This window comes from Hafnia alvei (genome assembly GCF_900095695.1).
In the GTDB taxonomy this organism is placed as follows: domain Bacteria; phylum Pseudomonadota; class Gammaproteobacteria; order Enterobacterales; family Enterobacteriaceae; genus Hafnia; species Hafnia alvei_B.
Genome location: NZ_FMIQ01000062.1, coordinates 115,343 through 157,530, shown reverse-complemented (window position 1 = coordinate 157,530; position 42,188 = coordinate 115,343). Strand labels below are relative to the sequence as shown.

Sequence of the window (42,188 nt, the reverse complement as noted above, 5' to 3'; positions counted from 1 at the left end):
CAACCAGATGCCACGCGTAGCCTCGTATAATTCCAATGCACTCATACCGGACTTGTATGTACTGTTAAGAAGAAAAGCGATACCTGCATGCTCAGGAGCAATATCTGTCTCTTCTTTTAGAAGTAGGTGTTGAAGCTCATCAAGAGTTATACGCCCCATCAGAGAGCTGCTTCCACGCACTTTGTTGGTAAGTTCGCCAACACCTAAAAGATCGATACACGTTGCCTCAACAAGTTTAGCAGTGGACTCATCCATGCCGTGGCGGAGTATATCGATCCCCAATTTTTTGTTTGCTATGAGCTCTTTAATTCTTTCAGATTTCGAAGACTCATCGGGATGCTTTATATGGCTCAGACAACGGTCTCCCTTACCTTTTCCAATATAAAACGGCTTCTTAGAAACATCCTCTTTGTCGTAAAAAGTATAAACATAGTACTTAGCCAACCCCAAAGATTTTGAGTATCTTGATAAATCCTTCACGTTTTACGTCCTTATCATTGTGTGCATGTAGCTTACTTTAACTATCGGCACCAACATGCAAGAACTTAAGATATAAATGGGCAATAGTTCGAGTTTGAGTGTTCTTCTCCCCATTTCATGGCACATAAAGAAACCAGTACTCGCAACTGTTGGAATGAAAGAGCATTCGCTCTGTTATGGGCGAGGAGCGAAAGTTTTTGGTCTCCGATATTTTCAGTTTTCAGTGTGTTGGGGTCAGCCATAAACAATGCATAGATATATAACAAAACTGTTGCACCTAGGAGTTAAATGACATCATATTTTTCTTTTGCTTATTAAAATTTGAACTAACTCTTGACGAGATCTATGCAGGCTATCTTGGATCTTATTGTGAGAGCGCCTTTTTTTTCTTTCAACCATACCTTGAGGTGTAAACATTCTTGATATACTCTCAAGTTTTTTATCTCCAAGAGTATCAAATATCCACCTTGTGAAATCATCACTATAAATTGGAAGCATTTTATGTGACTCTCTGTGAACCGCAATAGCGGAGAGTCCAGTGAGGTTCAATATATCCCAAACATCAACATCGCAAGTTAATATTTGTGCGAGATGAAACTGTGTATTATTTTTGTCACCAATAGTATTGGTCAACAAATCTAACATCCTCGCCATAAATAAATCCATAGCGCAATTCCTAACCAATTGAAGAGGTTCAGGTATATTTGTAAGACCATTGAGTTTTCTAGTTATTTTTAGCTTGTTTTTATAGAAAAGAATATCAACACAAACGGCTATTTCCTTTGGCATAAAAATAGATATTTCTTTATCAATAACAGATAAAAGTTCCAATAATTTATTCTCAGAAGAACGTTTTGAACTATATTCAATTATTTTTACCTTCAGTAACAGTAGCTCCATCAGGTCTACTATTTTCGAAAATTGACCAAACGGGCTTCCATCTTTGTTATAGTAGTCAAATAGAAGATTATCTGCCTCCCTTTCAGCTGCCGCCTTATATTTACGTATAAATAAATCCCGCCACGATGAATCAAATTGAGAGTTCACCATGGAAATAGATTTTAATGAAGAGACTGTTTCTCTAACTTTATTAATATTAGTTTCTTTCAGGTTATTTTCTATTTCAGAAAGATACAAGGCCATATTTAATGTATTAACACTATCTTGAGATATGTTTTTAGATATAGAGCTACAGATTTGAAAAACTCTTTCTGATGGTTCAGCCTCATAGGCAAATGAGCGAATATAACTAGCAGTATTACTATCAACATATATCGCCGTTGAAATGAAATGCTCAGTTATACCTTTCGTCTCAATAACTTCTTTATCAATAACGAATATGGAATTTCCTTTAAATGGCTTTAAGAGATAACATTTTGGTGATAGTTCTTTTTTGGGTAGATAGAATGGTCCATCAGCGGATTCGTGTGAATAAATTATCCGCCACTCTTTCAAGTCACTTTTGAAATCTTCATACTGCCCCAATGCATCACTAAATGATGATGCATTTCCTATTTCATTCAACTGCTTTAATATATTAATTTCCTTGTTCATACTCACCCGCAAAAGTTTACTCATTGAAATTCCGATAGTACTATCACTGTATCATTGATAACATAATCTTCGTCACGAAATACTGATATGAATCGTCCCCACCCTTCGGATAATTAAAATATTTAATTTTACTGGCTAATCAGTACTGTGCTCATAAGAAATCACTCTCTTTTAGTACAAAGACAAAATGTAGTCAAAAATATTTTTTCTATCATATAATTATAATAATAGAGAAAAAATTAATAATGGAATATAAATGGCTTATTCCTTATTTATCTGTAATCTTCATGAATTTTGTACAGCGGAAATAACTTACTCTTAAGCCTATATAATATTTAATAATTAATAATTAAGTACAGCCTAAGCGCCATTGCATCATTGCCTTACCTGATGCAATGTATAATCGTATTGTACATTCCCCAAATCGGATTCTTATCGACATGAGCCAGCTATGATTTCATCCAAATAGAGTTACTCCCTATGTCATGAAAAACTTACCCACATGTGTGGCATATTCTGCTAACCAACATGTAGCCGTTGTAGCGATAGAACCCAACTTGATTTGAACTTCAGATAGTACAAAACCACCTATCACTCTGTTTTATAGCTGAAAAAATCAACTTTGATAAGTTTGAGAAAAGTTTGAGAAAAGTTTGAAATGGTGCCGATAATAGGAGTCGAACCTACGACCTTCGCATTACGAATGCGCTGCTCTACCAACTGAGCTATATCGGCACTGAGGGGAATATTTACTGAGGAAACGCCTGAAGTGCGGGAATCACGATAGTGAAATTCATGAGTAGCGTCAAGGTGCTAGGGATTCGTATGACTATTAAATCAACACAAAAGGCCATTTTGTTCTTAAGGTGATTTTCCTTAGGAAAATTATTTATATCCACAAATCATATCAAGCCGCACACATACGACATCAAACCGGGCATTTTTTAGTTAGTCTGGAACCCGTCTTCCATTATTCGATGGATAATTGGAGTTGCCGTTAACCTATCACGGAGTCTGTTATGTCTATCTCATCTCGCCTCAATCGCCGATACGTTCTGGCGCAGCGCCCTCAGGGGATGCCTTCCGATCAAGATATTCGCTTAGAGCAAATTGCTCAGCCAGAACCGGTACAAGGGCAGGTTTTGCTGCGCACCCTTTATCTTTCATTAGATCCGTATGTCCGTGGCCGCATGGATGATACGCCGTCTTATTCTCCTCCGTTGGCTATCGGCGAGGTGATCTGCGGCGGCACAGTGTGTCGCGTTGAGCAATCACTGCATGATAAATACCAAGTGGGCGATCTGGTTTTGGCCTACACCGGTTGGCAAGACTATGCGCTATCCGACGGTGAAGGACTGCAAAAGCTAGATGCCAATATGGACCATCCCTCTTACGCCTTAGGCCTATTAGGTATGCCTGGTTTTACGGGTTATATGGGACTTACCGATATCGGCAATCCACAGCCGGGTGAAACCGTCGTTGTGGCCGCTGCAACCGGCGCCGTAGGCTCCGTTGTGGGTCAGGTAGCGAAGCTACGCGGCTGCCACGCGGTCGGTATTGCCGGCGGCGCTGAGAAATGCCGTTATGCGGTTGAAACGCTAGGGTTTGATATTTGTCTTGACCACAAAGCACCGGATTTCGCCGTACAGCTAAAACGCGCCTGTAGCAAAGGCATCGACGTATATTATGAAAACGTTGGCGGCGCCGTTTTTGACGCAGTTCTTCCTCTGCTGAATACCAAAGCGAGAATCCCGGTATGCGGCATGATCAGCCAATACAACGGTCATCATAGCGACCACCAGCAAGACCGCTTGCCGTTGCTGATGTCGACCATCTTGAAAAAACGCATGCGCGTTGAAGGCTTTATTATTTCGCAGGACTATGGCGATCGCTATCCTGAATTTTACGCCCAGATGAGCGCGTGGCTGGCGCAAGGAAAAATCGCGTTTAAAGAAGATATTGTAGAAGGACTTGAGAACAGCATTAGCGCCTTCCAAGGGCTATTGAGTGGTAAAAACTTTGGTAAGCTGATTATCAAAGTCGCGGAATAGCCAAGAATATCGGCCCGTTAAACGGGGAGATATTTGATAGAACGAGTAAATAGAAAAAACGGCGCTCAATGCGCCGTTTTCATTCTGCGGGAAAAACCACTAGCGACGAATTAAATCGTCACCGTAACCAATCCATTTATAGGTGGTTAAGGCTTCCAGACCCATCGGGCCTCGCGCGTGTAGCTTCTGAGTGCTCACCGCAACTTCAGCGCCTAAGCCAAACTGGCCGCCGTCGGTGAAGCGCGTGCTGGCATTAACGTAAACCGCTGAAGAATCCACTTCGCGCACAAAACGATCGGCATGGTGCATGTTACGCGTCAAAATCGCATCAGAGTGCTGAGTGCCGTGCTCACGGATATGCTCAATCGCACCGTCTAGCCCTTCCACTACCACCACGTTCAGATCCAGCGACAGCCATTCGTCATCCAATTCAGCCTCTTGTACCGGCGCTACAGACGCAGGACCTTGGCTTAGCAACGGCAGCGCATGCGGGCAGGCGTGTAATGAAACTCCGACGTCGTGCATCCGCTGGCTTAGCTGCGGTAAGAACTGCGCGGCGTCCTGTTTGTTCACCAGCAGCGTTTCTACCGTATTACAGGTGCTTGGGCGCTGGGTTTTGGCGTTCACAATAATCTTCAACGCCTGTTCAGCGTCCATGCCCTGATCGACATAGATATGGCAAACACCAATCCCACCTGTAATCACCGGGATCGTTGACTGCTCGCGACACAGTTTATGCAAACCAGCGCCGCCGCGTGGGATCAGCATATCAACGTAGCGATCCAGTTTAAGCAGCTCGGTGACCAACGCACGGTCAGGGCTTTCAATCGCCTGCACCGCATCGGCTGGCAGCCCTGCTTTCTCCAACGCTCGCTGGATCACTTTTACCGTTGCCTGATTGGTGCGATGCGTCTCTTTGCCGCCGCGCAGGATCACCGCGTTACCGGTTTTCAGGCACAGCGCCGCGGTATCCACGGTTACGTTCGGGCGCGCTTCATAAATCACCCCTACCACGCCTAACGGCACACGGCGGCGTTCGAGATTTAACCCGCTGTCGAGTACGCTGCCATCAATTATTTTTCCAACCGGATCGGTTAGATTGCACACCTGACGCACGTCGTTAGCGATGCCTTCCAAACGGCTCTGTGTGAGCTGTAAACGATCGAGCATCGCTTCGCTTAAACCGTTCTCACGCGCCTGCTGAACGTCCATCTGGTTCGCTTGCAGAATAGATTCGCTATCCTGTTCTAGATAATCGGCAATCAGCGCAAGCGCCTGATTTTTCTGCGCCGAGCTAAGGACGGCTAAGTGATAGGATGCCCGTTTGGCAGCCTTACCCATTTCTTCTAACATATTAACCCCTTAGCTTACGATCATATCGTCACGGTGGACGGCAACCGGGCCGTATTCATAGCCCAAAACAGCGCTGATTTGCTGTGAATGGTGGCCGGCGATCATGCGCAGCGCGTCGCTGTTGTAGCGGCTCACGCCGTGGGCCAAATCGCGCCCTTCCAGATTGCGAATGCGGATAACTTCACCGCGTGAGAAATCACCGCTCACATCACGAATGCCTTTCGGCAACAATGAGCTGCCACGTTCGAGAATCGCAGCCACGGCGCCATCGTCCACGGTAATTTCACCCGCCGGTGGCGCACCAAAAATCCAGCGTTTGCGGTTTTCCAACGGCGTTTCCAGTGCATGGAAGCGCGTGCCAACGGATACACCTTCAATAACGTCACCCACAACGCCCGGCTTGCTGCCCGCGGCGATAATCACGTCGATACCGGCACGGCAGGCAACGTCGGCGGCCTGCAGCTTGGTGGTCATACCGCCTGTACCTAAACCCGATACGCTATCGCCCGCAATACCGCGCAGCGCATCATCGATGCTATTTACTTCGCGAATAAGTTCGGCGGTTGGGTTATGACGAGGATCGGCGGTAAATAGTCCAGCCTGATCGGTCAACAGCAGCAGCTTGTCGGCCCCTGCCAAAATGGCGGCCAGCGCAGAAAGATTATCGTTGTCGCCAACTTTAATTTCCGCCGTCGCCACCGCATCGTTTTCATTAATCACGGGAACAATGCGGTTATCCATCAGCGCATGCAGGGTGTCGCGCGCATTTAAGAAACGCTCGCGATCTTCTAAATCAGCACGCGTTAGCAGCATCTGTCCAATATGGATACCGTAAATAGAGAACAGCTGTTCCCACAGCTGAATCAAACGGCTCTGCCCAACAGCGGCTAATAACTGCTTAGAAGCTATGGTTGCGGGGAGCTCGGGGTAGCCCAAATGCTCACGTCCAGCGGCAATCGCACCGGAGGTTACAATCACAATACGATGCCCCGCGGCGTGCTGTTGCGCACACTGACGAACGAGTTCCACGATATGGGCACGGTTTAGACGGCGCGAACCGCCGGTCAATACGCTGGTACCTAGCTTTACAACTAGGGTTTGGCTGCCACTCATAATCTTTTTGCCGTTTATTGGTGTTGGAGAAATGGGGAGAAAGAGAAAAAGTATCAGGAGAGGCGCGTTATGCCAACAGGCATAACGCAAAAGCACACTTATTACTGCGCCCGATCAGGCTCGAAGGCGAACTAACTCTTCAGAAAAGTCGTCGGCTGGCTGAATTTTAATCTCGAGCGTAGTTAAAAGCTCTTTGAGGCGGTTATGAAAATTGAGTGAGGTTTGTTCTAATTTGTCAGTCACTTCAGGATCTTTAATCACCTGCTCCTGCCAAACGCCGTTCTTATCAAACAATCCAAACGAATAACGATAGGTAAAATGCGTTTCCTCGGCGGCAAGATCGAGCCACCATCCCCAAAACTCACGTTTTTCTGGATTAGGTTTAACGTTGACACACACGGCTAAACAGTCAAAAAAGAAATGATCATCCTGACACTGGCCCGAACGAATATAGGGGCCAAGCGCGGTGAATTTTTTGATTAAGCGGCTTTTAGAGTAACCACCTGGTAATGTCATGCTACATCCTCCTGTTGTGGTTACTCTTTTTTAACAAATTTACAAACTTTAGCAATCAAATTAACGCGAATGTTCGCCAATCCAGTCACAAACCTGATGTAAAGCCTGATTGAACCCTTCAAACAACGGGGACGATGGCACCATCAATAATTTGCCATCTAGCGAAGAGTCCGCAATCAGTTTGGCTTCAGATTTAGGGCAAAACGGATCGCGTTCCCAATATCCGGCCAGCATCGGCGTATGGCAGCGACGGCCAAGCAGTCCTTGAGTCTTCAATGAATAACAGCTTAGCTCGGTGCGTAACGCTACATCGGATACGCTGTTCATCCCCAAGCGACTCGCCAGCATATCGATATACATTTCAGGAACGCGTTCCTGAATACATTTGTCGCATAGTAGGCTGTGTACCACGGGGCCTAATGTGGCAACCGCTCGCAAACGACGAGGCTCTAAATACGCTAAACGAACCGCCACGTTTGCGCCAAAGCGGAAACCAAATACCGAGACTCGGGTGTGATCGACCCACGGCACATTCGGTAACGCCTGCAGCACTTGTTGATGCAACCGACTCGAGTCCTGCGTCAGACAGAAATGCGAAGACAGCCCAACAGATGGCATATCAATCGTGAGCATCGCCATGCCAGCGGGCGCTAGATGGTCGCGGAACAAGCGATAACTGTCGCTCTGCATCATATCTAACCCGCCGCAAATCAGCACCGTTGGGAATGGTCCTTTGCTGTTATCCGGCATATGCAGAAAACCGGTGATCTTTTTCCCACCGTCAATCGCAAACTCGACCTCTTTCAGTTCGTATGACAGCAGCTTAGCCGATTCCGCGTAGGCGCGATTGGCCAGCGCTTCGGCCTGCTCAGCTAAATCATCGCCTTTGAGATGAGGATAAGCCGCGATGCTGTAAAGATTCGCGGCTTGTAGCCAGTATTCACCGGCCAACGTGGGATCTTTTTCTTCCTGAGCACGTTGCTGCCAAGACATCGCTTGGTGCGACCACTCGTATATCCAGTTGCCGCTCCGATACCCCACAACGGTGTCTAGCAAGCGCTCATCGCTACGCTCGGCCGTTGAAGCGGCAATATGCGATAGCACATGCTCGATTTCGATAGGTGAGACGCCGCGCCAAACCCACATCAGGCGATTGATGATGCGATACCAATTAGCCTGCGAGGTTCCATCCAGCGCAGAGGCAATCGAAGCCTGCGGAACGTGCCCATGACGCTTAACCAGCGTGGACGTTTCACGATGCTTAAATCGAGGTTTGAATAAGGTTTCAGAAAGGTTTGATTGGGACATGATAGACGGCAGCCTCCGAGTACTGTCTTTTCAGCCGCAGACAAAAAGCGGCAGAGCTAAATCTCGCCCAGCGAGCGCTCAGACTAGTGTAACGAACTCGGACGCTAAAAAACAAACGTCCGGACAAAGCCGGACGTTTCTTTACATCTTATTGCGTTTTTATTGCATTGCCAGAGGGTAAATTAACGGCCGCTGATTGGCTCGACGAAGCAAACACCCATATCCCATGGCTGTTCGATCCACGTATTCTGTGGAATATCGATAACGTAATCATCAACCAGAGGGCGACCTGCTGGCTTAGCGAAAATAGTGACGAAATGCGCTTTAGGATACATTTCGCGGATCGCCTGAGCGGTGCCGCCGGTATCCACTAAATCGTCGATCACGATGAAACCTTCGCCATCACCTTCAGCACGCTTAACAACTTTGAGCTCACGCTGGTTATCATGGTCGTAGCTGGAGATACAAACGGTATCAACGTGACGGATACCCAGTTCACGTGCCAGTAATGCGGCAGGAACTAAACCACCGCGGCTTACCGCAATAATTCCAGTCCACTGTTCAGAAGGCATCAGGCGTGCAGCCAGCTTACGTGCGTGCATTTGTAGCACGTCCCAAGTTACAACGTATTTTTCGCTCATTAATAGTGTCCCAGCCATAATATTCATGGCTTAAAGATTGGTCGGGGGGGAAAAAAGGTTGCGCGAGATTATAGAGAGCCAGAGCAATAAAAACCAGTCTCTTTCGCAGAAAGCCGGCACCCCGATTGCGGATTTAGTGCCTTAGTCTGTCCACATAAGCAAATATAGTGGTATTCTCTGAAAAAATGGCTTTATCTCTTAACCCCCTATTGTGCCACTGTTATCGGCAGCACAACTGATTATCAGGAGACTTAACGTGTCTGAACTGTCTCAGCTATCTCCACAGCCACTGTGGCAAATTTTTGCGGATATCTGCTCTATTCCTCACCCTTCGTATCATGAAGAAGCGTTAGCCGCGCACATCGTTGCATGGGCTGAAGAAAAAGGTATCCACGTTGAACGTGACGAAGTGGGTAACGTCCTGCTGCGTAAGCCGGCCTCTCGCGGCATGGAAAACCGTAAGCCGGTTGTGCTGCAAGCGCATCTGGACATGGTTCCACAAAAAAATAACGATACCGTGCACGACTTCGCCAAAGATCCGATCCAGCCATACATTGACGGCGACTGGGTAAAAGCGCGCGGCACCACGCTGGGCGCAGATAACGGCATCGGTATGGCTTCTGCATTGGCTGTTTTAGCCGATGACAGCGTTTCTCATGGCCCAATCGAAGTACTGCTGACCATGACCGAAGAAGCTGGCATGGAAGGCGCATTCGGCCTGAAAGCGGGCTGGTTGCAGGCTGATATTTTGATCAACACCGACTCTGAAGAAGAAGGTGAGATCTACATGGGCTGCGCGGGCGGTATTGATTTCATCACTACGCTGCCATTACAGCGCGAAGCCGTTCCTGCCGGACACGACGTGGTTAAGCTGACCCTGAAAGGCCTGAAAGGCGGCCACTCCGGTGGTGATATTCATTTGGGCTTAGGCAACGCCAATAAACTGCTGGCGCGCTTCCTGTCTGGTCACGCTGCCGAATTGGGCCTGCGCGTATTGGATCTGAACGGCGGTACGCTGCGCAACGCGATCCCACGCGAAGCCATCGCGGTTCTGGCTGTTCCTACGGCGAATCTGGCTAAGCTGAAAACGCTGGCCGAAGCTTTCCAAAGTATTCTGAAAGTTGAGCTGGCTGCGGTAGAGAAAAACCTGAGCGTTCAGGTGGAAACCGCACACAGCGATTCTCAGGCACTGACCGCCGACAGCCAACAGCGCTTTATTGCCCTGCTGAACGCCACGCCAAACGGCGTGATCCGCATGAGCGACGAAGTGAAAGGCGTGGTTGAAACGTCTCTGAACGTGGGTGTTGTGACCACCGACGCGAAAGAAGCGCAAATTATCTGCCTGATCCGCTCGCTTATCGACAGCGGTAAAGATGCCGTGGTTAGCCAACTGAACTCTATTGGTGAACTGGCTGGTGCGCAGGTGGAAGCCAAAGGCAGCTACCCAGGCTGGAAACCGGATGCAAATTCTCCGGTGATGCATTTGGTGCGTGAAACTTACCAGAAGCTGTTTGATACCACGCCAAACATCATGGTTATCCATGCGGGTCTGGAATGTGGTCTGTTCAAAAAACCTTACCCAGAAATGGATATGGTGTCTATCGGTCCAACCATCACTGGCCCACATTCACCGGATGAGCAAGTTCACATTGCCAGCGTAGGCCAATACTGGCAGCTGCTGACCGCTCTGCTGAAAGCGATCCCAGAGAAAGCCTAAGCGCTAAGTCTTTGCGTGTTACAGAAGCCAACCCGAGGGTTGGCTTTTTTTATCCCTTCACGCCCTTAAACCTAACCATCAATATCCAGCGAAAGCTGCTTTTCTAGCTGTGGATCGAGCAGCGTGACGTGCAGCCCCACCAGCCGCACACCTCTGCCATTTCGGCGTTCATCCCAAGCCTGCTGCGCTATCTGGAATAAATCGCGCTTATCCAGAATCGACCACACATGCTCCTGCGTTGTCTGCTGAAAATCATGAAATTTAAGTTTTACGCCCTGCCGTGCAATATGCAGATCTGGCTGCACTTTCGCCAAGCGCCGCTCCAGTTCTTCATACAGTTTTTCCAGTAAAACCTCGCACTCTCCCCAGCTATGAATATCTTCTGACAGCGTTCTTTCCACGCCAACGGACTTACGCAGCCGATCGGGCATCACTTCTCGCTCATCCTGACCGTGGCAGCGTTCCCAGAGCACGCGCCCAAACTTGCCAAAACGGCGTAGTAGCTCGGCCAAATTATAGCGGCGCACGTCGGCGCAGGTATTCAGCCCCAGTTCACTCAGTTTGGCGGCGGTCACTTTGCCAACGCCGGGGATCTTTTTCAGCGGCAACGTGAGAATAAAATCATCAACCTGCGCGGGCGTAATCACATACTGACCATTAGGTTTATTCAGATCGGAAGCAATTTTTGCCAGAAATTTGATCGGAGCAATGCCTGCCGACGCAGTAAGATTAAGCTCCTCGGCGATTTGTTTGCGGATCTGCTCTGCAATCAACGTGGCTGAGCCGTAGCACTGGGTGCAGTCGGTAACATCAAGGTAGGCTTCATCGAGCGACAGCGGCTCTATTAAAGACGTATAACGCTGGAAAATCTCACGTATATGGCGCGAGACATCTTTGTAGACCTCCATTCTCCCCGGACGCAACGTGAGATGCGGGCATAGCTTAAGCGCTTGTCCTGTCGGCATAGCACTACGCAACCCGAATTTACGCGCGGCGTAGTTTGCTGTACTGATCACCCCGCGGCGATCGCGACTCCCGCCAATCGCCAGCGGTACATCGCGTAACTCAGGGAAATCACGCATTTCGACTGCGGCATAAAAGCAGTCCATATCGACATGTATGATTTTGCGCATAGAGAGAATGATGGAGTTAATGACTGTATAAGTATACAGGTTAATTATCGAAAAAGGGAAGTGGAGGAGTTCGTCCGCCTTTCGTTTATGGGGCTACTGTGTAAGATTCCGCCCGCCTGTTCATATCGAGCTTCATTGATACACTGGTGAAGGCGTACGGGCAGAGACTACCAGCGCGTGGTCTCTGCACTCGCGCGCTTTTATCCGAGACGCCATTTCCGCTACGGTTTGGTATCGCCCATCCAGGGCGCCCCAAACTCCACCGGTACATCCTTGTACCGGCGGCTCTCCCAACCAAGACAAAAGCACGAGATATTGAGGTTTGCTTTTTCGGCACATTACCGAACAGCCGAGTAAATCATGGAGGTTAGGATTCGCCGATTGATATCGGCGAAAGAACGACGGAGGCATGGATGCCGATTGTCGTTCGTTCCGTTAAGACCGGAATATGAAACGAGGGAACCCACGAAGTGGGCTGAAAGGTGGTGCCAAGCCGGGATGCAAGGCGGCGGCGATTGAGCCGCCTTGCTCGGACGCCTGCACAGTGTATATGTATGCTTCGATGTGCTAGGCGTACGAAACTATGACACTCGCGAGCTATCCCTATTCAACTGGCACTGCCCCTTCATATAATCCTATGCTTCTCCAGCATCTCACGCCGAGCTTCCTCACGCGCCATGCGCTTTTTACGTGCATCGCAGGGCTCAGGGCAGTCGCAGACTTTTTCAAGGCCGAGGTTGGCGATGCCGCCGCAGCTGCCGTGGATGCTTTTACGCTTAATGATATAGCCGATAGACATTCCGGCAATCACCGCTAAAAACACCACAAAGGTCGCAATAAATACCGTCGCCATATTATTTACCTTTTTTTGCCTGCACCAAATAAGGCTTAAAGGCATCCGAGTAACGATCCTCAAAACCGTTTTCAGTTTTCACAATCATAAATACCGGAATACCCAGCAGGTTTGCCAACGCCATTCCGCGCTCTGGCCCCATCACGTCTAACCCAGTCGACAGGCCATCTGCCGTCATACAGCTCGGCGCCAGCACGGTGATTGAAACCAGATGATGTGTGACCGGACGCCCTGTTTTAGGGTCAATTTCATGCGAGAAACGCTGGCCGTTTTGCTCAAAATAATTGCGATAATCACCGGAGGTCGCGATAGCCATCTCGCCCGGCTGAATAATGACCTGAGCGCTCTGCTGTAACCCAGCCTGCGGTTTTTCAATAGCGATACGCCACGGTGCACCGTCTCCGTTGATGCCACGCGTTCTCACTTCGCCGCCAATATCCACCATGTAATTAGTGATCTTTAACGAAGCAAGATACTCAGCTACAACGTCCACGCCGTACCCTTTCGCAATAGACGACAGATCGAGATAAAGCTGAGGAATATTCTTCACCAGCGCATTACCCTGTACGGATAAATGCTCAATGCCGATCCATGCACGACGCTGGTTAATTTCTTCATCCGTAGGAATACGATCGGGACGACCTTCTGGCCCAAATCCCCACAGATTAACTAATGGCCCAACGGTGATATCCAGCGCGCCATCGGTGACTTTATTAATCCGAATAGCCTCTTCAACCACTTTTGCGGTCGCAGCCGAAACTGGGAACGGCGTATTCACCTCAGTGCTTTGGTTAAAACGGCTCAGCTCAGAGTTGGAACGGTAGGTCGACATCTGATCGTTAACCTGCTCCAAACGCTTATCCAATTCGGCTTTAATTTTTTCCGGCGCGGGCATCCCTGAGTCACTGACATACTTGATGGAGTAATAGGTCCCCATCGTTTTGCCTTCAATGTTGACCTGCTCCGGCCCACATCCCGTCAGCAAAAAAGCCAGCCCGCAAAAAGCCAGCCAGCGTGTATTGCGAATAAAAAACGCGGTCGCCCGCGCAGTATTATTTTTCATTATTTTCAACCAGTTTTGGCTACGCTACAAAAAATCTCATAAAAAAACATATGGCCAAAGGCATTGAAGTTGTGGCTAGGCGGCAAGTGAGTTCATCCCCAGGAGCTTACAAAAGTAAGTGACTGGGGTTAACTCACGCAGCCAACACCGCCACAGCTTCAAGGACGATGGCTATCAGCCGCCGAAGTCATCGAGCATGATATTCTCGTCTTCTACCCCGAGATCTTTCAGCATCTTAATAACCGCAGCATTCATCATCGGCGGCCCACACATATAGAACTCACAATCTTCCGGCGCTGGATGCGCGCGCAGATAGTTTTCGAGTAACACATTATGAATAAAGCCAGTGTAACCCGTCCAGTTATCTTCAGGCTGAGGATCGGACAATGCGATGTTCCACGTAAAGTTTGGATTCTCTGCCGCCAGTTTGTCGAAATCTTCAACGTAGAACATTTCACGGGTTGAGCGTGCACCGTACCAGAAGCTTATTTTGCGTTTGGAATGCAGGCGCTTGAGCTGATCGAAAATATGCGAACGCATGGGTGCCATACCCGCACCGCCGCCGATAAAGATCATCTCAGCATCGGTTTCTTTGGCAAAGAACTCACCAAACGGTCCTGAAATGGTGACTTTATCACCCGGTTTTAACGACCAGATATAGGAAGACATAATCCCTGGAGGCGCATCTGGCATACCTGGAGGCGGCGTAGCGATACGCACGTTGAGCATGATCAGGCCTTTCTCATCGGGATAGTTCGCCATTGAGTAGGCACGGATCGTGGGTTCGGTAACCTTGGACTCAAAGCGGAACAGATTGAATTTGTCCCAGTCGCCACGGTATTCCTCTGGCACATCAAAATCGGCGTAGCGCACATGGTGCGGTTCACATTCGATTTGGATATAGCCACCGGCGCGGAACGGCACCGCTTCACCTTCAGGGATACGCAGCTTGAGCTCTTTGATGAAAGTCGCCACGTTATCGTTAGAGATAACTTCGCACTCCCATTTTTTCACACCGAAAATCTCTTCCGGCAGCTCAATTTTGAGATCTTGTTTCACGCTAACCTGACAGGCTAAACGGCAGCCTTCTTTAGCTTCGCGCTTAGAGATATGCGCCAGCTCAGTAGGCAAAATATCGCCTCCGCCTTCTTTAACGTGTACACGGCACTGACCACATGAGCCACCGCCGCCACAGGCAGAAGAAACGAAAATGCCCTGATTTGAAAGCATGTTCAGCAGTTTGTCACCGGCCGGAGCATCAAAGCTTTTCTCCGGATCGTGGTTAACTTCTACATGTATGTCGCCGGTATTCACCAGCTTAGATTTGGCGAACAAGATCAGGACGGTCAGCGCCACCACGATCAGGGTGAACATCGCCACACCCAGAATAATTTCTTGCATAGGTTCCTTCCTGTCCTATCAGAGGTGTACGCCGGAGAAGGACATAAAGCCCAACGCCATCAGGCCCGTGGTCACAAAAGTGATGCCCAGCCCACGTAGCCCAGCAGGCACATTGGCATATTTCATTTTTTCGCGCAGACCCGCCATCGCCACGATAGCCAACAACCAGCCGATCCCTGAACCAAAACCATAAACCACGGATTCGGTGAAGTTGTAGTCACGCTGAACCATGAATGACACCCCACCAAAGATGGCGCAGTTAACGGTAATCAGCGGCAGGAAAATCCCCAGCGCGTTATAAAGCGATGGGAAGAAGCGGTCGAGGATCATCTCGAGGATCTGCACCAGTGCCGCGATAACGCCGATGAAGGTGATAAAGCTTAAGAAGCTGAGATCAACGCCATCCATCAGAGCACCGTCGCGGAGGACGTAGTTATAGACCAGATTATTGGCGGGAACAGAGATCCCTAACACCACCGTTACCGCAATACCTAAACCGAAAGCCGTGGTGACTTTTTTGGAGACGGCCAGAAACGTACACATCCCCAAGAAGAACGCTAATGCCATGTTTTCAATGAAAACGGCGCGTACAAACAGGCTGATATAATGTTCCATCTGCCCTTACTCCTTTTCCATCTGTTCAGGTTTCAGCGTGCGCAGCGCCCAAATCAGCAGGCCGATAATGAAGAATGCGCTCGGCGCTAACAGGAACAGGCCGTTAGGCTGATACCAACCGCCGTTTTGCACGCTTTCTAACACGGTAATGCCAAACAGCTTGCCTGAACCAAACAGTTCACGCAGGAAGCCCACCAGAATCAGGATAACGCCGTAGCCCAAGCCGTTGCCGATACCATCCATAAAGCTCTCAATCGGCGGTGACTTCATGGCATAGGCTTCAGCACGCCCCATCACGATGCAGTTGGTGATGATCAAGCCAACAAATACCGAAAGCTGCTTGGAGATTTCATAGGCATAGGCGCGCAGGATCTGGTCAACCACGATAACCAGCGAGGCGATAATCGCCATCTGCACGATAATGCGTACGCTGTTTGGGATCTGATGGCGGATCAGTGAAATAAAGAAGTTAGAGAATGCCGTCACCAGCGTTACCGCAATCGTCATCACGAAGGCAGTTTCTAACTTGGTGGTCACCGCCAGCGCCGAGCAAACGCCGAGGATTTGCAAAGCGATAGGGTTATTGTCGAGCAAAGGCCCTAATAGGACTTTTTTAATCTCTTTAGTATCAGCCACGATTCAATGCTCCTTCACGAACGCGTTTTAGGAACGGCCCATAACCATGGTCGCCCATCCAGAAATCGAAGGTATGCTGCACGCCGTTGGCGGTTAGCGTCGCGCCTGAAAGCCCGTCAACGCCGTGTGGGTCCTGAGGATTTGCGCCCCCTTTAACGATACGGATCGCCGGACGGCCACCGTCATCAAACAGCTGCTTACCCACCCATTTTTCACGCCATGACGGGTTTTCGATTTCACCGCCCAGCCCCGGAGTTTCTCCGTGCTCGTAGAACGTCAGCCCTTTCACCGTATTACCGTCGGTGTCGATAGCCACAAAGGCATACATCACCGACCACAGGCCGGTGCCGTAGACAGGCAATACCACTTGACCGATGTTGCCCTGCTCGTTTTTCACCAGATACACTTCAACCACGTTGCTGCGGCGCTTAATACCCGCCGGATCCTGCGCGGCATCCAAGACCATGCTGGTGGCCGGATCTTTTAACGCTTTGCCCATATCGAAGGTGTATGGATCGCCGGAGGTGAACTCGCCGGTTTTCAAGTCAAGCAGACGCGGTTCGATACGCTGGCCGAACAATGTTTTCACCTGCTCGCCATCGAGCTTATCGCCCTGCATCAGCCCTGCGACGGCCAGAATGTTGCGCTGTTTATCCAGCTGCTTTTGCTCTTCCTGCATCGGCTTCAAGCCTACCGCTGCACCAGCAACAATCACAGAACACACCAAGCACAACACCACGACCACCATCAGCGTTCGGCCGATGCTGTCGTTTTTACCTACGCCCGCTTTATTTACTGAATCCTTAGCCACGTGCTTTTCTCCTTTTGATGTTGGCGCGCACCACCATGTAGTCGAACAATGGAGCAAACAGGTTTGCGAATAGGATCGCCAACATCATGCCTTCTGGATAGGCGGGGTTAATCACGCGTACCAGAACGCACATCACGCCAATCAGCCCGCCGTACCACCATTTACCTTTGTTGGTAAAGGAAGCCGATACCGGATCGGTTGCCATAAAAATCATACCGAATGCAAAGCCACCCAGAACCAAGTGCCAATACCACGGCATAGCAAACATTGGATTCGTGTCTGAACCGATGAAGTTAAACAGTGCTGACATAGCCACCATACCCACCATCACGCCCGCAACGATGCGCCATGAAGCCACGCGGCCAAACATAATGATAAGTCCGCCGAGAAGGATCATCAGCGTAGAGACTTCACCAATTGAGCCGGGAATGTTACCAATGAAAGCGTCCATCCACGTCACGTGCTGGCCGGTGATGGTATTCATCAAACCGCTCTGTCCCGTTGCACTCCACTGTGACAGCGGCGTTGCACCTGAATAGCCGTCTGCGGCGTTCCACACTAAATCACCGGAGATCTGTGCTGGATAGGCAAAGAACAGGAATGCACGCCCCGCCAATGCCGGGTTGAGGAAGTTACGTCCGGTGCCGCCGAAGATCTCTTTGGCAATCACCACGCCAAAGGAGATGCCCAGTGCGGCCTGCCACAACGGCAACGTCGGAGGAACAATCAGCGCAAACAGAATCGAAGTAACGAAAAAGCCTTCGTTGATCTCATGTTTGCGGATGATGGAAAACAGCACTTCCCAGAAGCCGCCCACCAAGAACACCACGGCGTAAATAGGCAGAAAATAGACCGCGCCCAGCGTCATCATGCTGACCCAACCGGCGTTGGCCTGTAGGCTAGCCCCCAGCATTTCGGCGAGCCAATAATGCCAATCCGAGGCAATCACCTGAGTCAGTTGCTCTCCCTGATACAGCTGATTGAGCGCGCCAATCGCCTCATGACCCACGTTGTACATTCCCCAGAACATGGTAGGGAATACCGCCAGCCACACTAAAATCATCATGCGTTTTAGGTCGATGGCGTCACGAACGTGCGATGCACCGTGCGTCACTTTACCTGACGTATACATCAGCGTCGCGGCCGCTTCATACAGCGGATAATACTTTTGCAGCTTGCCACCCGGTTCGAAGTGGTGCTCCATATTCTCGATAAAACTCTTCAGACCCATGAATTATCCTTCCTGCTCAATGGTCGTCAGCACGTCACGCAGCACCGGGCCATATTCGTATTTGCCCGGACACACGAAGGTACAGAGCGCAAGATCTTCCTCATCCAGCTCTAAACATCCCAGAGCCTGAGCGCTTTCGCAGTCGCCAGAGAGCAGATCGCGCAGCAGCATCGTTGGCAAAATGTCTAATGGCATCACGCGTTCATAGTTACCGATTGGCACCATGGCGCGTTCACCGCCGTTCATGTCGGTCGAAAATGCGAACAGTTTGCGCTTAAAGAAATGCCCCAGCGTGGTGCGGGTAATCGAGAATTTATTCGCGCCCGGCATCATCCAGCCCAGCAGCTCTTTCTCACGCCCTTCTTTCACCACGGAGATTTGATGGTGGAAACGACCCAAGAAAGCTTTGGTGCCGCTGGCCTGCGTTCCACTCAGCACTGAACCGCTAATCACACGGTTATCACCCTGCTTTAAACGGCCGGCGGTAATTTCATCCGTGCTAGCGCCCAAACGGGTTCGCAGCAGCAGCGGCTTTTCAACCTGCGGCCCCGCCAGTGCAATCACGCGATCGGTATTCAGTTCACCGGTGGTGAAAAGTTTGCCGACGGCGATAACGTCCTGATAGCCCATGTGCCAAACGGTTTTAGTTAAGCTAACCGGTTCAAGGAAATGGATATGCGTTCCCACCAACCCCGCGGGGTGTGGGCCGGTAAATTCGTTATGGGTGATATTTGGCGCAGGCTTGGTCTGCAGTCCTGCACCGGCCTGTTGGCAAACGTAAACTTTGCCTTCGGTTAAACGGCTTAGCACAGTCAGTCCATGCTCGAAATCAGCCATGTTTTCACGCAGGATCAGCAGAGGGTCAGCGGCTAACGGCTGAGTGTCCATAACGCTTACGAAAATCGCCGCGGCGTTAGAACCCGGTTTCGGCGCATGGCTAAATGGGCGCGTGCGCAGCGCTGTCCACAACCCCGATGTCAGCAAATTGCTTTCAACCTGAGCGCGGGGTAGATTCACCAGCTCAGACGCATCGTAGTGGGCAAATGGCACTTGCTCATCGCCATCGACGGCAATAACTACCGACTCCAGAACACGCTTTTCACCACGGTTAATCGCAATCACCTGCCCTGCGGCTGGCGCGGTGAACAAGACGCCAGGATTCCTTTTGTCTTCAAAAAGAACCTGACCTTTTTTGACCTTATCACCTTCTTGCACCGCCATTGACGGTCGCATACCGACATAGTCGCCGCCTAAAATAGCCACGTTTCGTATAGCCGGGCCTTGTTCAATGATCGGGGCGGGCGCACCCTCAATAGGCAAATTAAGCCCTTTTTTAATTTTAATCATGTGGTTGCACTATATATATCGTCATGACATTAATGATGTGAACCCTGCAGGCGTTCCTCTACCTTCCATAATGGATGTCACTCCAATGATGTTGGGTATGATGGCCTCCTCGTTGAGAAAAAAGCGCATCGTTGCGTGCAGATAAGAGATCGCTCATAAGTATCGGAGAATATTAACCCGAGGTATTACATGGACTAAAAACGATGTTACCGATAACTGCGCGATTTTACCATTTTACGCCGCCTGCATCAGCAACATTGCCGTGACCTACATCAAGCTAATTAAACATAGCCACGAACCATTCATTTTTAGCAGGTGAACAATTCGGTTTTTATATAACTATCGCTCACTAATTCTTAAAATTAATTTTTGCTACATGTAGATTTAATCCCAAATGAGTTAAAAAACACTCACTACAGATCCGCTCTCTGGATTAAACTGATGCTGTTTTGGGAGCTGTCAACAGACTTAATCTGAAGATCTTCTTTCTATGATTTATTAACAGGGTTATCAATGGGCAAAATCATCGCCTTGTTGGCCGTATTTTTTGTACTGCCACTGACTTCATGTAGTTCTTCTGCCAGTGAGCAGACACAAAATACGCCGCTGACAAAACAGCAATTAATGGGCTCTCCGGTTTATATTCAGATATTCAAAGAAGAAAGAAAGCTCGAACTGTTTGCCAAGGTTCAAGACAAATATCAGCTGGTGCAAAGCTTTAATATTTGCAAGTTTTCTGGCGGATTGGGTCCAAAACGTACCGAAGGGGATTTTAAAAGCCCTGAAGGGTTCTATCAGATTGATGCCCGTCACCTAAAACCGAACAGCAAATATTACCAAGCTATTAATATCGGATATCCGAACGCTTACGATCAGGCGCACGGTTATTCAGGAAAATATCTGATGATTCACGGTGACTGTGTTTCCATTGGTTGTTATGCCATGACCAATGAAGGTATTTCGCAGATCTTTAGCTATGTGCAAAGCGCATTCCGTAATGGACAAACTTTGGTCGATATCAATATTTATCCATTCCGTATGACCGAACAAAATATGCAGCGCCATCGCAACTCTGACTATTTGCCGTTCTGGAAACAGTTGCAGCCAGCCTATGCTTATTTTAATGAGTATCACCAAGCACCGCAGGTGAATGTCATCGGTGGCCAATATGTGGTTAACCGTCCATCGCAAAGCAATGGACTGTCTTCCTCACAGCTGGCGTTCACCCAAGCAAAATAAGGCAAACTCTCCTGGCTCAATGCGATGCCACATCTCATTGCTGGTCAGGGGCTGTGTTGCAATCACGGTGACGACGTCATTTGGCGTCGTCTGTGATTGAAAATCAATTTCGACATCCTCATCCAACAGCGTCGCTTTACCGAAAGGCGCTCGGCGCGTGATCCAATACAGATTGGTCGAGCAATAGGCCATCACAAAACGCCCATCAGACAGCAGCATATTGAATACGCCTTTGGCGCGAAGCTCATCGGCGCACTGCGCAATAAAGCGAAATACCGCAGGCCAATTACCCGGCGTTCTTGGATATCGGGTCGCCATTTTATTCAGCAGCCAGCAAAACGCATATTCGCTGTCGGTTTGACCCACAGGCCGGAAATGTCCCGTATCTAAGCCCTTATATCCCGTTAATTGTCCGTTATGTGCAAACGTCCAATTGCGTCCCCAAAGTTCACGGGTAAACGGATGCGTGTTTTCCAGCGACACTGTGCCACGGTTTGCCTGACGAATATGCGAAATCACCGCACAGGATTTGATCGGATAATCTTGTACTAAACGGGCAATCGGAGAGTTAAAACTCGGGTGCGGATCTTTAAATGTGCGACAGCCATTACCTTCATAAAAGGTAATTCCCCAGCCATCCTTGTGCGGCCCCGTTCTTCCGCCACGCTGTACCAAGCCGGTAAAGCTAAAGCAGATGTCCGTTGGGACATTGGCGCTCATACCGAGTAGTTCACACATACCGACCTCCTGTTCCAAACGTCGACGGATATACATCAGGCACCGTCTGCCTTCTTTATGTTACCGCTGAAAAGGGTTTCGCTCGCCAGCCAGCAAATGTGTTTCTCTGTAACTCTGATTAAGGCGAACGAGTCGGGTGCGCTAGCGCGCGCACCCAACACCCGCGCGCTTTTATCCGAGATGGCATTTCCGCTGCGGTTTGGTATCGCCCATCCAGGGCGCCCCAAACTCCTGCGTGACGTCCTGTCACGCAGGCTCGTCCTACCAAAACTTCAATACCGAAATAAGCGTTATCGGCGCAGTCAATTTGAGTGCAGACAGCGCGCAACCACCGGAGCGTACACATAGTACGTGAGGATGGTGAGCACTGCTCAAGCTCAAAGTGGCAAGTAAGATAGCTTATTTAACCATCTCTTTTTCGATCAGTTGAATCAGGATATGAATCGCTTTGATATGGATTTCCTGAATACGGTCTGCGTAACCAAAGTGCGGCACACGAATTTCAACGTCTGCGCTTCCGGCCATTTTGCCGCCGTCTTTGCCGGTCAGAGTGATCACTTTCATGCCCTTGGCGCGTGCGGCTTCGATCGCTTTCATGATGTTGCCAGAGTTACCTGAAGTGGAGATGCCTAACAGTACATCACCTTCACGGCCGACCGCTTCTACATAACGAGAAAATACATATTCGTAGCCAAAGTCATTGCTCACACAGGACAGGTGGCTTGGATCAGAAATCGCAATCGCAGCATAACCAGGGCGATTTTCACGATAACGACCGGTTAACTCTTCGGCGAAGTGCATGGCGTCGCAGTGTGAGCCACCGTTGCCGCAGGAAAGCACTTTGCCACCCGCTTTGAAAGAGTCTGCCAACAACACTGCTGCACGTTGGATTGCCTCAATGTTAGCGTCATCGCTGATGAAATTTTGCAGCGTTGTCGCCGCTTCGTTCAGTTCACTACGAATAAGATCGTGGTACATAGCAGCCTCTTTATTACATAGAAAATGGCACAGGAAATATTGTAAGAAGTGTAACGGATAGCTCCCCCCCCGAGAAGCACTGCACGCCGCGTTTTCCATGATTCTGTACTTTCTTTTTCGCTCATCATCGCTCATCGACGAAGAGATTTAGCTTGAAATGCAGTTTGAGGGCTAAATTGTGAACTGCGTTGTAATTAATATGTAAACACATTGCTAAATAAAATTAACTCAACTACAACCTATATTATCTACAACAGGTCAGACCTCCTACAACTTGGTCCCCTAACCCGACCTCTGAACACGCAGGAGCATTAATATGATGGTTCTTAGTCTTGTGGTTTTTTTGATAGCGATTGGTGTGCTGTTCTATCACCAAGTTAACCTCTATTTAAGCAGCGCCATTTTGCTGGCATACACAGCGGCAATGGGCGCCATTGGCCTATGGTCATTCTGGGCTTTAGTTCCCGTTGCCGTGGTATTACTGCCGCTGGTGCTGGTATCAGTCCGTCGCTCGCTGATTTCGGGCCCTGCGTTAAAGGCATTCCAAAAAGTGATGCCGCCGATGTCTCGCACGGAGAAAGAAGCCATCGACGCAGGCACAACCTGGTGGGAAGGCGATATTTTCCGTGGTACTCCAGATTGGAAAAAACTGCACGACTATCCGCAGCCTAAGTTAACAGAAGAAGAGCAGGCGTTTCTGGATGGCCCAGTAGAAGAAGCGTGCCGTATGGCAAACGACTTCCAAATCACCCATGAACTGGCGGATTTACCTCCAGAGCTGTGGGCCTATCTGAAAGAACATCGCTTCTTTGCGATGATCATCAAAAAACAGTACGGCGGTTTAGAATTCTCTGCGTATGCACAGTCTCGCGTGCTGCAAAAACTGTCTGGCGTATCCGGCATTCTGGCGATTACCGTGGGTGTTCCTAACTCCCTCGGCCCCGGCGAACTGCTGCAACACTACGGCACCGAAGCGCAGAAAGATCACTATCTGCCACGCTTGGCACGTGGTCAGGAGATCCCGTGTTTTGCATTAACCAGCCCTGAAGCAGGATCTGATGCCGGTGCGATCCCTGATGTGGGCATCGTCTGCATGGGCGAATGGCAAGGCAAGCAAACGCTGGGGATGCGCCTAACGTGGAACAAGCGCTACATCACCCTTGCGCCTATCGCTACCGTGCTCGGTTTAGCCTTCAAACTTTCTGATCCTGAACGTTTACTCGGCGGTGAAGAGCACTTGGGTATTACCTGTGCACTGATCCCAACCGATACCGACGGCGTTGAAATCGGCACTCGTCACTTCCCGCTGAACGTTCCGTTCCAAAACGGGCCAACGCGCGGTCAAGACGTCTTCGTGCCTATTGATTTCATTATCGGTGGGCAGACTATGGCAGGCCAAGGCTGGCGTATGCTGGTTGAATGCCTGTCGGTTGGCCGCGGCATTACCCTGCCGTCTAACGCAACCGGCAGTCTGAAAAGCGTGGCGCTGGCCATCGGTGCTTACGCCAATATTCGCCGCCAGTTCAAAATCTCCATCGGTAAAATGGAAGGGATTGAAGAACCGTTAGCACGTATCGCGGGTAACGCCTATGTGATGGACGCTGCGGCAACGTTAGTCACCTACGGCATCATGCAGGGCGAGAAACCTGCGGTGTTGTCAGCGATTATCAAATATCACTGTACCCACAGAGGCCAACGCTCAATCATTGATGCAATGGATATCGCAGGTGGCAAAGGCATTATGCTCGGCGAATCTAACTTCATCGCCCGTGCTTACCAAGGCGCGCCAATCGCCATTACCGTCGAAGGCGCGAACATCCTGACCCGTAGCATGATGATCTTCGGCCAAGGTGCCATCCGTTGCCATCCATATGTCTTAGATGAAATGGCTGCGGCGCAAGACAACAGCGTTCCGCGCTTTGACAAGCTGCTGTTTAGCCACTTAGGTCATGTAGGAAGTCATAAGGTGCGTAGTTTCTGGCTGGGCTTGACCGATGGCCGCACCAGCGCCACGCCAACCAAAGACGCCACACGCCGTTACTATCAGCAGATTAACCGCATGAGCTCAAACTTAGCGCTGCTGTCCGACGTTTCTATGGGCGTGCTGGGGGGTTCTTTGAAACGCCGTGAGCGCATCTCTGCGCGTCTAGGCGATTTACTCAGCCAGCTGTTCTTAGCCACCGCCGTGCTGAAACGTTATGAAGATGAAGGACGTAATGAAGCTGACCTGCCGCTGGTTCACTGGGGCGTACAGGACGCGCTGCATCAAGCAGAGCAGGCTATCGACGATCTGCTGCGCAACTTCCCGAATGGCTTGGTTGCCGGTTTGATGCGTGCGGTGATCTTCCCATTAGGCCGTGCGCACTCTGCACCGTCTGACTATCTGGATCATAAAGTCGCTAAGATTTTACAAGTTCCTTCTGCAACACGTAGCCGTATCGGACGTGGCATGTATCTCACACCAAGCGAGTACAACCCACACGGCCTGATTGAAGCCGCGCTGGCAGATGTAATTGCCGCAGATCCTATCCATCAGCGTGTTTGCAAAGCGCTGGGTAAAAACCTACCGTTCACTCGTTTGGATCAGTTGGCTAAAACCGCGCTGGATAAAGGCTTAATCAACGCCGAAGAGCAGGCCATTTTAGTCAAAGCGGAAGAAAGCCGCCTACGTACCATTAACGTGGATGAGTTTGAACCTGAAGCTTTAGCCGCCGCCGTGGTACCTGAAAAAAATCCGGTCGCGACTGAACAAGCGGAGAAAAGCCTGCCGGAAAAGCGCAATGGCCTGCCAAAAACGGAGGCCGCATAACCGAGCAAGCGTAATTTGATTCAATAAATTACCTGTGTCAGCGGCCCCTTCGGGGGCCGTTTTTTTGTTTAGACTTATGGAATGGCGAATTCGAGACGCCTACTTTGCCGTTGGCATCGATTAAGACGGGAAGATCCTTGGCTCGCTCGTGATAGAAATATGGCTCAACGCCTACAAATCGCCGATAGGATACAGTCGGTGACCGAAATAGGTGACCGAAATCAACATGCTAAAAGCGTTGCTCACGAGAGGTTATAGCTGGGGATTAGGCGACAAAAAAGCCTCTGATTTTCATCAGAGGCTTTTTGATTAGCATAAGGTGGTAATAACGTCAGTCTGACGCGAATTAGATCGCTTCTTCGTCTTGCTCACCGGTACGAATACGTACCACGCGCGCCACGTCAAAGACAAAGATTTTACCATCGCCAATTTTTCCGGTTTGAGCCGTCTGCATGATGGTATCTACGCAGGTGTCGACGATATCATCGGCAACCACAATTTCAATTTTTACCTTCGGTAAAAAATCGACCATGTATTCTGCACCGCGATAAAGCTCGGTATGGCCTTTCTGGCGACCAAAACCTTTTACTTCAGTCACGGTCATGCCAGTAATGCCCACTTCAGCCAGCGCTTCACGAACATCATCCAGCTTGAATGGCTTAATAATTGCGTCAATCTTCTTCATTGCTAATCCCTTTACCAGTTTTTGCGGCCAAAGCCAGATGTAATCGGATAGCGACGATCTTTGCCAAAGTTGCGCGCGGTAATACGCGGGCCAACCGCAGCCTGACGGCGCTTATATTCGTTAATATCAACCAAGCGGATCACTTTTCGCACCACCGCTTCATCAAATCCAGCGGCAACCAGATCGGCCACGGATTTATCTTGCTCGACGTAACCTTCTAGAATCGCATCCAGAATGTCGTACGGCGGTAAGCTGTCTTGATCGAGCTGATCGGGAGCCAGTTCCGCTGACGGTGGACGATCGATAACGCGCTGAGGGATCACGTAGGATACCGTATTACGATACTCTGAAAGCTTGAACACCAGCGTTTTTGGCACATCTTTCAGCACATCAAAACCACCGGCCATATCGCCATAAAGCGTGGCGTAGCCGACGGCCATTTCACTCTTGTTACCCGTGGTCAGCACCAGACGGCGGCGTTTGTTAGACAGCGCCATCAGCACCACGCCACGACAGCGAGCCTGCAGGTTTTCTTCCGTAGTATCGCGTTCGGTGCCCGCAAACATCGGTGCCAACTGCCCCATGAACGCATCAAACATCGGTTCGATAGAGACGATATCAAATTCAACGCCAAGAATTTCAGCTTCTTCTTTCGCATCAGCGATACTGATATCCGCGGTATAGCGGAACGGCATCATCATCGCCTGAACTTTGTCTTTACCCAACGCATCCACGGCGATCGCCAGCGTTAGCGCCGAGTCGATACCGCCAGACAAGCCAAGCACCGCGCCTTGAAAACCATTTTTGGTGACATAGTCGCGAACCGCGAGAACCAGCGCTTCGTAAACCTGAGCCAGATCGGGCAAACTTGCCGCTGGCGCAAGCATGGGTTCAACCTGCAATTCATTGAGATTAAACAGCGCGGTCTGTTCAGCAAAGCCCGCCAGGCGGTGAGTCATATTGCCCGCAGCATCAAAGGCTTTCGAGCAACCATCAAAAATCAGCTCGTCCTGACCCCCAATCTGATTTAGATAGACCAAAGGCAAACCGGTGCGTTGGCAGTGGCTGGTCAATAACGTTTTGCGAATATACGGTTTTTCGCGGTTGTAAGGCGAGGCGTTGATCGACAGCAGCACTTCGGCACCCGCGGCGGCAACCGCATCAACCGGACCGTCAAACCACAGATCTTCACAAATCAGCAGTCCTAAACGGTAGCCTTTCAGCTCAACCACACAGCTCTCATGGCCGGCGGAGAAATAACGTTTCTCGTCAAACACGCCATAGTTTGGTAGTTGCTGTTTGAAATAGCGGGCAACTAACTGACCTTCAGAGAACAGAGACAGCGCATTGTATAAGTGCCCATCTTCACGCCAAGGATGCCCAACCAATACGGCGATATCAGCAGATGCCTGTTGTAAACGATCCAATTGCTGCTGGCAGCGTTGATAAAAATCATCGCGATACAGCAAATCTTCAGGTGGATAGCCCGAAAGCGCCAGTTCAGAAAACATGACCAGATCGGCACCGGCATTTTGCTGCTCATGCAACGTGTTCAGCATGCGTTCGGTGTTACCTTCGATATCACCCACCAGCCAGTTGAGCTGGGCTAACGCAATAGAAAGAGATCGACTCATAATTACTCACTTCCTTTGTATTTGAAGCGGCTACAGCGCTAGCTGCCTTGTCGTCACTTCAACTACTTTGGATATAAAAAGAGGCTGGTTGAATTCGCCAAGTGTAAAACATTCTCAACGCTTTGTTTAGCGCCCTAAACGCACAAAAGCACCTGAATCCCCAAAGTAATTGGAGCGGCGGCAAGACGGCAAGTAAGAGAATCCCGATGAGCTTACATGAGTAAGTGATTCGGGTGAGCGCACGCAGCCAACGCAGCAGCAGCTTCAAGTACGCAGGGGATTCTTATTCTTTGAAATCTGCCGCATCTAACTCATGCCGCGCCAGTAGCTTATAAAACTCAGTACGGTTACGGCCGGCCAAACGTGCAGCGTTGGTTACATTACCTTTGGTTATTTGCAGAAGTTTGCGCAAATAGTTGAGTTCAAAGTGGTTACGCGCTTCCGCGAACGTCGGCAATACCGTATTTTCGCCTTCCAGCGCCTGCTCAACTAAGGCTTCGCTGATCACTGGCGCGCTAGTTAACGCAACGCACTGTTCGATAACGTTAACTAACTGACGCACGTTACCTGGCCAACTGGCGGCCATAAGGCGGCGCATCGCGTCGGTAGAGAAGCTGCGCACGAAAGGTTTATGTCGTTGCGCTGACTCACGCAGCAAGTGATTGGCTAATAATGGAATATCTTCAGCGCGTTCGTTCAACGCAGGGATTTTTAAACTGACCACGTTCAGGCGATAGAATAAGTCCTCGCGGAACTCACCTTTTGCCATCGCTTTAGGCAGATCGCGATGAGTCGCCGAAATAATCCGCACGTTAATATCAATATCGCGGTTGCTGCCTAGTGGCCTAACCTTGCGCTCTTGCAGCACGCGCAGCAGTTTGACCTGCAATGCCAGCGGCATATCACCGATTTCATCGAGAAATAGCGTGCCACCTTCGGCGGCTTGGAACAGCCCTTCTCGGCTGCTGACCGCGCCGGTAAATGCGCCTTTGGCGTGACCAAAGAGTTCAGACTCAAGCAGCTGTTCAGGCAGCGCGCCACAGTTGATGGCAATAAACGCCTTTCCTGCTCGCGGGCTGGCGGCATGAATTGCCTGTGCCAGAACCTCTTTACCAGTACCACTTTGCCCGTTAATCAGCACGCTGACGTCTGATTGCGCCACCATGTTTGCCTGTTCAAGCAGACGCAGCATGGTTGGGCTACGGGTCACAATGCCTTCACGCCAGGTATCATCACCGGCCGCGGGCATGGACTGGGCCAAAGCTTCATCAATGGCTTTGTACAACGCATCGCGATCGACGGGTTTGGTTAAGAAACCAAACACCCCTTGCTGTGTTGCAGCAACGGCATCAGGGATAGAACCATGAGCCGTCAGTATAATCACCGGCATCCCCGGCTGACGCTTTTGGATTTCAGCAAACAGCGCCATGCCATCCATCTCGTCCATACGCAAATCGCTGATCACCAGATCAATCTGCTCACGCCCTAACACACGCAACGCATCATGCCCACTCTCCGCCGTCGTCACGCGAAATCCTTCGCTGCTTAAGCGCATCCCAAGCAGTTTGAGTAGGCTTGGGTCATCATCCACGAGAAGTAGGTTAGCGGGTTTACGTTGTGCCATGGGGTATTGCTCCTTAATGGGCTTCCGTTTTTTCTGGTTCAGTCACGGGCTTAGCGGTGTTATCTGCCGGAGCTTTGTTCTCAGGTTTTCCCGCGTCAGGCGTATCGTCTTTCGCTGCGGGATCGGGCATTTCACCTGATATCTGTTTGCGTGACGATAGCTGGCGCTCAATATCCGTTAAATTTTCGAGTTTGCGCGTGGTGTCATCTAACTGGAACTGTAAACGGCCTTGAGTTTCACGCAGGGCATCTAACTGAGAATCACTGCTGGCTTGGAGCTTTTGAAAGCGCGCTTTTTCATCAAGTAAGTTGATCGTCAGCATCTGTTTTTCACGCCAAATTTGAATAAGCGGGCGAACCGATGCGGGAAATTCAGAACGGTAGCTGTTTAAGCGGTCGATGATCTGGCGGCGCTCGGCAACGGTAGGTTCAGCGCTGCCAACCAGTAAGCTTTGTTTAAACACACGCTGCCAATTTTCACTGCCCAGAGAACGTGCTTGTAAGCGCGCATCTTGGCCGCTGAGGCGATCGGCACAGTCCATCGCACGCAGCCAATAAAGCCCATTATCCACGGCGTCCTTATCGTCGTTGAGCCAAATGGTGTCACAGGACGCCGTTTGGTAATCAACCACTTTGCTATCAGGAATTATTGCCTGCACGGCATGAGCGACAGGATTTCCCACGCCATTCTTGGCGCATCCGGTCAATAAGAAAGGAACCAACAACACAGCGCCCAAAAGGGTTAATGGACGCAAAGCCGACGCTTTACGGCATGAGCCATCAGCGTCAAACAGATGTTCGTTGAATAGGGCGCGAACAGACCACTTATTCATTAGTTATGAGATCTCTGCGGTTAATGGTAATTCAATGCGAAAACAGACGTCGGCTCCGTCTACGGCCACCAGATGTAAATCGCCCTGCATACGGCGGATGCAATCACGGGCGATACTGAGCCCTAAACCGCTTCCTTTGACAGCGCCTTTACGTTGAAGACTTCCCTGATAAAAAGGCTCGAAGATCATGGCCTGTTCCGCACGCGGTATACCCGCTCCGGTATTTGCCACATCGATTTGTATCTTATCTCCAGCCAAACGACTGCGGATCCAGATGGTACCGGATTCCGCCCCGTAGTGCACCGCATTGGAATAGAGATTATCAAAAACGCGTTCTAATAGCGTAGGTTCTGCCCAGCAAAGGTCAACGTCTAGCTCAGTAAGTGTACGAATTGATTTGGCACGCGCGGGCAAACTATGAGCAGAAACCACCAGCTCGACCATTTCGCCCAGATTTACGCTCTCTTTTTCCATCGGTGCATCGGCCAATTTGCGGTTGTAATCCAAGAGCTGTTCAATGAGCTGCTGAAGATGGCGGCTGCTAGAATCCAGAATCCCCACCACCTCTTTTTGGTCCTGCGTCAATGGCCCCGCAACCTCGTCTGCCAGCAGTTCAGTGCCTTCACGCATGCTAGCAAGGGGCGTCTTTAACTCATGTGAAATGTGGCGCAGGAATTCATGCCGTTGCGATTCCAGCCATGATAGACGCTCGCTTAACCAGACGATCCGCTGAGCCAGCGACCGAATTTCACGCGGCCCGCGAAATGCCACCATATTACCGACGCTTTTTCCTTCGCCTAATCGGTTGATCATTCGTTCAACCCCTTTCACCGGCCCGATGATCATGCGTGTAAACAGAAAAACCAGCAGCACGCTGACTAAAAACAGCACCAGTGACTGCCAGCCAAAGAACTGACCACGCTCGGCAATTGCCTGCTGAAGCTGCTGTCCACGGGTAAAAATCACGTCTCGAGTGGCTTGAACCATCTGTCCGTTCGCAACGGAGAAACCTGCAAGTAAAGCCGATGCCTGAGTCACTGGGGCATTATTCTGGCAGTTAAACACCGCAAGTTGGTCAATTAGCCCATTCAGCTTTTGGTAGTAACGCGGATCGGGCAACACAGAAGCCTGACGCTCCAGCATTTGGGAATATTGACCGCGCTGCTTTTGATAAAGCTTAGAGAGCGACTCATCGCCTAAAACACAAAACTGCCTGTAGCTGCGCTCTATCTCTACCGCAAGGCTCGCCATCGCCTCGCTGCGGCGGGCGTCAGAAAGCGTGGTGCGGTTGATATCCGCAGCCTGCGAGCTCAAATTATTGAGCCCCTGATAGGCCTGATACGCCAGCACCAGCAAAGGAAGCAGGACTAATAAGAACGCCAGTAGAACCAGCTGACGCAGGGAGCGAGGAAATAAACGCCATCTCTTCAAGGAAATCATCTCATTACCCAAAGGTTTGCCCAGATGCTAACTGAGTCCGGCAAGAGGAGCAATTTTCAGATCGCAGATAAACAAAAACCCGAAGTCAGATAGCTGGCTTCGGGCTCTGTTATTTGAATGATATCGCTAATGCAATTCTCGTCTTCAGTTTGATGAGGTAGAACCATCATCGGTGCCGTACAACGGCGGATAAGACGAATGTCATTCATTATATGTCCCAAGCTGATGAACCAATCATCACAGTCGGACATTAAATAGGTGGTGCCTCACTCAACGTGTCGCCCCGAGTTTGATAAAGCGCATAAGCGACTGTTATCGATAATTGGACGGTAGGCACCTTACTTTGGCGTCATTCGATGGCTTATGTAGCCTGACTCGCTATTGCGGTCGCTGACATAAAAGAGTGAATGAGCAACTGAATTGAATAATGCAGAAGTTGTGCCAACTTTAAAAAATAAATCCCAACCAATTGAATAAAAAAGATTTAAAATAAATAAATCATTCCCAACACCTAGCAAACATCGCTTTGTTGACAGCAAATGGCATAAACATGCTTTTTTTTTCATCAATGCGTCGCTAAAAGTAGACAGCTACGTACAAAGGCGACGCACCACATATAAATCAATACGTTACATGTCACCTATTAGCGACATCATTAATGGTGGTTTGTTGTCTTTTTGCGACAACGGAGGAACTGCGCACATGAAAGAGCAACCAGCTAACGCCATGCATATAAAGAATGGCATTAGCTCAAAGCAGTTTATTTATCGATGAGACAGAATATCTTCGTCACCACCTACCCGCATTTTGATACTTTCCAGTATCCATAGAATAAGCTCCTCACCGCTGATTTTATCGCGGTATTCAGCGGGCAGATCGCGAGTATCAATTTCACCATCAATCATAATCAACGGTTTTAGGCGATTGCCCAGTTCAGTACCGCTAGGCAGCCATTGAAATTCACGCCCGGTCGGGTTGAGCTTATCGTGGCTGGTATAGAGCTCCCCTTTAATCCCACCAACCACCACCGTGGTACTCGGGAAGAAGGTTCTGAGTAGTTTGCCTTTGGAAGTTCGGCTATCTAAAAAGTCCTGTTCATCTTTATTTAAGCTCCGTACATTAATCGTAATATAGCTAGATGTGTATTTTTTCTCTGCAATACCTCTCCATGTAATTAAATAGCTATCACGTTTTTCAAGACGTCCAGGATAATATTGATACTCATTGTTAAGACAGTAGCCTTGTTCATAGTGCGGGTAAGCATGGTAGGCTATTTTTTGCACATCCCGCATTTGAGCATCAGTTTTGTTTTTTAACTCCTGATCTAGTCTATCGGCTGATAGTGGACGAGGAATTTCTATCGACCTTCCTGTGACCAATATCCATTGTTTACGCTCGGGGACTGATTTTAAATAATACGGGTGAAAGCGATATAAAGAACTCATCCCAATATCTGGATTCTTTTCTGTATTTGAATACTCCAAAATTATTCTAGGATTGGACTCCATATTTTTTTGAACAATACGGCTACCCACATTGTTCTCACTATCTTTAGATATCTTTCCATTAATGTAGCCAATCCAGTCTTTCTCAATAGTTGTGTTATCAGAACGCACTGCTTTTGAAATTTCTATCTTAAAATTTTCAAATGAATAAGCGCCGCTATCCATATACATAAAATTGGGTAATTCAATTTCATAACGGCCAAAGCAGTGTTTTTGCGTGGGAAGTTGAGTGCTCATAGCAGTATCCTTACGAAGAGAGTGTGGCCCACAGCCGGTTGTTGATAACACCAAAGTGCTAAGTAATAACCACGATAAATGCCGCATAGCTAATTCCTTTTATTTTTTAGGCGCGCTAATTTCTGCGTTATAAGCCCAACTGGCGGTTTGCAGCTCCTTATATACCGCTGCACGGATTTTTTCGTCTTGATACAGGCTGTCGTGATATTCACTGCATTCGACTTCCGCAGCCCCTTTCGCCGCCGACAGCGGCAGCTCACCGTCGCCAGCACTGCTGCCTTTTTGCAGCACAAACTCGGTTGGCAACACGGTTAAACTCGCCGTTGCTCCGGTAAGATACAGAGTACCTTGCCCGCTATCGGCCAGTGAGCTAAACAGGTGTGTACCTAATACGGAATCGATGCCGTTGAACAAGCCGCTGGCGTTCACCACTCGTTGACCAAACTTTTGCCAACTATCCGGTGCTCCCGGTGGCGTAACGCTCTGTGCCTGCCAAACCGCTTTATCTCGCGACATTGGCTTACTGTTCTTGCCGCTCAATTGCTGGGTTTGATCTAGCCCCTGCCCCTGTATGGACTGATGTAATACCGAAGCTTTGGCTAACAAGCCTTGTACTGAGCTCCAATTATCTGGAACGTCCTCTCCATCGCTGCAAAGGAGCATCTTATCAAGAACTTTAAACCAATGAATTTGACTCCGATATTCCGTATAGATATCTTCGGCCACAACCATCTCCACCGGCGCTGGCGCTTTTTCGCCTTCCACCAACGAAATGGACGGCGGCTGATAGCAAATCCATCCTTTCTCATAACTATTATTAGGCAACACTTCCAGCGCGCTTTGGCTATAGCTCAGTACCATGGTGATTTCTGCCGCATTGGCACCGAGCACCTGATTACTGATATAGGCCAGCGCCTTATCTTTCGCTGCCTGATCGGGCTTGCTCCAGTCCACTGATACCGGCGTTTGCATCCCCGCACGAAACCAACAATAGATATCTGGCATACCATCTATTGGCAGACCCACATGCACCGCTTTGAGCAAGTTTTCTTTGTTGAAAGATGGAGTCGCTTTTTTGATTACAGCATAGGTACTGCTTGAAGAGTTTTTATCAGCCGCGGCCTGCTCGGGATTTTCTTTAGCATCATGGTTATCAAAACTCCCTCCCCCCTCAGTGCTTGAGTTTTCTTGGGAAGTTGCTGAGCTTGCTCCCCCCGACGTCTCCGGTGATAAATCCGCAAGCATCGCCCGCACCACTTGCCCCCCCGCCCCGTGCGAAATAATCATTACCTTTTCAACCGGCTTTTTGGTCATCCACGTACCGTCGCCACCGTCATCTGAGGTTTTGTACATCGCCATAATCTGTGCAATACGGGTGGTGAGCCGCTGGGCGCCGTCGGCACAGCCCTGCATCCAGTTAAAACCCACCACGTGTAAAGGAAACGCGTAGCCTCCCATCACCTTGGCAAAGTTGGCATCCGCTCCCCAGGGCGGTGGCGATTGTTTACTTGAATCGGTGGAGGGAGCCGCCGGAGGCGTCGGAGCTGGCGTTGACACTGAGGTAACCGTTTTAGGAACGGCAGTAGCCGCGGCAGGCTTGGATGCCGGTTTATCACTGAAATCAAACAGCGCTTCAATGGCAGCCAACAAGTCTTTCAGCGCTTTCCCCTTTGGCATTACTGGCTGGGGGATATCACCCGGCAAATTCTGCCCTGCAACGCTAACGTCTTTGATATTAAAACGCGCATCCAAATGGCGCTGCAGCGTAATCAAAAATTCACCGTATTGATGCCAGCACACTTCCCCCCATCCCTGCTTAAATCGCTGGTCAATATCCTGCACGCGCACCGAGGTCATGGTGCTGAAATAGAGGGTATCTGCGCTGCCTTTGGTTGCATCTTGATTGATTTCAAGCAGGCTATCATCGCGGCCAATCTGCGTTCCCACCAGCATTTCCCTGCGTTTGCTCGCATCACGAAACATCCATTCCAATACCGAAATGGCCCCCCACACGTTACGCCCAATGCGCAAGATATCCTCAGCCTTACCCATCGCCTCGAATACATGGGTGATCTCTTTTTCGATATGGGCAATCTTGGTTTTTATCTCTGCGAGTTGGGCTTTGAGCTTGGTGGTAGTTTCTTTGGTGTCGCTCACCGCGTCGGTACTGGCTCCCTCAAGCCGCTTGCTAAGGCTATCAAGACCGAGTGCCTTAGCGATTTTTTGGCTCATCTGATACAGCGCCATCAGCGCACCGTGTAACTGCGTCAATTTTTCCTGCAGCGCCAACAGTTTTTTGACCAAAGGGGAGGCATTGGCCATCGCAGTCTGTTTGGTGATCATCCCGCTTAAATCAATCGCAGCGGTGCCCAGTGGGGTGTGGTAACTGCCCATTCCCGCCATCGGATCCCATACCGTTTTATGATCTCTGGCATTAGATAAACGCGTGCCTAAGATATCCGGCACAAAAATCACCGGAATAACCACTTTCTTACACTGGCATTCACCACGACATTCATGATCGCTCATTAAACATATCCTTTCTGTTTATGGGAGCTGTTTATGGAAACAATGCTCAACCATTAAAACGGAAAAATAAGTAAATAAGCCGAACATTAATGATAAGTTTTATTTAAGTATTTTTGGTTCGAAGGAGCCGATATCAGTGCCATTGCAGACACGAAGTCATAGAGGAGAAAATTTATAGCTGGGTGGAAAGAAAGGATAAATAATAAAAGCCTTTGCTCAGAAGCTCTAAGCAAAGGCCATAGAGAGAAAGTTTAACTATCCAAGCTGCTTACGCGCATTGCGGAACATACGCATCCACGGACTGTCTTCACCCCACTCGGCTGGATGCCAAGAGTTGCTGACCGTACGGAACACACGCTCTGGGTGAGGCATCATTACGGTGGCGCGACCGTTTGAACTGGTCAGCGCGGTAATGCCGTTCGCGGAGCCATTCGGGTTAGCCGGGTAGGCTTCCGTTACCTTACCGAAGTTATCGACAAAGCGCAGCGCAACCAGACCGTGATGCTCAATCGCGGCCAAATGTGCATCATCGCGCACTTCAACATGTCCCTCACCATGCGATACCGCAATCGGCATACGTGAGCCTTCCATCCCCTGCAATAGCAGAGATGGGCTGCTCGCCACTTCAACAAGGCTAAAGCGAGCTTCAAAACGCTCGGACGTATTGCGCACAAAGCGTGGCCAAAGTTCAGCTCCTGGGATTAGCTCACGCAGGTTAGACATCATCTGACAGCCGTTACATACACCCAGAGCTAAGGTTTGTGGACGATGGAAGAAGGACTCAAACTGATCGCGAGCACGCTCGTTGAACAGAATAGACTTCGCCCAGCCCTCACCGGCACCCAACACGTCGCCATACGAGAAGCCACCACAGGCGACAAGCGTGTGGAATTCATCAAGCGTAATGCGCCCCGCCAGAATATCGCTCATGTGAACATCCACAGCTTCAAAACCCGCACGGTGGAAGGCCGCAGCCATTTCCACATGGGAGTTCACACCCTGCTCGCGCAGCACCGCCAGTTTAGGACGGCTACCCTTAGCGATGTAAGGCGCGGCAATATCATCCTGAGGATTGAAGGTAAGTTTCACATTCAGGCCCGGATCGGACTCCACCTGCTTGGCCTGATGTTCTTGATCGGCGCACTCAGGGTTATCACGCAAGCGCTGCATCTGCCACGTAGTTTCAGCCCACCACAAACGCAGCGTCGAGCGCTGTTCGTGGTAAACCTCTTTGCCATGAGACTGAATCGCAATGTGATTTCCACTAGAAGCATGGCCAATCTCGTGCGTAATATCAGCAATGCCTTGATCTGCCAACACCGCTTTTACCACGTCTAGATCGGCGTTACGTACCTGAATCACAGCGCCAAGCTCTTCATTGAACAGCGCGGCTAAGTGATCTTGTCCCAATGCGCTGATATTAATATCCAAGGCACAATGGCCCGCAAACGCCATCTCAGCCAGCGTAACCAGCAGGCCTCCGTCAGAACGGTCGTGGTAGGCCAGCAGTTTGCCTTCCGCCACCAGCGCCTGCATGGCGCTGAAGAAGCCCGCCAGTTTCTGCGTATTGCGCACATCCGCAGGTTTATCTCCCAGTTGGCGGTAAACCTGTGCTAATGCCGTTGCGCCTAAGGCGTTGTGCCCTTCGCCCAGATCGATAAGCAACAGCGTATTTTCGCCCTGATCGACATGTAGCTGAGGTGTGACGGTGCTACGAACGTCTTCCACGCGGGCAAACGCGGTGATTACCAGCGACAATGGTGACGTCATCTCACGCGGCTGATTACCTTCCTGCCAGCGAGTTTTCATCGACATCGAGTCTTTGCCTACCGGGATAGTCAGCCCCAGCGCCGGACACAGCTCTTCGCCCACGGCTTTCACCGCTTCGTATAATCCAGCATCTTCTCCTGGGTGACCCGCCGCAGACATCCAGTTAGCCGAAAGCTTAACGCGTTTAAGTTCACCCACTTGAGTACAAGCAAGGTTGGTCAGCGCTTCACCCACGGCCAAACGTGCCGAGGCGGCGAAGTCGAGTAAAGCCACCGGAGCACGTTCGCCCAGCGACATGGCTTCACCATAATAGCTATCTAAACTGGCGGTAGTCACCGCGCAATCGGCAACGGGGATTTGCCAAGGGCCAACCATCTGATCGCGCGCCACCATACCGGTAACGCTACGGTCACCGATGGTGATCAGGAACGTTTTTTCTGCCACGGCAGGAAGATGCATCACGCGTTTTACCGCGTCTGCAATGCTGATCGTGCCGCGATTCAGCGAATCGCCCAGCGCCTTGAGCGTGGTGACATCGCGCGTCATTTTTGGCGTTTTGCCTAGCAATACGTCCAGCGGCATATCGATGGGCTGATTGTCGAAGTGGCGGTCATTCAGCGTTAAATGCAGCTCTTCGGTCGCTTCACCGATAACGGCATAAGGCGCACGCTCACGGCGGCAAATAGCATCAAACTGTGCCAACTTTTCTGGTGCCACGGACATCACATAGCGTTCCTGCGACTCGTTACACCAAACTTCCAGCGGGCTCATCCCCGGCTCATCGTTAAGAATATCGCGCAGCTCAAAACGGCCGCCGCGACCACCATCGCTCACCAGCTCTGGCATCGCGTTAGACAACCCACCTGCGCCAACGTCGTGGATAAACTGAATCGGGTTCTCATCACCCAGCTGCCAGCAGCTGTCGATCACTTCTTGGCAACGGCGTTCCATTTCAGGGTTGTCACGCTGCACCGAAGCGAAATCCAGATCGGCATCTGACTGACCTGAGGCCATTGAAGATGCTGCCCCGCCACCCAAGCCGATATTCATCGCCGGGCCGCCCAACACGATAAGCTTGGCGCCTACGGTGATCTCGCCTTTCTGTACATGGTCTGCGCGAATATTACCGATACCACCCGCCAGCATGATTGGCTTGTGGTAGCCGCGTAGCTCAACGCCGTTGTGGCTCTTCACCTGCTCTTCATAGGTGCGGAAATAGCCCAGCAGCGCCGGACGACCAAATTCATTGTTAAACGCAGCGCCGCCCAGCGGCCCTTCCGTCATAATGCTCAGCGCATTGACGATACGATCTGGCTTGCCAAAATCCTGTTCCCATGGCTGTTCAAAGCCCGGAATGCGCAGGTTGGACACGGAGAAACCGACCAGCCCCGCCTTAGGCTTAGAACCTCGGCCAGTGGCTCCTTCATCACGGATTTCACCGCCGGAGCCCGTTGCTGCGCCCGGCCATGGGGAAATCGCCGTTGGGTGATTGTGAGTTTCAACCTTCATCAAAATGTGCGCCTCTTCCTGATGGAAGTCATACACACCCGATTCTGGATTCGCAAAGAAACGGCCAACTGAAGAACCTTCCATCACGGCGGCGTTATCTTTGTAAGCAGACAGCACATAGTCAGGCGTCTGCTCATAGGTATTTTTAATCATTTTGAACAGCGACTTTGGCTGTTCCTGCCCATCGATAACCCAATCGGCATTAAAAATCTTGTGACGGCAGTGCTCAGAGTTGGCCTGAGCAAACATGTAGAGTTCGATATCGTTAGGATTGCGCCCTAAGCGCGTGAAGGACTCTAGCAGGTAGTCAATTTCATCATCTGCTAACGCCAGACCTAAGCGCACGTTGGCATTAACCAGCGCGTCACGCCCTTCGCCCAGCATATCCACGCTTTGCACCGGAGCCGGAGACTGGTGCGTAAACAGCTTCTGCGCATCCTGTAGCTCGCTGAACACGCGTTCCATCATGCGGTCGTGCAGCAGGTCTTGCAGCTTTTGCCACTGGGCATCGCTGAGCTGTGGCGCATCAACAGCGCCTGTGGCGTCTACGCTTATATAGTAAGCCAAACCACGCTCTAAACGGATGACCTGTGGAAGATTACAGTTATGAGCAATATCAGTCGCTTTAGACGACCACGGAGAAATAGTACCGGGGCGCGGCGTCACTAACAGCAAGCGGCCTTTCGGTTCGTGTTCAGCCAAAGAAGGGCCATATTTCAACAAACGCTGAAGCGTTGCTTTTTCCTCAGAAGAAAGAGGTGCGCTGACATCGGCAAAATGCACATATTCAGCGTAGATATCGTTGACTGGAAGATTAGCGTCCCGACAAGCAGACAGCAGTTGGGTAACACGAAAAGCCGACAAAGCGGGTGAGCCACGCATGATTTCCATAGGAAATGAGTCCGTCATCTAGGTTCTCTCGTCTTCGAGATGGCTGTGAGAGGTCAAAAAACCTTGTCTACAACCGCCTCAGTGGGCGAAACAGGGGGAAAGCGGAGGCCATTATAGAGAATCTCTGCGCCATACGAAACCGTTTGCGTAGCCTTTATTTCGGATTGACGATTTATCTGCCCGATCAACTTTATGTGCTTTTTGAGTTGCACGCTGACGCTTTGTTGCGCAAAATGCCGCCTTCCTGTTGATTTAGCCATATACTATCCTGCGAACACAGCACCACAATTCGATACACATTCATGAGATAACTATTTGAAACGTATAAAATATAATTATTATCTTATCGGTATCGTTTCTGCCCTGCTGGCGCTTGCGCTATGGCCGAATATTCCGTGGCGTAGCGGAAACGAGAGCCAGCTTCAGCAGATTCTCGACCGCGGTGAGCTGCGCGTCAGCACCATTAATTCCCCTCTCACCTATCAAACCGATGGGAAGAGCATCAGCGGCCTCGATTATGAGCTAGCAAAACGCTTCGCTGATTATCTGGGCGTGAAGCTAAAAGTTCGCGTGCGCGGTACGTTGCCAGAATTATTTGATGATTTGGACAGTGGCAAAAGCGATCTGGTTGCCGCGGGCCTGCTTTATAATACCGAACGCCTCAGCCGTTTTCGTACCGGCCCTTCTTATTATTCAGTATCACAGCAGTTGGTTTATCGTCAGGGCAAAACTCGGCCAAAATCGCTCAAAGACTTGAGTGGCATTCTGGCCGTGCAGTCGGGTTCTGCGCACGTCACCACGCTGAGCCAATACAAGCAGACCAAATATCCCAACCTAACGTGGGAATCGTCTACCGATTTGTCATCCACCGATCTTATGCAGCGCGTGGTGCAAGGCTCACTGGATTACACGATCGCCGACTCTGTTAGCGTGGCGCTTTTCCAGCGCATTCACCCGCAGTTGGCCGTGGCTTTTGATATCAGCGATGAAGAGCCGGTGATGTGGTATCTCAATCGCGACGATGATGACAGCCTGTATGCCGCCGTCTTGGATTATTTCAGCAAGATTGTGGATGATGGCTCACTGGCACGCTTGGAAGAGAAATATTTAGGCCACGTGGGTGGATTTGATTATGTCGATATCAAAACATTCTTAGCAGCAATTGATAACGTGTTGCCCGATCTGAGCGAGATCTTTAAAAAATACGCTAAGAAAATCGATTGGAAACTGCTGGCGGCCATTGCCTATCAAGAATCACACTGGAACCCTCAGGCCACGTCACCGACCGGCGTCCGAGGCTTAATGATGCTTACCCGCGCCACGGCAGATGGGCTAGGGGTAAAAGATCGTCTTGATCCCGAGCAAAGCATCGCGGGCGGTGCACTTTATCTCGAACGTTTAATGGATAAACTGCCAGACACCATTCCTGAAGATGAGAAGATCTGGTTTGCGTTAGCGGCTTACAACATGGGCTACGGACACATGCTAGACGTGCGCCAGCTGACGCAAAAACAGGGTGGGAATCCCAATAGCTGGGTCGATGTGAAACAGCGTTTGCCTATGTTAAGCCAAAAGAAATATAACCAGAACCTGACCTACGGCTATGCGCGCGGACATGAGGCTTATCAGTATGTGGAAAACATCCGCCGCTATCTGGTGAGCCTAGAAGGTTATTTGTTAGAAAAAGAGAAGCAGATTGCCGCCGAGCAAACTCGCCAAGCGTTGTTAGGTCAAGGTTATCCAGCGGTGCCACCTGAACAGGCGTTGGAAGGACGGACAAGGCGCAGCCCGCGCGGACTGCTGCCGTTTTAATCAGTAGGACCCGAAAGATTTTGACGCCGAGCCTCACGCTCGGCTTTTTTCTGCTCACGGCGCTGCTGGAAAAACTGACTCAGCATGTCCGAGCACTCGCTCGCCAGCACGCCAGAAGCGATTTCTATCTGAT

Annotated in this window: 33 protein-coding genes and 1 tRNA gene (1 of these 34 cut by a window edge); 5 read left to right on the top strand and 29 right to left on the bottom strand. The window is 50.1% G+C overall.

Going from position 1 to position 42,188, the window contains the following annotated elements; translation table 11 throughout:
* From BN1044_RS17380 to BN1044_RS17370, 3 genes are all read right to left on the bottom strand, one after another.
* Nucleotides 1–480 (bottom strand): GIY-YIG nuclease family protein (locus BN1044_RS17380; protein WP_139130965.1); only part of this gene is annotated, 480 nt, incomplete at its 3' end.
* Between the two features lie 294 nt (nucleotides 481–774).
* Nucleotides 775–2,058: a hypothetical protein gene (locus tag BN1044_RS17375; RefSeq protein ID WP_072309723.1), complete on the bottom strand. Its 1,284-nt coding sequence runs from the start codon at nucleotides 2,056–2,058 to the stop codon at nucleotides 775–777.
* A 635-nt stretch (nucleotides 2,059–2,693) separates the two neighbouring features.
* A tRNA-Thr gene (locus tag BN1044_RS17370) sits at nucleotides 2,694–2,769 on the bottom strand.
* 284 nt (nucleotides 2,770–3,053) lie between these two features.
* Here BN1044_RS17370 and BN1044_RS17365 point away from each other — a divergent pair.
* Nucleotides 3,054–4,085: an NADP-dependent oxidoreductase gene (locus tag BN1044_RS17365; protein ID WP_072309722.1), complete on the top strand. Its 1,032-nt coding sequence runs from the start codon at nucleotides 3,054–3,056 to the stop codon at nucleotides 4,083–4,085.
* A gap of 99 nt (nucleotides 4,086–4,184) precedes the next feature.
* Here BN1044_RS17365 and proA read toward each other — a convergent pair whose 3' ends face one another.
* From proA to gpt, 5 genes are all read right to left on the bottom strand, one after another.
* Nucleotides 4,185–5,438: a glutamate-5-semialdehyde dehydrogenase gene (proA, locus tag BN1044_RS17360; RefSeq protein WP_072309721.1), complete on the bottom strand. Its 1,254-nt coding sequence runs from the start codon at nucleotides 5,436–5,438 to the stop codon at nucleotides 4,185–4,187.
* Nucleotides 5,439–5,447: 9 nt separating this feature from the next.
* Nucleotides 5,448–6,551, bottom strand: a complete 1,104-nt coding sequence (gene proB, locus BN1044_RS17355; RefSeq protein WP_072309720.1) for a glutamate 5-kinase — start codon at nucleotides 6,549–6,551, stop codon at nucleotides 5,448–5,450.
* Nucleotides 6,552–6,665: 114 nt separating this feature from the next.
* Nucleotides 6,666–7,067: a sigma factor-binding protein Crl gene (gene crl, locus BN1044_RS17350; protein WP_025800158.1), complete on the bottom strand. Its 402-nt coding sequence runs from the start codon at nucleotides 7,065–7,067 to the stop codon at nucleotides 6,666–6,668.
* Nucleotides 7,068–7,127: 60 nt separating this feature from the next.
* Entirely contained in the window at nucleotides 7,128–8,375 is a 1,248-nt protein-coding gene (frsA, locus tag BN1044_RS17345; RefSeq protein ID WP_072309719.1) for an esterase FrsA, read from the bottom strand.
* 182 nt (nucleotides 8,376–8,557) lie between these two features.
* Nucleotides 8,558–9,016 carry a xanthine phosphoribosyltransferase gene (gpt, locus tag BN1044_RS17340; protein WP_020303596.1) on the bottom strand — a complete coding sequence of 153 codons (459 nt, stop codon included), beginning with the start codon at nucleotides 9,014–9,016 and terminating at the stop codon, nucleotides 8,558–8,560.
* 256 nt (nucleotides 9,017–9,272) lie between these two features.
* Between gpt and pepD the strand changes: the two genes are divergently transcribed.
* Nucleotides 9,273–10,733 (top strand): beta-Ala-His dipeptidase, encoded by a 1,461-nt coding sequence (pepD, locus tag BN1044_RS17335; protein ID WP_072309718.1) that lies wholly within the window; start codon nucleotides 9,273–9,275, stop codon nucleotides 10,731–10,733.
* 71 nt (nucleotides 10,734–10,804) lie between these two features.
* On the opposite strand, the gene dinB is transcribed toward pepD, so the two are convergent.
* The 9 genes from dinB to BN1044_RS17285 all read right to left on the bottom strand — a co-directional run bounded on the left by dinB (nucleotide 10,805) and on the right by BN1044_RS17285 (nucleotide 19,823).
* Complete coding sequence (gene dinB, locus BN1044_RS17330) at nucleotides 10,805–11,866, bottom strand: DNA polymerase IV (protein ID WP_072309717.1); 1,062 nt, start codon at nucleotides 11,864–11,866, stop codon at nucleotides 10,805–10,807.
* A gap of 625 nt (nucleotides 11,867–12,491) precedes the next feature.
* Complete coding sequence (gene nqrM, locus BN1044_RS17320; RefSeq protein ID WP_043495224.1) at nucleotides 12,492–12,719, bottom strand: (Na+)-NQR maturation NqrM; 228 nt, start codon at nucleotides 12,717–12,719, stop codon at nucleotides 12,492–12,494.
* Between the two features lies 1 nt (nucleotide 12,720).
* A complete protein-coding gene (locus tag BN1044_RS17315) occupies nucleotides 12,721–13,785 on the bottom strand; it encodes an FAD:protein FMN transferase (protein ID WP_072309731.1) in 1,065 nt (354 codons plus the stop codon).
* A gap of 171 nt (nucleotides 13,786–13,956) precedes the next feature.
* Nucleotides 13,957–15,183 (bottom strand): NADH:ubiquinone reductase (Na(+)-transporting) subunit F, encoded by a 1,227-nt coding sequence (gene nqrF, locus BN1044_RS17310; protein WP_072309716.1) that lies wholly within the window; start codon nucleotides 15,181–15,183, stop codon nucleotides 13,957–13,959.
* An 18-nt stretch (nucleotides 15,184–15,201) separates the two neighbouring features.
* Complete coding sequence (gene nqrE / locus BN1044_RS17305) at nucleotides 15,202–15,798, bottom strand: NADH:ubiquinone reductase (Na(+)-transporting) subunit E (protein ID WP_072309715.1); 597 nt, start codon at nucleotides 15,796–15,798, stop codon at nucleotides 15,202–15,204.
* Between the two features lie 6 nt (nucleotides 15,799–15,804).
* A complete protein-coding gene (locus tag BN1044_RS17300) occupies nucleotides 15,805–16,434 on the bottom strand; it encodes an NADH:ubiquinone reductase (Na(+)-transporting) subunit D (protein ID WP_025800172.1) in 630 nt (209 codons plus the stop codon).
* Complete coding sequence (locus tag BN1044_RS17295; protein WP_072309714.1) at nucleotides 16,427–17,245, bottom strand: Na(+)-translocating NADH-quinone reductase subunit C; 819 nt, start codon at nucleotides 17,243–17,245, stop codon at nucleotides 16,427–16,429. Before BN1044_RS17295 ends, BN1044_RS17300 begins: the two co-directional genes overlap by 8 nt.
* A complete protein-coding gene (locus tag BN1044_RS17290) occupies nucleotides 17,238–18,476 on the bottom strand; it encodes an NADH:ubiquinone reductase (Na(+)-transporting) subunit B (RefSeq protein WP_046459422.1) in 1,239 nt (412 codons plus the stop codon). Before BN1044_RS17290 ends, BN1044_RS17295 begins: the two co-directional genes overlap by 8 nt.
* 3 nt (nucleotides 18,477–18,479) lie before the next feature.
* Nucleotides 18,480–19,823 (bottom strand): Na(+)-translocating NADH-quinone reductase subunit A, encoded by a 1,344-nt coding sequence (locus tag BN1044_RS17285; RefSeq protein ID WP_072309713.1) that lies wholly within the window; start codon nucleotides 19,821–19,823, stop codon nucleotides 18,480–18,482.
* A 513-nt stretch (nucleotides 19,824–20,336) separates the two neighbouring features.
* Between BN1044_RS17285 and dpaA the strand changes: the two genes are divergently transcribed.
* A complete protein-coding gene (gene dpaA / locus BN1044_RS17280; protein ID WP_040047119.1) occupies nucleotides 20,337–21,062 on the top strand; it encodes a peptidoglycan meso-diaminopimelic acid protein amidase in 726 nt (241 codons plus the stop codon).
* On the opposite strand, the gene BN1044_RS17275 is transcribed toward dpaA, so the two are convergent.
* Together BN1044_RS17275 and lpcA are read right to left on the bottom strand one after the other, a co-directional pair.
* A complete protein-coding gene (locus BN1044_RS17275) occupies nucleotides 21,033–21,800 on the bottom strand; it encodes a class II glutamine amidotransferase (RefSeq protein WP_072309712.1) in 768 nt (255 codons plus the stop codon). The genes dpaA and BN1044_RS17275 overlap by 30 nt on opposite strands.
* 399 nt (nucleotides 21,801–22,199) lie before the next feature.
* Nucleotides 22,200–22,778 carry a D-sedoheptulose 7-phosphate isomerase gene (lpcA, locus tag BN1044_RS17270; protein WP_046459419.1) on the bottom strand — a complete coding sequence of 193 codons (579 nt, stop codon included), beginning with the start codon at nucleotides 22,776–22,778 and terminating at the stop codon, nucleotides 22,200–22,202.
* Between the two features lie 316 nt (nucleotides 22,779–23,094).
* Here lpcA and fadE point away from each other — a divergent pair, with 316 nt between their 5' ends.
* Nucleotides 23,095–25,587, top strand: a complete 2,493-nt coding sequence (gene fadE, locus BN1044_RS17265; protein WP_072309711.1) for an acyl-CoA dehydrogenase FadE — start codon at nucleotides 23,095–23,097, stop codon at nucleotides 25,585–25,587.
* A gap of 346 nt (nucleotides 25,588–25,933) precedes the next feature.
* Here fadE and glnB read toward each other — a convergent pair whose 3' ends face one another.
* From glnB to BN1044_RS17220, 9 genes are all read right to left on the bottom strand, one after another.
* Entirely contained in the window at nucleotides 25,934–26,272 is a 339-nt protein-coding gene (gene glnB / locus BN1044_RS17260; RefSeq protein WP_025800186.1) for a nitrogen regulatory protein P-II, read from the bottom strand.
* Between the two features lie 11 nt (nucleotides 26,273–26,283).
* On the bottom strand, nucleotides 26,284–27,906 hold the full coding sequence (locus BN1044_RS17255; RefSeq protein WP_072309710.1) for an NAD+ synthase: 1,623 nt from the start codon (nucleotides 27,904–27,906) through the stop codon (nucleotides 26,284–26,286).
* Between the two features lie 283 nt (nucleotides 27,907–28,189).
* On the bottom strand, nucleotides 28,190–29,530 hold the full coding sequence (gene glrR / locus BN1044_RS17250) for a two-component system response regulator GlrR (RefSeq protein WP_040047114.1): 1,341 nt from the start codon (nucleotides 29,528–29,530) through the stop codon (nucleotides 28,190–28,192).
* Between the two features lie 13 nt (nucleotides 29,531–29,543).
* Nucleotides 29,544–30,362, bottom strand: coding sequence for a two-component system QseEF-associated lipoprotein QseG (qseG, locus tag BN1044_RS17245; RefSeq protein ID WP_072309709.1), 819 nt, complete (start codon nucleotides 30,360–30,362; stop codon nucleotides 29,544–29,546).
* A 3-nt stretch (nucleotides 30,363–30,365) separates the two neighbouring features.
* Nucleotides 30,366–31,802: a sensor histidine kinase gene (locus BN1044_RS17240; protein ID WP_072309708.1), complete on the bottom strand. Its 1,437-nt coding sequence runs from the start codon at nucleotides 31,800–31,802 to the stop codon at nucleotides 30,366–30,368.
* A gap of 764 nt (nucleotides 31,803–32,566) precedes the next feature.
* Nucleotides 32,567–33,544 carry a hypothetical protein gene (locus BN1044_RS17235; RefSeq protein WP_247650268.1) on the bottom strand — a complete coding sequence of 326 codons (978 nt, stop codon included), beginning with the start codon at nucleotides 33,542–33,544 and terminating at the stop codon, nucleotides 32,567–32,569.
* A 99-nt stretch (nucleotides 33,545–33,643) separates the two neighbouring features.
* Nucleotides 33,644–36,073, bottom strand: coding sequence for an AAA family ATPase (locus BN1044_RS17230; RefSeq protein WP_072309706.1), 2,430 nt, complete (start codon nucleotides 36,071–36,073; stop codon nucleotides 33,644–33,646).
* 255 nt (nucleotides 36,074–36,328) lie between these two features.
* Nucleotides 36,329–40,243: a phosphoribosylformylglycinamidine synthase gene (gene purL, locus BN1044_RS17225; RefSeq protein WP_072309705.1), complete on the bottom strand. Its 3,915-nt coding sequence runs from the start codon at nucleotides 40,241–40,243 to the stop codon at nucleotides 36,329–36,331.
* Nucleotides 40,244–40,296: 53 nt separating this feature from the next.
* A complete protein-coding gene (locus BN1044_RS17220) occupies nucleotides 40,297–40,503 on the bottom strand; it encodes a hypothetical protein (RefSeq protein WP_043495249.1) in 207 nt (68 codons plus the stop codon).
* Nucleotides 40,504–40,558: 55 nt separating this feature from the next.
* Here BN1044_RS17220 and mltF point away from each other — a divergent pair, with 55 nt between their 5' ends.
* The gene (gene mltF, locus BN1044_RS17215) at nucleotides 40,559–42,055 is read left to right on the top strand and encodes a membrane-bound lytic murein transglycosylase MltF (protein WP_072309704.1); all 1,497 of its coding nucleotides are present in this window, start codon (nucleotides 40,559–40,561) and stop codon (nucleotides 42,053–42,055) included.
* Here the strand turns inward: mltF and tadA are convergent.
* Nucleotides 42,052–42,188, bottom strand: partial view of a tRNA adenosine(34) deaminase TadA gene (gene tadA / locus BN1044_RS17210; protein ID WP_072309703.1) — the final stretch only. The gene runs 376 nt beyond the window's last position; the window shows 137 of its 513 coding nt (coding positions 377–513); its start codon lies off the right edge, out of view; it ends in the stop codon at nucleotides 42,052–42,054. The two genes, mltF and tadA, sit on opposite strands and share 4 nt — an antisense overlap.

What these genes read in the sequence shown, in the direction of transcription:
- BN1044_RS17375 (WP_072309723.1), bottom strand. Translation starts at nt 2,058, where the DNA reads ATGAGTAAACTTTTGCGGGTGAGTATGAACAAGGAAATTAATATATTA.
- BN1044_RS17365 (WP_072309722.1), top strand. Translation starts at nt 3,054, where the DNA reads ATGTCTATCTCATCTCGCCTCAATCGCCGATACGTTCTGGCGCAGCGC.
- proA (WP_072309721.1), bottom strand. Translation starts at nt 5,438, where the DNA reads ATGTTAGAAGAAATGGGTAAGGCTGCCAAACGGGCATCCTATCACTTA.
- proB (WP_072309720.1), bottom strand. Translation starts at nt 6,551, where the DNA reads ATGAGTGGCAGCCAAACCCTAGTTGTAAAGCTAGGTACCAGCGTATTG.
- crl (WP_025800158.1), bottom strand. Translation starts at nt 7,067, where the DNA reads ATGACATTACCAGGTGGTTACTCTAAAAGCCGCTTAATCAAAAAATTC.
- frsA (WP_072309719.1), bottom strand. Translation starts at nt 8,375, where the DNA reads ATGTCCCAATCAAACCTTTCTGAAACCTTATTCAAACCTCGATTTAAG.
- gpt (WP_020303596.1), bottom strand. Translation starts at nt 9,016, where the DNA reads ATGAGCGAAAAATACGTTGTAACTTGGGACGTGCTACAAATGCACGCA.
- dinB (WP_072309717.1), bottom strand. Translation starts at nt 11,866, where the DNA reads ATGCGCAAAATCATACATGTCGATATGGACTGCTTTTATGCCGCAGTC.
- nqrM (WP_043495224.1), bottom strand. Translation starts at nt 12,719, where the DNA reads ATGGCGACGGTATTTATTGCGACCTTTGTGGTGTTTTTAGCGGTGATT.
- nqrF (WP_072309716.1), bottom strand. Translation starts at nt 15,183, where the DNA reads ATGCAAGAAATTATTCTGGGTGTGGCGATGTTCACCCTGATCGTGGTG.
- nqrE (WP_072309715.1), bottom strand. Translation starts at nt 15,798, where the DNA reads ATGGAACATTATATCAGCCTGTTTGTACGCGCCGTTTTCATTGAAAAC.
- BN1044_RS17290 (WP_046459422.1), bottom strand. Translation starts at nt 18,476, where the DNA reads ATGGGTCTGAAGAGTTTTATCGAGAATATGGAGCACCACTTCGAACCG.
- BN1044_RS17285 (WP_072309713.1), bottom strand. Translation starts at nt 19,823, where the DNA reads ATGATTAAAATTAAAAAAGGGCTTAATTTGCCTATTGAGGGTGCGCCC.
- dpaA (WP_040047119.1), top strand. Translation starts at nt 20,337, where the DNA reads ATGGGCAAAATCATCGCCTTGTTGGCCGTATTTTTTGTACTGCCACTG.
- BN1044_RS17275 (WP_072309712.1), bottom strand. Translation starts at nt 21,800, where the DNA reads ATGTGTGAACTACTCGGTATGAGCGCCAATGTCCCAACGGACATCTGC.
- lpcA (WP_046459419.1), bottom strand. Translation starts at nt 22,778, where the DNA reads ATGTACCACGATCTTATTCGTAGTGAACTGAACGAAGCGGCGACAACG.
- fadE (WP_072309711.1), top strand. Translation starts at nt 23,095, where the DNA reads ATGATGGTTCTTAGTCTTGTGGTTTTTTTGATAGCGATTGGTGTGCTG.
- glnB (WP_025800186.1), bottom strand. Translation starts at nt 26,272, where the DNA reads ATGAAGAAGATTGACGCAATTATTAAGCCATTCAAGCTGGATGATGTT.
- BN1044_RS17255 (WP_072309710.1), bottom strand. Translation starts at nt 27,906, where the DNA reads ATGAGTCGATCTCTTTCTATTGCGTTAGCCCAGCTCAACTGGCTGGTG.
- glrR (WP_040047114.1), bottom strand. Translation starts at nt 29,530, where the DNA reads ATGGCACAACGTAAACCCGCTAACCTACTTCTCGTGGATGATGACCCA.
- qseG (WP_072309709.1), bottom strand. Translation starts at nt 30,362, where the DNA reads ATGAATAAGTGGTCTGTTCGCGCCCTATTCAACGAACATCTGTTTGAC.
- BN1044_RS17240 (WP_072309708.1), bottom strand. Translation starts at nt 31,802, where the DNA reads ATGATTTCCTTGAAGAGATGGCGTTTATTTCCTCGCTCCCTGCGTCAG.
- BN1044_RS17235 (WP_247650268.1), bottom strand. Translation starts at nt 33,544, where the DNA reads ATGAGCACTCAACTTCCCACGCAAAAACACTGCTTTGGCCGTTATGAA.
- BN1044_RS17230 (WP_072309706.1), bottom strand. Translation starts at nt 36,073, where the DNA reads ATGAGCGATCATGAATGTCGTGGTGAATGCCAGTGTAAGAAAGTGGTT.
- purL (WP_072309705.1), bottom strand. Translation starts at nt 40,243, where the DNA reads ATGGAAATCATGCGTGGCTCACCCGCTTTGTCGGCTTTTCGTGTTACC.
- BN1044_RS17220 (WP_043495249.1), bottom strand. Translation starts at nt 40,503, where the DNA reads ATGGCTAAATCAACAGGAAGGCGGCATTTTGCGCAACAAAGCGTCAGC.